This is a genomic window from Thalassobaculum sp. OXR-137 (genome assembly GCF_034377285.1).
Lineage (GTDB): Bacteria > Pseudomonadota > Alphaproteobacteria > Thalassobaculales > Thalassobaculaceae > Thalassobaculum.
Genome location: NZ_CP139715.1, coordinates 4,938,076 through 4,994,506, shown reverse-complemented (window position 1 = coordinate 4,994,506; position 56,431 = coordinate 4,938,076). Strand labels below are relative to the sequence as shown.

General features: G+C 59.1%; 56 protein-coding genes (2 of these 56 running past the window's edge). 38 read left to right on the top strand and 18 right to left on the bottom strand.

What is annotated here, in order from left to right:
* A protein-coding gene (locus T8K17_RS23115) for a ParA family protein (protein WP_322332080.1) crosses the window boundary here: on the bottom strand, positions 1-213 show its 5' end (the start). It extends 453 nt beyond the left edge of the window; only the first 213 of its 666 coding nucleotides appear in the window; its start codon is at positions 211-213; its stop codon lies beyond the left edge, outside the window.
* 60 nt (positions 214-273) lie between these two features.
* On the opposite strand from T8K17_RS23115, the gene T8K17_RS23110 reads away from it, so the two are divergent.
* Complete coding sequence (locus T8K17_RS23110; RefSeq protein ID WP_322332079.1) at positions 274-1,374, top strand: replication initiator protein A; 1,101 nt, start codon at positions 274-276, stop codon at positions 1,372-1,374.
* Positions 1,375-1,713: 339 nt separating this feature from the next.
* On the opposite strand, the gene T8K17_RS23105 is transcribed toward T8K17_RS23110, so the two are convergent.
* Both T8K17_RS23105 and T8K17_RS23100 read right to left on the bottom strand, forming a co-directional pair.
* Entirely contained in the window at positions 1,714-1,860 is a 147-nt protein-coding gene (locus tag T8K17_RS23105) for a hypothetical protein (protein WP_322332078.1), read from the bottom strand.
* Between the two features lie 77 nt (positions 1,861-1,937).
* Positions 1,938-3,956 carry a type IV secretory system conjugative DNA transfer family protein gene (locus T8K17_RS23100; RefSeq protein ID WP_322332077.1) on the bottom strand — a complete coding sequence of 673 codons (2,019 nt, stop codon included), beginning with the start codon at positions 3,954-3,956 and terminating at the stop codon, positions 1,938-1,940.
* Between the two features lie 725 nt (positions 3,957-4,681).
* Here T8K17_RS23100 and istA (T8K17_RS23095) point away from each other — a divergent pair.
* From istA (T8K17_RS23095) to T8K17_RS23080, 4 genes are all read left to right on the top strand, one after another.
* Positions 4,682-5,950, top strand: coding sequence for an IS21 family transposase (gene istA / locus T8K17_RS23095; protein ID WP_028793183.1), 1,269 nt, complete (start codon positions 4,682-4,684; stop codon positions 5,948-5,950).
* Positions 5,947-6,819 carry an IS21-like element helper ATPase IstB gene (gene istB, locus T8K17_RS23090; RefSeq protein WP_028793182.1) on the top strand — a complete coding sequence of 291 codons (873 nt, stop codon included), beginning with the start codon at positions 5,947-5,949 and terminating at the stop codon, positions 6,817-6,819. Before istA (T8K17_RS23095) ends, istB (T8K17_RS23090) begins: the two co-directional genes overlap by 4 nt.
* 54 nt (positions 6,820-6,873) lie before the next feature.
* Positions 6,874-7,731: an ArdC family protein gene (locus T8K17_RS23085; protein ID WP_322332076.1), complete on the top strand. Its 858-nt coding sequence runs from the start codon at positions 6,874-6,876 to the stop codon at positions 7,729-7,731.
* 198 nt (positions 7,732-7,929) lie between these two features.
* The gene (locus tag T8K17_RS23080) at positions 7,930-9,891 is read left to right on the top strand and encodes an AAA family ATPase (RefSeq protein WP_322332075.1); all 1,962 of its coding nucleotides are present in this window, start codon (positions 7,930-7,932) and stop codon (positions 9,889-9,891) included.
* Positions 9,892-10,142: 251 nt separating this feature from the next.
* Here T8K17_RS23080 and T8K17_RS23075 read toward each other — a convergent pair whose 3' ends face one another.
* Positions 10,143-11,339, bottom strand: coding sequence for a DUF3644 domain-containing protein (locus tag T8K17_RS23075; RefSeq protein WP_322332074.1), 1,197 nt, complete (start codon positions 11,337-11,339; stop codon positions 10,143-10,145).
* A gap of 478 nt (positions 11,340-11,817) precedes the next feature.
* On the opposite strand from T8K17_RS23075, the gene T8K17_RS23070 reads away from it, so the two are divergent.
* The 4 genes from T8K17_RS23070 (at position 11,818) to T8K17_RS23055 (ending at position 14,562) form a co-directional block, all read left to right on the top strand.
* Entirely contained in the window at positions 11,818-12,045 is a 228-nt protein-coding gene (locus tag T8K17_RS23070; RefSeq protein ID WP_322332073.1) for a hypothetical protein, read from the top strand.
* Positions 12,042-12,404: a DUF2958 domain-containing protein gene (locus T8K17_RS23065; protein WP_322332072.1), complete on the top strand. Its 363-nt coding sequence runs from the start codon at positions 12,042-12,044 to the stop codon at positions 12,402-12,404. The genes T8K17_RS23070 and T8K17_RS23065 overlap by 4 nt, the downstream gene beginning before the upstream one ends.
* Before the next feature lie 62 nt (positions 12,405-12,466).
* Positions 12,467-14,299: a ParB/RepB/Spo0J family partition protein gene (locus T8K17_RS23060; protein WP_322332071.1), complete on the top strand. Its 1,833-nt coding sequence runs from the start codon at positions 12,467-12,469 to the stop codon at positions 14,297-14,299.
* 77 nt (positions 14,300-14,376) lie between these two features.
* Positions 14,377-14,562, top strand: coding sequence for a hypothetical protein (locus T8K17_RS23055; protein ID WP_322332070.1), 186 nt, complete (start codon positions 14,377-14,379; stop codon positions 14,560-14,562).
* 47 nt (positions 14,563-14,609) lie between these two features.
* Here T8K17_RS23055 and T8K17_RS23050 read toward each other — a convergent pair whose 3' ends face one another.
* A complete protein-coding gene (locus tag T8K17_RS23050; RefSeq protein ID WP_322332069.1) occupies positions 14,610-14,738 on the bottom strand; it encodes a hypothetical protein in 129 nt (42 codons plus the stop codon).
* 281 nt (positions 14,739-15,019) lie between these two features.
* Between T8K17_RS23050 and T8K17_RS23045 the strand changes: the two genes are divergently transcribed.
* The 6 genes from T8K17_RS23045 to T8K17_RS23020 all read left to right on the top strand — a co-directional run bounded on the left by T8K17_RS23045 (position 15,020) and on the right by T8K17_RS23020 (position 20,485).
* Positions 15,020-15,316: a DUF736 domain-containing protein gene (locus T8K17_RS23045; RefSeq protein WP_065702041.1), complete on the top strand. Its 297-nt coding sequence runs from the start codon at positions 15,020-15,022 to the stop codon at positions 15,314-15,316.
* Positions 15,317-15,390: 74 nt separating this feature from the next.
* A complete protein-coding gene (locus T8K17_RS23040) occupies positions 15,391-16,071 on the top strand; it encodes a hypothetical protein (protein WP_322332068.1) in 681 nt (226 codons plus the stop codon).
* Positions 16,072-16,770: 699 nt separating this feature from the next.
* Positions 16,771-17,001, top strand: coding sequence for a hypothetical protein (locus tag T8K17_RS23035; protein WP_322332067.1), 231 nt, complete (start codon positions 16,771-16,773; stop codon positions 16,999-17,001).
* A 583-nt stretch (positions 17,002-17,584) separates the two neighbouring features.
* On the top strand, positions 17,585-17,779 hold the full coding sequence (locus T8K17_RS23030; protein WP_322332066.1) for a hypothetical protein: 195 nt from the start codon (positions 17,585-17,587) through the stop codon (positions 17,777-17,779).
* Positions 17,780-18,234: 455 nt separating this feature from the next.
* A complete protein-coding gene (locus T8K17_RS23025; protein ID WP_322332065.1) occupies positions 18,235-18,804 on the top strand; it encodes a plasmid mobilization protein in 570 nt (189 codons plus the stop codon).
* Entirely contained in the window at positions 18,794-20,485 is a 1,692-nt protein-coding gene (locus T8K17_RS23020; protein WP_322332064.1) for a relaxase/mobilization nuclease domain-containing protein, read from the top strand. The genes T8K17_RS23025 and T8K17_RS23020 overlap by 11 nt, the downstream gene beginning before the upstream one ends.
* A 2-nt stretch (positions 20,486-20,487) precedes the next feature.
* On the opposite strand, the gene T8K17_RS23015 is transcribed toward T8K17_RS23020, so the two are convergent.
* Together T8K17_RS23015 and T8K17_RS23010 are read right to left on the bottom strand one after the other, a co-directional pair.
* On the bottom strand, positions 20,488-20,829 hold the full coding sequence (locus T8K17_RS23015; RefSeq protein WP_322332063.1) for a hypothetical protein: 342 nt from the start codon (positions 20,827-20,829) through the stop codon (positions 20,488-20,490).
* Between the two features lie 12 nt (positions 20,830-20,841).
* Positions 20,842-22,440: a type IV secretory system conjugative DNA transfer family protein gene (locus tag T8K17_RS23010; protein ID WP_322332062.1), complete on the bottom strand. Its 1,599-nt coding sequence runs from the start codon at positions 22,438-22,440 to the stop codon at positions 20,842-20,844.
* Between the two features lie 307 nt (positions 22,441-22,747).
* Between T8K17_RS23010 and T8K17_RS23005 the strand changes: the two genes are divergently transcribed.
* From T8K17_RS23005 to T8K17_RS22975, 7 genes are all read left to right on the top strand, one after another.
* On the top strand, positions 22,748-23,368 hold the full coding sequence (locus T8K17_RS23005) for a hypothetical protein (protein WP_322332061.1): 621 nt from the start codon (positions 22,748-22,750) through the stop codon (positions 23,366-23,368).
* Between the two features lie 37 nt (positions 23,369-23,405).
* Complete coding sequence (locus tag T8K17_RS23000; protein ID WP_322332060.1) at positions 23,406-24,404, top strand: thrombospondin type-1 domain-containing protein; 999 nt, start codon at positions 23,406-23,408, stop codon at positions 24,402-24,404.
* Between the two features lie 320 nt (positions 24,405-24,724).
* The gene (locus T8K17_RS22995) at positions 24,725-25,291 is read left to right on the top strand and encodes a recombinase family protein (protein WP_083195737.1); all 567 of its coding nucleotides are present in this window, start codon (positions 24,725-24,727) and stop codon (positions 25,289-25,291) included.
* Positions 25,292-25,339: 48 nt separating this feature from the next.
* Positions 25,340-25,528, top strand: a complete 189-nt coding sequence (locus T8K17_RS22990; RefSeq protein WP_065702032.1) for a type II toxin-antitoxin system ParD family antitoxin — start codon at positions 25,340-25,342, stop codon at positions 25,526-25,528.
* Between the two features lie 90 nt (positions 25,529-25,618).
* Entirely contained in the window at positions 25,619-27,754 is a 2,136-nt protein-coding gene (locus tag T8K17_RS22985) for a site-specific DNA-methyltransferase (RefSeq protein ID WP_322332059.1), read from the top strand.
* A gap of 3 nt (positions 27,755-27,757) precedes the next feature.
* Entirely contained in the window at positions 27,758-30,352 is a 2,595-nt protein-coding gene (locus T8K17_RS22980) for a DEAD/DEAH box helicase family protein (protein WP_322332058.1), read from the top strand.
* A gap of 26 nt (positions 30,353-30,378) precedes the next feature.
* On the top strand, positions 30,379-31,269 hold the full coding sequence (locus tag T8K17_RS22975) for an abortive infection family protein (protein ID WP_065702216.1): 891 nt from the start codon (positions 30,379-30,381) through the stop codon (positions 31,267-31,269).
* A 112-nt stretch (positions 31,270-31,381) separates the two neighbouring features.
* Here the strand turns inward: T8K17_RS22975 and T8K17_RS22970 are convergent, their stop codons facing one another.
* A complete protein-coding gene (locus T8K17_RS22970) occupies positions 31,382-31,603 on the bottom strand; it encodes a helix-turn-helix domain-containing protein (protein WP_065702215.1) in 222 nt (73 codons plus the stop codon).
* 52 nt (positions 31,604-31,655) lie between these two features.
* Positions 31,656-32,777, bottom strand: a complete 1,122-nt coding sequence (locus T8K17_RS22965) for a site-specific integrase (RefSeq protein ID WP_065702029.1) — start codon at positions 32,775-32,777, stop codon at positions 31,656-31,658.
* 662 nt (positions 32,778-33,439) lie between these two features.
* On the opposite strand from T8K17_RS22965, the gene corA reads away from it, so the two are divergent.
* The 5 genes from corA to T8K17_RS22940 all read left to right on the top strand — a co-directional run bounded on the left by corA (position 33,440) and on the right by T8K17_RS22940 (position 37,587).
* Positions 33,440-34,357: a magnesium/cobalt transporter CorA gene (gene corA / locus T8K17_RS22960; protein ID WP_322332057.1), complete on the top strand. Its 918-nt coding sequence runs from the start codon at positions 33,440-33,442 to the stop codon at positions 34,355-34,357.
* An 84-nt stretch (positions 34,358-34,441) separates the two neighbouring features.
* Positions 34,442-35,248 carry an undecaprenyl-diphosphate phosphatase gene (locus T8K17_RS22955; protein ID WP_322332056.1) on the top strand — a complete coding sequence of 269 codons (807 nt, stop codon included), beginning with the start codon at positions 34,442-34,444 and terminating at the stop codon, positions 35,246-35,248.
* A 347-nt stretch (positions 35,249-35,595) separates the two neighbouring features.
* Entirely contained in the window at positions 35,596-36,294 is a 699-nt protein-coding gene (locus tag T8K17_RS22950) for a ParA family protein (RefSeq protein WP_322332055.1), read from the top strand.
* Positions 36,278-36,607: a hypothetical protein gene (locus tag T8K17_RS22945; RefSeq protein WP_322332054.1), complete on the top strand. Its 330-nt coding sequence runs from the start codon at positions 36,278-36,280 to the stop codon at positions 36,605-36,607. Before T8K17_RS22950 ends, T8K17_RS22945 begins: the two co-directional genes overlap by 17 nt.
* Positions 36,604-37,587 (top strand): replication initiator protein A, encoded by a 984-nt coding sequence (locus T8K17_RS22940; protein WP_322332053.1) that lies wholly within the window; start codon positions 36,604-36,606, stop codon positions 37,585-37,587. Before T8K17_RS22945 ends, T8K17_RS22940 begins: the two co-directional genes overlap by 4 nt.
* Positions 37,588-37,881: 294 nt before the next feature.
* On the opposite strand, the gene T8K17_RS22935 is transcribed toward T8K17_RS22940, so the two are convergent.
* Positions 37,882-38,049 (bottom strand): hypothetical protein, encoded by a 168-nt coding sequence (locus T8K17_RS22935; RefSeq protein ID WP_175494881.1) that lies wholly within the window; start codon positions 38,047-38,049, stop codon positions 37,882-37,884.
* A gap of 77 nt (positions 38,050-38,126) precedes the next feature.
* Positions 38,127-40,145 carry a type IV secretory system conjugative DNA transfer family protein gene (locus T8K17_RS22930; protein WP_322332052.1) on the bottom strand — a complete coding sequence of 673 codons (2,019 nt, stop codon included), beginning with the start codon at positions 40,143-40,145 and terminating at the stop codon, positions 38,127-38,129.
* Positions 40,146-40,670: 525 nt separating this feature from the next.
* Between T8K17_RS22930 and T8K17_RS22925 the strand changes: the two genes are divergently transcribed.
* Positions 40,671-41,579, top strand: coding sequence for an ArdC family protein (locus T8K17_RS22925; protein WP_322332051.1), 909 nt, complete (start codon positions 40,671-40,673; stop codon positions 41,577-41,579).
* 67 nt (positions 41,580-41,646) lie between these two features.
* Here the strand turns inward: T8K17_RS22925 and T8K17_RS22920 are convergent, their stop codons facing one another.
* The 3 genes from T8K17_RS22920 to T8K17_RS22910 are packed head-to-tail and all read right to left on the bottom strand — an operon-like array spanning position 41,647 to position 44,187.
* The gene (locus T8K17_RS22920; RefSeq protein ID WP_322332050.1) at positions 41,647-42,519 is read right to left on the bottom strand and encodes a phage exclusion protein Lit family protein; all 873 of its coding nucleotides are present in this window, start codon (positions 42,517-42,519) and stop codon (positions 41,647-41,649) included.
* 11 nt (positions 42,520-42,530) lie between these two features.
* Positions 42,531-43,742, bottom strand: coding sequence for a Swt1 family HEPN domain-containing protein (locus T8K17_RS22915; protein WP_322332049.1), 1,212 nt, complete (start codon positions 43,740-43,742; stop codon positions 42,531-42,533).
* A gap of 25 nt (positions 43,743-43,767) precedes the next feature.
* Complete coding sequence (locus T8K17_RS22910) at positions 43,768-44,187, bottom strand: hypothetical protein (protein ID WP_322332048.1); 420 nt, start codon at positions 44,185-44,187, stop codon at positions 43,768-43,770.
* Positions 44,188-44,712: 525 nt separating this feature from the next.
* Here T8K17_RS22910 and T8K17_RS22905 point away from each other — a divergent pair.
* From T8K17_RS22905 to T8K17_RS22880, 6 genes are all read left to right on the top strand, one after another.
* A complete protein-coding gene (locus T8K17_RS22905; protein ID WP_322332047.1) occupies positions 44,713-44,940 on the top strand; it encodes a hypothetical protein in 228 nt (75 codons plus the stop codon).
* Complete coding sequence (locus tag T8K17_RS22900; protein WP_322332046.1) at positions 44,937-45,299, top strand: DUF2958 domain-containing protein; 363 nt, start codon at positions 44,937-44,939, stop codon at positions 45,297-45,299. The genes T8K17_RS22905 and T8K17_RS22900 overlap by 4 nt, the downstream gene beginning before the upstream one ends.
* 62 nt (positions 45,300-45,361) lie before the next feature.
* Positions 45,362-47,194 carry a ParB/RepB/Spo0J family partition protein gene (locus tag T8K17_RS22895; protein ID WP_322332045.1) on the top strand — a complete coding sequence of 611 codons (1,833 nt, stop codon included), beginning with the start codon at positions 45,362-45,364 and terminating at the stop codon, positions 47,192-47,194.
* A gap of 76 nt (positions 47,195-47,270) precedes the next feature.
* Positions 47,271-47,456, top strand: coding sequence for a hypothetical protein (locus tag T8K17_RS22890; RefSeq protein ID WP_322332044.1), 186 nt, complete (start codon positions 47,271-47,273; stop codon positions 47,454-47,456).
* Between the two features lie 458 nt (positions 47,457-47,914).
* On the top strand, positions 47,915-48,211 hold the full coding sequence (locus T8K17_RS22885) for a DUF736 domain-containing protein (RefSeq protein WP_065702041.1): 297 nt from the start codon (positions 47,915-47,917) through the stop codon (positions 48,209-48,211).
* An 87-nt stretch (positions 48,212-48,298) separates the two neighbouring features.
* A complete protein-coding gene (locus tag T8K17_RS22880; protein WP_322332043.1) occupies positions 48,299-48,775 on the top strand; it encodes a hypothetical protein in 477 nt (158 codons plus the stop codon).
* A 76-nt stretch (positions 48,776-48,851) separates the two neighbouring features.
* On the opposite strand, the gene T8K17_RS22875 is transcribed toward T8K17_RS22880, so the two are convergent.
* Complete coding sequence (locus T8K17_RS22875) at positions 48,852-49,763, bottom strand: ankyrin repeat domain-containing protein (RefSeq protein ID WP_322332042.1); 912 nt, start codon at positions 49,761-49,763, stop codon at positions 48,852-48,854.
* A gap of 647 nt (positions 49,764-50,410) precedes the next feature.
* On the opposite strand from T8K17_RS22875, the gene T8K17_RS22870 reads away from it, so the two are divergent.
* The 4 genes from T8K17_RS22870 (at position 50,411) to T8K17_RS22855 (ending at position 54,142) form a co-directional block, all read left to right on the top strand.
* Entirely contained in the window at positions 50,411-50,641 is a 231-nt protein-coding gene (locus tag T8K17_RS22870) for a hypothetical protein (protein WP_322332041.1), read from the top strand.
* A 594-nt stretch (positions 50,642-51,235) separates the two neighbouring features.
* Entirely contained in the window at positions 51,236-51,430 is a 195-nt protein-coding gene (locus T8K17_RS22865) for a hypothetical protein (protein WP_322332040.1), read from the top strand.
* 461 nt (positions 51,431-51,891) lie between these two features.
* Entirely contained in the window at positions 51,892-52,461 is a 570-nt protein-coding gene (locus tag T8K17_RS22860) for a plasmid mobilization protein (protein WP_322332039.1), read from the top strand.
* On the top strand, positions 52,451-54,142 hold the full coding sequence (locus T8K17_RS22855) for a relaxase/mobilization nuclease domain-containing protein (RefSeq protein WP_322332038.1): 1,692 nt from the start codon (positions 52,451-52,453) through the stop codon (positions 54,140-54,142). The genes T8K17_RS22860 and T8K17_RS22855 overlap by 11 nt, the downstream gene beginning before the upstream one ends.
* Positions 54,143-54,144: 2 nt before the next feature.
* Here the strand turns inward: T8K17_RS22855 and T8K17_RS22850 are convergent, their stop codons facing one another.
* The 3 genes in view from T8K17_RS22850 to istA (T8K17_RS22840) are tightly spaced (at most 54 nt apart) and all read right to left on the bottom strand, a layout consistent with a single transcriptional unit that may run on beyond the window.
* The gene (locus T8K17_RS22850; protein ID WP_322332037.1) at positions 54,145-55,053 is read right to left on the bottom strand and encodes a type IV secretory system conjugative DNA transfer family protein; all 909 of its coding nucleotides are present in this window, start codon (positions 55,051-55,053) and stop codon (positions 54,145-54,147) included.
* 54 nt (positions 55,054-55,107) lie between these two features.
* Positions 55,108-55,980 carry an IS21-like element helper ATPase IstB gene (istB, locus tag T8K17_RS22845; protein WP_028793182.1) on the bottom strand — a complete coding sequence of 291 codons (873 nt, stop codon included), beginning with the start codon at positions 55,978-55,980 and terminating at the stop codon, positions 55,108-55,110.
* Positions 55,977-56,431 carry the 3' portion of an IS21 family transposase gene (istA, locus tag T8K17_RS22840; protein ID WP_028793183.1) on the bottom strand. Its footprint extends 814 nt past the window's final position, so only the last 455 of its 1,269 coding nucleotides appear in the window; its start codon lies beyond the right edge, outside the window; the stop codon is at positions 55,977-55,979. Before istA (T8K17_RS22840) ends, istB (T8K17_RS22845) begins: the two co-directional genes overlap by 4 nt.

Genomic DNA, 56,431 nt, shown 5'->3' with positions numbered 1-56,431 from the left:
AAATCTTTCTACCGCAATCTCGGGTAATATGCCTCTGGCAAGCCGTCGGCTCTGCCAATTGAAGCTGGTTCCCTGTGAAATATCCAGATCCGCAATTTTCACGTTCCAATTGGCGGCGGCATATTCGCGCGCAATGAGCCTGGATAGCGTGCTCTTCCCGACGCCTCCCTTTTGGGAGACAACGCCTATAATAAAAGTCATGATGAAAACCAATTTTATTGTTATTATTATCTTCATATTTTCAAATAAAACGTTGAAGCAAGCAAACAATAAATGAAAAAATCATTTAAGAACGAAATAACGGAAACGCTGATTGACGGTTCCCATGATCCTCAGTCCCCGAGGCAATCTGGGGCTTCGAACAACAAATTGAAGACGGCAATACGGAATCTAGGTGACGTCATTGCCTCTCAGCCACTTATCGAGGAAGAAAGCGGCGGGAGCTTACTGCGCCCGGCACCGGCCAACGATAACCAACCCGACTTCTTTGTTCCCCGACTGTGGGATATTGCAATCAAGGATAGTCTTTCGCTGATGGACCTAGCCTTGTTCCGATTGAGTAAGAAGCACAAGCGCAAGGCTGATATCATTACCCACAAGCTGCCGCATGCGACCGTCGAAGTGGCGGCAGGTGCACACGGCATGGCGTCCGTTTATGACTACGATTTTGTATTGTTCTGTGTTTCCTATCTCGCGGAGGGGATGCGGCTCCATAAGGCAGGGCGTGGGCCGATGCCTTCCCGCACATTCGCTCCCCATGCGGCCGATGTGCTGAAGTTCTGTAGGCTTGGTGACGGCGGGAAGCAGTATGCCGCTGTTGAGGGGATGCTTAAACGCCTGTCATCAACGGTCATCACCATCAACAACCACAGCGTAAAGAGCAAACTAAGGGCGGCCGCAGGTGGCTTCCGGTTGGTCGATGAGTGGAGTGTGTTGAGCTATACCGAAAAGCGCCCCAACCAGAAAGGCCAGCCGAACATTGCCGCCGTTTCGGTCACAATCCCGGACTGGATTTACAAGGGTGTCGTCAACCATCAGCGTCCTGAAATCCTGACCGTACACCCTGACTACTTTCTGATAGATGGTGGACTTGCCCGTTTCGTTTACAGGCTGGCACGCAAGGCCGCAGGTAGCGGGGCGGCACGGTACAGCTTTGCGATCATTCATGAGCGCAGTGGTAGCAGCGGAACTACCAAGAAAACCACTTGGGCAATCCGTCAGCTGATAAAAGCCAACGATCTTCCTGAATATGATCTGAAGGAAGAAAAAGGCGTTGATGGACAACCCATCCTGACCATGACGCACCGCGCGGCGATCCCTGAACAGGCGCCACCGCTTGGAGAGGCCGCTGCATTCAATAGTGCCGTACATTAAGAACCGCCCGCCCATAAGGTGGGCTTTTCTTTGTCACGTAGGTTGGCGTATCTCGACCGACATCGCCCTGTGGATAGCCCGTACATTAGGAACCCAAACCCGTACTTTAAGAACCCTGCGCCGTACATTAGGAACCCAAACCCGTACTTTAAGAACCGGGGACTTTTGGAAAGCCGCGCTCACGTTGCCTTTCGCGTGCGTTTCGCCGCCTAAAACTTATTAAAACTTATATAAAACATATAAAAACACGGCCCCACTGTGCCCGCCTGTGGATAAGTCTGCCCAGGCGGGTTTCGACACGCATAAACGGTACCGGTGTTATTTGATGACCTTCTAAACCTACCTGTCGCGTCGCTTGTTTTTCTCGGCGTCGAACGCCTTTTTGTTCGTTTTCCAGAAGATCAGATTGATGGCGATGACCGCCCCAACAACAATCATGATCGAGAGGCCAAGGTTCTCTTTGAATATCCAGTTCAGAATTTCCATTCAACTTACTCCTGCTTGCGTTGCACCCTTGGCAAGGGGCTATGAAGGGGGTGAGACGCAATAGGCGGCGTCTCAGGTCATTCGTCGAACGTCGGGGGCATAGGTCTGCCCTTTGGATCGTCGGATGATTCTACGGGCGTCTCAGGCGGCCCTTTTGAGGGCTCTGGAGAAGCCTTGTTCTTTTCGTTCTCTTTTCTGGCTTTCGCCTTGTCCCGAAGGGCGGCGTATTCGCCTTTGTATTCCGTATCTTCCTGACCGTCGGCACCCCCCTTTAGGGGGCTTTTCTTTATTGAGGGTTGTGCGATTGCGGGCGCGGTTTCCGCCTCAGGCTCTATTTCGTCGATGAAGGTCAGGTCAGGCGGTTCGGGTGCCGGGGGTGCCCGATGAACCGTATCGCCAAAGGCGGCCTTCTGCTCTTCCATCCACTCTTCAAGTCTCTGGTCGGCACCGAAGAGTTTGTGAAGATGCGCCCGTATGGCCAGCCCGTCCTGAAAAATGACGGCATCCTCCCAGAACTCCCGGCTCATCAGACGTTGTGGTGAGGCCACCCAATCCTCGCCGCCCCAGATATCCTTGCGGCGGCCAAGTCGGTCTGCGATTTCCTCGGCGGTCGTCTTGTCGTTGGGCTTGAAGTATATCTGGCTGCGGCAGTTGGCGACGATGCTGCGCCACTTGGGATAGACCTCACTCAGCTGCGCCAGATCCTGGGTAAACAGCCAAAGGCGGATATTGTAGCCCCGCGCAATCGCCACGGCGTTTTCGATCAGGGGCATGTAACCCAACTGCGGCAGCTCATCGAAGAGATACATGACCGGCCAGTGCGGGAAGCGCTTGGGCAGGTCCTCTTCATCCGCCATCGCCTTGTCGATCGCGGCCCGTGCCTTGATCGACTCGTTCAGCATCTGCCCGAGAATGACCCTGAGCACGGAACGCATAGTCGGGATTTCGTGGCTTTGCACGGAAATGAATACCGACGCCGCCGCGCCTCTGGCGAGGCCGCTTTCGCCAATGTGCTGCCAGCCCGGTGCTCGTTCTTCCATGGCGGCGAACTGGGCGCCGTTGTAGTCGTTTCCGACAATATCCGCCATCGAGAAGCCCGGCGTTGTGGTGGACGTGGTCCTGACCACATTTTCCTGCTTCCATGCCGATAGGTGCGTCCGCAAAGTTTGTGATATTGACGTGCGCATCTTGTCAAATTGCTGTTCAAGCACATTGGCAAGCTCAACATTGTCCCGCCGCTTCGTCGCCCGCAGGGTTACGAGCATGGCCTTGAAGTCGTCTTCCGAACCTGACAACTCACTGATGACCTGGCGCAAATTCTGGCGCTCGGGCGGTTTGGTCTGCTTCACATAGCTGATCAGGCCGGTGAGCAGATCGGTTGCGGACTCGTCCCAGAACTCCCCGGCGCTCATCCGCACAATGAGCAGGTCGGCGAGCACCCGTGCATCGTCCAGCGTTTCGACGAAGTCCATGGGATTGTAGCAGTCGGAACCGGTTTCCCCCGGAGCCCACTTGAACACCTGGCCATACAGGCTGCGCCGCCACGCTGTCTCTTTATAGTTTTCGCCCTTGGGGTCGAACACCACCACGGGGCCTTCATACTTCAGCAGATTGCGCAGGATGAACCGTCGGCCCTTACCCGCCCCCGTGGGGGCGACGGTCAGCAGGTGGCCTTCCCCCTGAAAGCGCACCTGCACCATGCCGTCGTCACCGGTTTCGACCCAGCCGAGATTCAAGGCATCGGGCGGTACCTTGTCGGGTGCAAAGGACGCCCCGGCAGCCTGAAGGTCATTGATGTTTGCCCAGGATTGATGCTGCCCGGCATGCTTGATCTGGTCTCGGATGTGCGCCGGCAGGCACGGCATGATGTGCAAGCGGAGCAGGCGGCGGGCCTCATCGAGATCGCTGTTGCTGAGAGCTACCTGAAGGCTCGATTTGAAGACCCGGTCAACGTCTTCCGATCTGAAGACAATGTTGAGAACCTCGTTCCACTCGGGGTCGAGGCTCTGCCGCCAAGCACGGTAATGATCATCCTCGCTCTGCCGACGTGGCTTCTTCTCATTCCCTCCACGTCCGAACAGTTTTCCGAAGACCATCCACGATTGCCCTTGCAGCCTCAAATACGGATTCCATCTGGCATTTCTAGCCCGGTTTGCGCCGTTTGCCTAGATTTTGTGGCTGCTTGCCCCGTGGCAGTCGGTACCCTGCGTTTTGGCTGTCAGGTGCCGCATTTTGGCGCAGTCCATAAGTCTTCGATGCGCGCGCCAGTGCATCAATCTCTGAAGCACGGCCCCGTCCTCTATCGCGGGGTCGTTGTCGTTTTGGGGCCGCGTCTACGGGTTGATCTTCTGGCCACTCTTGCCCTTGTCGCTGACCGCTGCCCACGAGCCGTCCTCATATCTGGCTTGACCTGGCAGGGACGCCGTGCGGCGCAACGGTTCCCGGTCAGTTTCTTCCCCGGCTGAAGCCTTCCTCGCGAGGCAAGAAACAGCCCGCTCTCCGTCCTTCGATTCTCTCCGGCCCGTGTCGGGTGCGCCGCTCGTCTTTGCCCCTGCCTTTCCGGTCGCCATCGGACGGCCGCGATGGGCGCGGCCCGCAAAGACAAGGAGAGAGACCATGAAGACCGAACGCCAAGACGTTTACACCCAAGTGACCAACACCATCATCACCGCCATCGATGTTGATACCGGAGTGAATCTCCCCAGAACCGCCGTTTGAAAATTCCCCAGTTGGCGTGTCGCCGGTCATCCGGGGCGCGCCCCGGATGACCGGCGGCGGCGAGTTGCCGATGCTCCTCTCGGTCGGCGAGAGGAGTTCGGCGGTGATCAAACTGGGAGAGATGCTCATGATCTTGGAACTGCATCGGCAGGGGCTGTCTATATCGGCGATCGCACGGGAGAGCGGGTTCGACCGCAAGACCGTTCGTCGCTACATCGAGCGCGGCCTGGAGCCACCGAGCTATGGCCCACGCAGGCCACGGTCACGTCTGCTGGATCCGTACACCCCCTATCTGCGCGAACGCGTGATGACGTGGCCTGGCCTGACCGGCGCCCGGCTGCTGCGAGAATTGCGGGACCTCGGCTATAGCGGCGGCTATACGGCGGTGACGGATTATCTGCGTGATATCCGTCCCGCGCCGACACCGGGTTATGAGATCCGCTTCGAGACACCTCCCGGTCAGCAAGGACAGGTCGACTTTGCTCAGTTCCAGGTGGTGTTCACCGATGAGCCGGAACAGCCGCGGATCGTGTGGCTGTTCTCGCTGGTCCTGGGGCATAGCCGCCTGATCTGGGCACGGTTCGTCGCCCATCAGGACCTAGCGACAGTGCTGCGCTGCCACGTCGCCGCCTTCGACGCGATCGGCGGCGTGCCACGCGAGCTTCTCTACGACCGCATGAAGACGGCGGTGATCGGCGAAGCTGCTGACGGGGAGCCGCGCGGCATCGTCTACAACAGGGCCCTTGTGGATCTGGCCCGCCACTATGGCTTCCACCCGCGCGCGTGCCAGCCCTACCGGGCCAAGACCAAGGGCAAGGTCGAGCGGCCGTTCCGATACATCCGCGAGGACTTCTTCTTGGCCCGTTCGTTCCGCAACCTGGACGATCTGAACGAGCAGCTGCGGCGCTGGCTGGACAGTGTCGCCAATCCCAGGGTGCATGCCACAACCCGGCGGGTCGTGAACGAGGCGTTCGCCGAGGAGAAGCCGCACCTGCTGGTTCTGCCTCTGGCGCCGTTCCGCTCCGTACTACGTCTGGAGCGACGGATCTCCCGGGAAGGGATGGTAAGCGTCGGTGGCAACTTCTACAGCGTTCCGGATGCCACCCGGCGGCGCACGGTCGAGGTGCACACGCTCGCCCAGGAGATCAGGATCTTCGAGGACGGCACGTTGATCGCGACCCATCCGGTCCTGGAAGGCCGCCACCAGCGCCGGGTGGCTCCTGGACACCGAAAAGGAGGGGGCTCCACAGGACGAAGACGTGGAGCCGACGGAGATGTGGTCGTCAGCCGAACCGGCGACGTGGTCGCTCAGCGCTCCCTGGAGTTCTACGACGCTGTCGCTCGCCGTCTTGCCCGGGAGTGCCGGTCATGAGCGCTCCAGGTGATCTGACCCCGTCGACCCTGGAGCGGATCCGCCACGATCTGGTCGGTCTGAAAATGCCACGCGCCCTGGAAGCCCTCGATCAGGTCGTGCGCCGCCTCGAGCACGGGGAGATCGGTGCTCTGGAGGCCATCGACATGCTGCTCGCCGAGGAACTGACCCTGCGCGAGAACAGCCGCATCAAGACGGCCCTGCGCATGGGCCGACTGGCGACCATCAAGACGCTCTCAGGGTTCGACTTCTCCTTCCAGCCGTCGCTCGACCGCGATCGTATCCTCACCCTCGCACAACTCGGCTTTATCGGTCGCTGCGAGGTCGTCCACTTCCTCGGCCCGCCCGGCACCGGCAAGAGCCATCTGGCCATCGCCCTCGGCGTCGAGGCGGTGAAGGCAGGGCGCAGTGTCTACTTTTGCACACTCGCCGACCTGCTCGGGCAACTCGCCCGCGCCGAGCGCGAGGGACGGCTGACGGAACGCATACGCTTCTTCTGTCGACCGGCTCTGCTGATCGTTGACGAGATCGGCTACCTGCCCGTCGTTCCTGGGGGTGGCAACCTGTTCTTCCAGCTGGTCAACGCCCGATACGAGCGTGGTGCGATGGTCCTGACCTCCAACCGCGGCTTTGCCGAATGGGGCGAGGTGTTCGGAGACCCGGTCGTCGCCACCGCACTCCTCGACCGCCTGCTGCATCATGCTCTGGTCATCCAGATCGAAGGCTCCAGCTACCGGTTGCGCCAGCACGCCGACCTCATGCCCGAGCACGTCCGCTCCAAGGCTACCATCACACCGCCGACCCCAGCACCGCTACGACGGCCAAGGGGACGGCCGCCCAAAAACGACCACATCACCGCGACAACCTGACCGGCGAAACTGGGGAAATTTACTTCGGCGCTTCTGGGGAAATTACGGGCGGCATTGACAATCGAAGCCGGAGCCGGTGACTGGCAGATGCCCTGGCACCGCTCAGGCCAAGGCTTGAACCGCCCCGTCAACATCGACACCACCAACGCCTATCGCGGGATCAATGTCGTCAGCCTCTGGGCCTCAGCCCAAGCACGCGGCTTCTCGACCGGAACCTGGGGCACCTATCGCCAATGGCAGAACAAGGGCTGTCAGGTCCGCAAGGGCGAGAAATCCAGCCTCGTGGTCTTCTACAAAGAGTTCAACGTGGAAGAGCAGAAAGACGACGGCGACACCGAGGCAGGCAAACGCCTTATGGCCCGCGCCAGCTACGTCTTCAATGCCGACCAGGTGGACGGGTTCGAAGCACCGCCCTTGCCGGAACCGAAAGACCCGGCGCAAATCCACGATGCAGCCGAAGCCTTCATCGCAGCCACGGGTGCCGATATCCGCCACGGTGGCAACCGCGCCTTCTACCGCTTCCCGGATGACTTTATCCAGATGCCGGAGCGCGAGCGCTTCATGGGCACGGAAACCAGCACGGCGACCGAGAGCTATTACGGCACGCTGCTTCATGAGCTAACCCATTGGACCGGCAGTGCCAAACGCTGCGACCGTGAGTTCGGCAAGCGCTTCGGCGATGACGCCTACGTCGTCGAAGAGCTCGTGGCGGAACTGGGCGCTGCCTTCCTCTGCGCTGATCTTGGGATCACGCTGGAGCCGCGTCACGACCATGCGGCCTACATCGACAACTGGCTGAAGGTTCTCAAGGCCGACAAGAAGGCCATCTTCACCGCCGCCAGTCAGGCCGCCAAGGCGACCGACTATCTGGCGGGACTGCAAGCCACTGAGGTTACCGAGGCCGCCGCTTAGGCGGCCTCTTTACGATTATTCGTCCTACGGGCATTCTGCCGACGTCATGCGAGAGTCGTGTTGGCGTTCGCTGATCACGCAAGTCCTTATCTTTGGGACTCGGCATGCAGTATGCGGAGTACACCGAGGGGCAAATTGTTGTTGAGTGCAGTTACTTGTTGTACTCTGCTTTAGTTGTAATAGATGCAGGACAATGACATGAAACTGACCCATATCAGAATACAGAACTTCAAGTCGATTCTTGATACGGGAAAGATTTCCGTCGGGGAACTGTGCTGCCTTGTCGGTAAAAACGAAGCTGGGAAGACCGCCACTCTATCGGCTCTACAATCCATCCGCCCTTTTGGTGCGCCTCAAACAAAATTTGACGTGACCGAGGATTATCCTCGTCGGTTTGCTACTCGCTACAAAGAGCGCCATTCCGATGAAGATGCGGTCGTCGTCGAAACGTGGTGGCAGCTGTCTGATAAGGGTTTCGAGCGTCTGGCGGATGAATTCGGTGAAGACGCCATCACTTCCCGCGAATTCAAGATCAGCAAGCGATACAACCAAGAAGGCACATCATGGTCGGTACCAATTTCTGCAAAAATAGCAATTGCCAATGCTGTTGCAGCCCAGCGTTTGAACGCCGCAGAGAAGAAGGTTGTCGAAAAGGCAGAAACTTCAGCAGCTTTGATTGCCGCCATAGCCGGGCATGAGGAAAAATCTGAAAAACTGGCTGCATTATCCAAGCGGTTCTCGGACTATCGGGATCAGTCGATCAACCTTCGTGGCATTGATCTGATTTCTGACCTGGTTCCTACGTTTTTCTATACATCACATTATGACCGGATGAGCGGTCAAATTTCGGCACAGCAAATTGCGCAAGATAAGCAAAATAATAAGATTGAACCGGGCGATGAGATATTCATGAACTTCCTGCGGCTCGCCGGAACCGATTTGGACGAATTGAACCAGTCTCCACGATATGAAGAATTGAACGCCAAGTGCGAAGCCGCGTCAGCCGACATTACCGACCAGATATTTCAGTATTGGTCACAGAACAAATATCTGGAGGTCAAAGTTGAGCTGAATGAGGGCAGGCCGCAAGATAAGCCCCCCTTTAACGCAGGCGCTGTAGCGCGAGCACGTGTTTATAATCAACTCCATCGGGCAAGCGTTCCATTTTCGGAGCGAAGTGCAGGTTTCGTCTGGTTTTTCTCTTTCCTCGTTCAGTTCGCCATGATGCGCCGAACAACCGACAATGTGATTATTCTTCTTGATGAGCCGGGATTAACGCTGCACGGAAAAGCTCAGGAAGACCTGCTTCGCTACATTGAGGAAAAGCTTCTGCCTACCCATCAGGTGATTTTCTCAACTCACTCTCCGTTCATGGTCCCGCCCAAGAGGCTGGCTGACTGTCGCGTCGTCGAGGATGTCGTTGACCTGAAAGAGCCCGCCCGCCCGCAATCACTCGGAACAAGAATAACCGAAGATGTCATGAGTACGGACAAGGATACGTTGTTTCCGTTGCAAGGGGCGCTTGGTTATTCCGTTACGCAATCGCTTTTCGTCGGCGAGAATAGCCTGTTGGTCGAGGGGCCGTCGGATATCCTCTATCTGCAAGCCTTCTCAAATGAACTTGAACGACGGGGAAGACAGGGTCTTAATCCCAAATGGACCATGTGTCCTGCAGGCGGCATCGACAACGTGAGGCCCTTTGTGTCGCTCTTTCATGGTAACCACCTAAATGTGGCCGTCCTCTCTGACCAAGGACAAGGCGACAAGGGCAAAATTGAACGTTTGCGCCGAAGCGAAGTTCTTGCCGCTGAACGTCTTCACACGATCGCTGAATTGCTCGACCAGTCTGAGGCGGATGTTGAGGATCTTATGCATCCGGAACTCTTCTGTAAGATTATCAATGGATGCTACGATCTGAAAGGTAAGCATGCCGTCACAGCCGCAAAACTCGCCGCTGCGGAAGGTGCCCCGCGTCAGGTGAAGCAAGCCGAAGCCTACTTCCGGCTACTACCTGCCGACATGCCCGAGTATAGTCACTACCGCCCTTCGGATTGGTTGATCCGCAATCCACAAATGCTCGACGGCGACAACGCTGAGGTGCTTGAAACACTGGAGCGGGCGGAGAAGGTGTTTGCTGTTTACAATCAGATGCTCACATAGGTTGTTTGCATAGGATTAAATGAGGGGAACGCCGTCCCCTGCCTGCAACCGCCTTCGGCGGTTTCCGTCACCCCTTCGAACGGGATTGCACCCCGTAGCGCCCTTTAATGTGGGGCGCCGCCTACCTGACAATTGGTTGACGGCTCTGAAGGCATCTTCACCGCCAGTGAGGCCGCCAAGGCGGCTGTCTTTCTGGCAGGGTTGCAAGCCGCCGACGTCACCGAGGCCGCCGCTTAGGCGGCCTCACTTCCTCACTTGTAGCGTTCGCCTTGCTCCTGACAGTGGGCACGGACTCGCTCAATCCATTTATCGTACCAGACCCAAGTGCCCTTGTAGTCGCCATCGCGGCCATAGCCGTGCGCAGGGTTCTTGGCGTCCAATTCTTTCCAGAGTGCCGTGTGAGCTTGCTGATTGAACTTCGGGAAGCCTTCAGCTTGCATCATTTCCCAAACCTGTTTGGCCGTATATCGGCGTTTGTCCACTTCCTTGAGAAGAACGCGGTTGATCTCTTGGCCTTCATCGGAGTCGCCCTTGACGAACTCGACTGCCGTATCCGCACTTGACGCGCGGTTTCCGGCAATCGGTACGAATGCGACCCGATAGCGATAGGCCGGGTCCACGTACTCTGCTTCGGTCAAACCGTGCTCAAAAGCATCGATAAAAGTCTCAATGTGTCCCGGCAGATTACTGCCCTTCTTAAGCACCGCTCGCTGGTCAGCAGCGAAGGTCACGAACTGAAGCGCAATCGGTAGTCGCCGTTCCAATCCATATTGGGAGCCGAACAACGTCTTGATGGCATCATTGAAATTCAGGCAGCAGGCTTGCAGCTTGGCGCTGACCGCCTCGTCGATCCGGTTCGTTGACCGGTGTTCGATCTCATGGCGTAGCTCCAGCACGAAGTCGAGGTTCTTCACCACGCCACGGGGAACCGGGCAGCGCGCATGACGCAGGCATTTGCCCAACTCCCAATAGCACTCCGCCCCTTGTTTCGTTTTCTTGATTGTGCCGTCGGCGTTTCGATACCGGTAGTCGATGCCCTCACGCCGGAACCAGGCGTGCATGAGATAGGTCCAGCCGATGATGCTGGTGACGATGAAAAGTTCTGCCCGAAAAGTAAGCCCCGCACCGTTGAAGGTATGTACCGCAGCGATCATCGCCTCTCGTGCCTTGATAAGCAGCTCGTCACCCCGGAGACTGAGACCTGTTTCAGCGTCCACATCCGGCCAATTGATCAGAAAATCATCCAGCTCGTCCGGGGACGCCGCCTTGAGGGCCTTGAACTTGGCCCCGGTACGGATTTCTGCGATCCGCGCATGGTTGATCGAACGTGTTGGACGGGTGAAATACGCCAATATGTCCTGGTCGTTGTAACCGCCGCGATTCAACATCGCCTTGATCAGGGCGATTTCCCATTTTTCGAGCGTATTACCCCGTTTTCTGGCTGGCATATTATCCCTGAACTTAGCTTGAATCGGCTCAACTGATCGCCGTGTACCAGTGTAACGGGATTCATCAGGGGGAAAAGCCTTTCCCCTGGCCTCAGCCCGAGGTCTTCGGCGCACCCCTTTCTAGCGGGAGTGCCCGCAACGCCCCATAATGTCGTCCCTTCGGGACGGCGTTGACCTGTTGGGTCGCGCTTCGCGCTTGAAACCTCTCTGTCCAGCTTGTGCCGACCCCGCCGGTCTTTCCCAAGGTCGCCGTCCGGCCTGCCCGCTCCATTCGCTTCGCTCCCGTGTTGGCCGGATGCCGCCGCTTTGCGGCGCGGCTCTCTTGGAGCCCTTCGGATGTCGGCGCTTCGCCGCCTGAACGCCTGTTCTCAATTCAGTCACTGGTTCTTCGTCGTCGCTCGCCGCTGGGCAGAGGTTCATGCGCGGGGCGTGGGTGTCCTTCGCAGAATTGAACAACTCGACGGAAGGACAAACCGACATGAGCCAAACCAATATCACCCCAGAACATCGCAGCGCCTTTGAGGCGCTGACGAGCGGGGATTATTCCAACTTTGCCTTGTTCAGCTGCTTTGCGGACGGCGCACCCGCCGCCGCTATCTGTGCCGTGAACAGGGACGGGGAGGATTTCACCATCCGCCCGCTGTTCGTCTCGGTGACGGACAGCATGCAGCTTTCCGACCATGACGGACGGGAGGCGGGACAATGAGCACGCTTCTCCTATCCGACCAGCATGCTCGCATGCTGAAGAATGGCAAAGCCAATGCCGAACGCATGGCAGACGATGGCAACACCCAGGACTTCTGGCCTGTGGTCAAGCTGTTCTGCCCATGGGGAGCGGCAACGTGGCTGTTGTCCGAACTCGACCCCGAAGACGAGGACATTGCCTTCGGGCTTTGTGACCTTGGTTTCGGATGCCCAGAGCTTGGCAGCGTGCGCCTGTCGGAGCTTGCCGCCGTGCGCGGCCCCGCAGGGCTGACCATCGAGCGTGACCGCCATTTCAAGCCAACCAAGAGCCTGACGGCCTATGCCGCCGAGGCTTCCGACAAGGGGCGCATCGTCGCCTGACCCATGCCCCCGCCCTGACGGTCAGGGCTGGGGGCAACCAGACCAATATGAGGAATACGACAATGACCATTCAAACCATATCGCTGACCAAAATCACCGCCGCCGAGGGCAACCCCCGCCGCAGCATGGATGCAACCGCCCTTGAAGGGTTGGCCGCATCCATCCTGACCGATGGCCTGTTGCAAAACCTTGTGGTGCGCAAGAAGGGGCGCAAGTTCGAGATTGTTTCGGGCGAGCGGCGCTATCGGGCGCTCTCCCTGTTAGTCGAGCGGAACGCAATCGCCAAGGATTATCCCGTGCCCGTCGAGGTGCGGGGGGATTTGAGCGAGGCCGATGCCTTGCGGCTCGCCACCGTCGAGAACATCCAGCGTGAACAGCTTGCCCCCATGGACGAGGCCGAAGCCTTCGCCAATCTGTTGGGTTCGGGCGCATCCCTTGAGGATGTTGCCGCCAAGGCGGGGGTTTCGGTGCTGACCGTCAAGCGCCGTGTGGCGCTCGCCTCTCTCTGTGACGAGGTGAAGGCGCTGGTGCGGGAGGGTGAGATTACCCTTGCCGCAGCCGAGGCGCTGACGCTTGGCACCCATGACCAGCAACGGGTGCTTATCGAGCGACTGGAGCAGGGCTATCACTATGACGGCGACGACTTGCGCCGCCTGTTGACGGGCGAGAAGCCCGCCGTGTCCCTCGCCATCTTTCCGCTGGAACTCTACGAGGGCAGTTTCACCGCCGACCTGTTCGCCGATGACGACAACACCGTCTTCGATGACGTGGAGCGGTTCTTCATCCTGCAACAAGCGGCTGTCGCCGCTCTTGCCGAACACCACAGGGAAAATGCCGCCTTTGTCGAGGTTCTGACCGAAAGCTATGCTCCGTGGTGGCAGTATCGTGAGGCCGAGGAAGACGAACAAAGCGGGGTGGTCATTCACTTCAAGCCGTTAGGCCGTGTCGAGGTCAGGGAAGGGCTGGTGCGCCGTGACGTGTCCCCGTCTGTTGCGGAAGAAACCGCAGACGCACCGACCGCCCCTAAGGAGCGGCCCGAATATTCAGGGCCAGTCATCCGCATGATGAGCGCCCACAAGAGCCTTGCCGTGATGGAGGCGCTTCTCGCCAATCCCCGCAAGGCCAAGGAGGTGGCCGTCATCAGCCTGTTGAACGGCTTTGACTGGACAGGACGGGTGCACCTCGATGCCCATCCCGCCCTGGCCTATTTCGCGGGGGAGGACAACCAGCCGACCAGCTATACCGCTCTTGAGCGGGAAGCGCAGGACATGGTGACGGCGATAGGCGTGACGGATAATCGCCGTCAATCCTATGCCCGACCCGTGCGGGCCGCATGGGAGACGTTGCTGGCCGAGGTCAAGAACCCGACCGCCCTTTATGAGGTGGTGCAGAGCTTCTCCGATGGAGAGCTTGACCAGCTGCATCTGCTGCTGACGGCGCTGACCTTCGGGCAGGGCAATATGGATGCGCTCGATACGGCTGACAGCCTGTTCAACCGTGTTGCCGCCGATCTGGATGTGTCGATGCGGGATCATTGGACACCCGACGAGGCGTTCCTGACCCGCCGCCGCAAAGACCAGCTGGAAGCCATCGCCAAGGAAAGCGGGGCGGTGACCCGTCTCGGACGGATGAAGGATTACAGCAAGAGCCAGCTGGCCGCTGCCCTTACCCGTCACTTCCAGCGTTGTGCCGAGGACGATGCGACCTTGCCCGAAGAACTGCGCAATCGGGCGAATGCATGGCTACCCGATGCCATGCGGTTCCCTGCCGTGACCGAGGGGGCTGACCTTCCGTGGCAGGAAGGAGAGGCAGACGAGGCCAATGCAGACGACACGGACGGCGACCCCACGCCCGCCGTCTCGGGCGAGGGCGACACCACGCAAGTGGCCGCCTGACCCCCTTCTGCATCAGGGGCGGTGCGGGCAGTCAGCCCGTGCCGCCCTTTCTTTCTCTGGTCTGGGAGGGTTTCCTTATGCACATCATCGCCGCCATTCTTCTTATCGCCGTGGCCGCATACGCCGCCAATGTCACGGGCAACATCGACGCCGTGGGCTGGGTGCTGCTCGGTGCGCCTTTCATCATTCCCGTGGGGATGCTTGTCCTGTGGCTGACGGGCAAGCTGTTCGGAGCGCTATTCGGCGGGACGCGCCGCGACTGAGATTTTGACCGTTTGCCGCCTGTTACGGTGACGGCCACATTTGCCGATTACAGCCCGTCTTGGCCTTCAGCCAGGGCGGGCGTTTTCTTGTACCGCTTCATCAGCGACATGGTGGTTAGACCAAGGGGATTGCGCGCGGGCCGCCGTTTGTCGGGGGCGGTGATCGAGGCCGCCATGGTGAGCCTCCTATATGTTTGGCGCGGTCGCATCCCCTCACGTCCTTTCCTGTTATGGCCACATTTGAGCCCGTCGCCCGCGCCTGCAACGGCGCTCGGTCGGTTTCTTCCCCTGCGGCTTTGCCGCATTCCTCGCGAAACAAGAAACAGCCCGCTTGCCGTCCTCCCACTCCGTTACGTCCCTGCGGGTGCAGGCCCGGTCTTTGACGGTCTCTGACATTGGCCATGGAAAGGTCGCGAAGGGCGCGACCCCCAGACACCAAACAAAGGAGACTATCACCATGGCAACCATCGGCACCTTCACCAAAACCGACAACGGCTTCGCCGGCACCATCCAGACCCTTGGCCTCAAGGCCACCAAGGTCACCGTGAGCAGCGTCGAGAAAACCGCCGACACCGCCCCGGACTTCCGCATCAAGGCGGGTGCAGTCGAAATTGGCGCGGCCTGGCACCGCACCAGCAAGGGCGGCAACGAGTACATCTCGGTCAAGCTGGACGACCCGAGCTTCGCCGCTCCGATCTACGCCAACCTGGTCGAGCAGCAGGACAAGGGCTTCGCCCTCATCTGGAGCCGCTAGGGACGACACCAACGCCGCCCGCCACCTCGGCGGGCGGCCTTAACCACAAGACATTTAATTCAGGAATTTTGACCATGACGATTATTTTGACCGACGACCAACTGACCAAACTGCATGCGGAAACCGCCCGCCTGACTGAAGAAGCTGAGCGCCTTCTCGAAGCCGCTGAAGCCACTGACGATCCCGATGACTGGGACGCATGGAAAGAGGCGGACGGCATTGCGGCAGGGCATGCACTCGCTATCCAGTCCATGACGGGCGGCAGCGACGGATTGCTCTCCGCCATGAAGGGCCATGCTGAACACCTCGACGCCCGCGTCGATGCCATGTGGCAGATCTTCCATAGCCTGAACTTCGGTGACGAGCATGTCGATGACAGCTACCGGGCCGAGGGCAGAGCCGAAGGCTACGCCGCCGCCTTGCGCCACATCGAGGACGGCATGACGCCATCGGTTCCCGCGATATCCGATGTCCCGTTCGATGTCTGGCGGGAGACGTTCAGGCCGCTGGCCAATCCGCACCGCGACCATCCAGACGCCCCCTTCAGCGGGTATCTCTTCGATACCTCCGAACCGGAACTGAAGGCACTTGCTGAAGCGGATACCGATTGTATCTGGACGCTCATCGCCGGAACCGATGACAGCCTCGTCATCGGGAGCGGCTTCCGCAAAGCGGATGCCTTCGGATACTTCATCACCGAACACTGTCCCCATATCGTCGAACCCGTCGAGTGTCCCCTCAACGGGGCGGAGTGACAGGTCGCCCGCTGAAGTCCGGCGCTGGCAATAGCGTCGGGCTTTTTGTTACCTCTGGGTTGGTGACTTGGACCGCACACCGTCTGCCAGTTTCATGCATCCGAGTTTTCATAGGCGGCGTCAATTGAGGATGCCCGATGTGCGGTCGGGCCTCGGCAGGCGTGTTCGCCTTTGGTCTCCAGATCAGGGCCTACAAGGCGGCGATGCAACCGGCGAGCAATGCCAGCAGCAGAAGCCGCATGGTAACGAGGCGACGCCTCCGCTTGGCTCTCTGCCAGGCTATCCAGTCATGTTGCGGCGAACTCATGCTCATGCCTCCAAACGAGTGCTGACAACATCCGATACGATCTCGGGGATGCTTCCACGATTTATGGCCGTGTCCACCAGCAACCCCGCTGACACGCCCAGCTTGCCGAGGTGACTGAAATCCTCAATCGGGGGTTTTCCATCCTTCCGACTGGCCGTGACCGTCGGGCCTTCCTCATTGGGCAAACGTGGCGTCGGCGTCTCCCTCCGCAACGGCGCTGCCCGACTTTCTTCCCCGGCCTTTGGCCTTCCTCGCGAAACAAGAAAGACGGTCCTCGCTGTCCTTCACTTCGTTCCGGCCCTTCGGGTGCGTCCGGTCGCCTATGCCGCCGCCTCTCGTTGCCCATGGAAGGCCGCGGTCGCGGCAAGGACAAACCGGAAGGAGGAAAGACCATGACCCGATTGAGCAACACCGAAAACCAATTCGACATGAGCTGGGACGAATACGTCATCGCCGTTGAGGACAGCTACCTGATCGAGGCGGAAGCCGATCTTACCGATGAACAGTATCGGGATGTCAGCACCGCCTTCGACATCGGCATGACCCCGATCGGCTGCGCCATCGCCCTGATGGAAGCCCGCCGCCCGAGACGACCCGCCACGGACTGGCGCATGGCCGCCTGATCCAAAATCAGCACTTCGTCGCAACGCCCCGCCGAATCATCGGTGGGGCTTCCTTTGCATGCACATGCCCCCACGGCACCCGCACCGCATGCTTACGAGTGCGGCCGCCTTGGCGTTGGAACGACGCCTGCTGCTACAGATCGCGCAAAGCTCCGGCCTCGCTGAAGTCCACGCCGTCGCCATCGTGACGTCCGACCGCGTTTCCGCCCTCACTTGCCGAGCCGACGATTCCCATCGCTGTTCGCATGTTTGACCACACCATGGCTCCGTCACGCCCGCTTACATCGCCACCTTGCATACCAGCCCACCAACCGACGGCGGCCTTTCGTTTTTGGTTGTCATGGCGACACCAGTGGGCGGCGCAACCTCTCTCTGCCGACTTTCTTCCCCTGTCCGATCACCCCAGCGGCGGGCCGCCTGGGGACCCCGATCCGGCCATTCCTCGCGGGACAAGAAAGTCGTGGTTCGAGGCCCTCCGCTGCGCTGCGGCCCTTCGGGTGCCCCGACCCCCTTCGGTGACGCCGATCATGACACCAACGAAGGCCGCGACGGTCGTGGCCCTAACCGACAAGGAGGAAAGACGATGCTACCGAGCAAGAAACGCAAACATGGATACCACTCACATGAATACGAAGCGCGGGTGCGCGACGGCCTGCGCGAGGCCGGGATTGAATCCATGGACCTGGGCATGAGGCTGTTCATGGACATCTCCTGGAGCGTGGGCCGCCCGCCCGAAACCTGCATCAGCGTGATCATCGAACGAGCCGCCGCCGAGTAGCCGACAGCCCGCAAAAATCACCCCGCAAGGTCCCCTTGGCGGGGGCATTTGCGTGTCGATTGCCGCCATCAGGCTCGCAGAACCTCACCTCTCACCGCTTTGTTGCTGGCTGTTGGCTTTTGTTGACACTTGCAATCGCACCCTGAAAACCGTAGAGTGTTGTTGAGATTTTCTGGCGCTAATTGCCTGTTCTGTCATCTTGAATCCTTAACCCACTGGCGGGCGACCCCATAAGAGGGGGAGCATTTTTGAACGACAGGGGGGAGGCAAGATGGATGTTGATCGACAAAAATACCTGACGGGCGGCCTGCGGCCTGCCCTGCCGGACAGCCCCCGAGGGGCGTCCAGCGGGTATTTCTGTGCGTTCAACAGGCCTGGCATTCGACCCCCTTGCGGGGTCTCAAGCGCAACCCTCTTGCTCTGCGAGGCGTTTGGACAAGGGGAGGTATAGCCCCATGGCCGGACGGCGTCCCAAGGCTCCTGAAGAGCGTCGCACCAAGGTCTGTTATATCCGCCTGACCGAGGCCGAGTGGCGGAAGATTCAGAGCGACGCCATCGATGTCGGGCTGCCCTTCGCCACCTATGTCCGCAGCCGTGCGCTCGGTATCAAACCACGGGTCAAGCCACAGCGCGACAAGGTCATGGACGCGCTGCTTTACGAGCTGACGTCCATGGCGACGAACCTCGGTCAGCTGGTCGAGGCGACCGGCGACGAGACCTATGGCCCCTGGGCAAATTATGTCGGCGGCGAGCTGGTCAACCGTGTCACCGACCGCTTCGATCTGGCTCCGCTGATCGAGCGGGAGATCGAGGCCATCAACGGCATCGGGCATGCGATCAACGCCATGGCGCGGCGGGCAAACATGGGCAAGGAGATCGACCCAGCCGACCGGGACGAGACACTGACCATCATGCGCCGGGTGCTCGATCCGCTCCACAAAGCCGTCGCCAAAAAGCCCGTCCAGATCGACGAGGACCCCGACACCGATGCGTCCCCCGATGAGGGGGGCGGGGATGCGCTTTAAGGTTCCACGCCGACAGCCGGAGAGCTTCCGGGCATCCGCCCTTTACCTCGCAGGCGAGATCAAGGGGCTCAGCCCCGACCGTGTGGAATTTGTCGAGGTGCGCAATCTCTTCACCGACAACGCCCGTGCCGCGTCTTCCGTGATGGAGGCGACTGCCGCCAAATCCGTCCGCTGCAAACAGCCCGCCTATCACTTCATGATCACCTTCGATCCGAAGGACGCGGCGGCGGGGAAGGTGACGCCGGAGCTGAAGCGCAAGGTGGCCCAGCAGGTCATCGAGCGCATGGGCCTGACCGAGCACCAGCTCATGGTCTATTCCCATCAGGACACCGAGCATCCGCACATGCATTTTCTGGTGAACCGTATCCATCCGCAAAAGCACGTCGCCTATGACCGCCATCAGGACGGCAGGCGGCTGACCGGGATAGTGCACGAACTCGCCCGCGAGCATGGGCTCAATATTCTGCGCAATCGGGAATACGAGCGCCAGCTTGGCCGAGACGTCGATGACCTCGCGCCCGCGCTCAGCGATGGGGAATATTGGAAGGCGCGGCGGGAAGAGCGGGAAGCGCTCATCCCCCTTGGCAAGGTTGCCACCGCCGACCTGCGCCGCCGTTTGAAGGACGATTTTTACCAGTCCCGGACCTGGGCCGAATTGAACCATCGCCTGACCCGGAAGGGCATCACCATGGAGCGCAAGGGGCAGGGCCTGATCCTGTCCGACGGCGAGCGGTTCGCCAAGCTCTCCGACATGGGCAAGGGGGTACGGTTCAACACGCTGGAGGAACGCTTCGGGGAGCGCTTCGACGACTTCATGGCAAACCGTGCGGCCGAGATCGCCCGCGACGACCGGGAGGGACAGCAGGTTCTTGATACCAGTGACCTGGAGCCGGAAGAGCGCCGCACCGTCGAAGGCATGCTTGCCGGTGATATTGACACGTCGCCGGAAGGTGATGCCGTTCGCCGTGCCGACCAGGCCGACATGGATTATCGCTACTGGATACAGATCGAGGCCGCCTATCGCAGCCGCACGGGCCGGGTCCGTTATGCCGAGCAGCAGGAAGTCTGGCACGCCAAACAGGCGGAACGGCAGGCAGGCTGGATCACGAAACGGGAGGCGAGTTTCCTCGAAGGGCTGGGCAAAGTCTACAAGGACGCGAATAAGGCCCGCGCACGTTGGGATGATCTGGAGAAAAAATTGGGCATCAAGGAAGCCGAAGACGCAATCCGCAAAGACCCCTTCCTGTTGGGAGCGATCAAGGGGGTGAGGATTGGCGATTACCGCACCCGGGACCGGGCGGAGGCGAAAAAGTCGTTCCGCTACATCATGCAGCGCCGCCAGAAGCTGCGGGATGCGCGCCTGAAACATGGGCAGGCCCATCATGAGATCGAACAGGCCCGCCGCCGAACAGCGGCTGCCGTGCGGGATCTGGAGATCATCCAGAATATCGCAGGCAGCCCCGCCCAGCTCCGCAAGCGCATGGCTGCCAAGGTCGCAGCCCGTGCCCGCGCACTGGAGCGACTGAGCGAGAAGGCGCTCAAGCGCGCCAATCTGGCTGATGACCGAAAGGAACAGCTGGAGCGGGCGTGGCGCATGCACAAGAAGGGGAAGTTGGAGCGCGAACGCACGAGAGAAAGAGGCCGGCCTTTCGGGCTCGACCTCGATCTGTTCGATGAGTGAGGTTACTCTTCGAGCAATCCTCGGAAATAGGGGATGCCGTTCACCGGATCGTGCCAGCCGATATCGAAGGTGACGGGACGCGGATCGCTATCCGTTATGGCCGTCCCCCGGCACTTTCGTTGTGCATCGGATCGTCCGGCAACTTCGGTGACATCGACAATATCGATTACCGGCACGGGCCCGGCGGCGTGGAGTCCGTCGCGCACATGGTAGACCGTCATCGTTGCGTTGCACCTGGGCAACTCGTCGAACAAGGCTCCCGCATGTGCAGTGGAGGGGATGAATGGCGCCGACATCACGAAGGTCGCTGCTATCAGAATCTTTGCATCTTTGAAAAATTGCATGATGAAATCCTTTCATTGAATTTGGGGGACGGCGACGCTGACACCTTGATCAGCGCTTTCGTCATTGTTGGAAACGGTCGCGTCGAAGCGCTTGCGGAAATATCGATCTGCAAAGTACCTGACCTTCTCGGCCAGGATCGGCTTGCAGCCCTGCACGAAGACCAGCATCTGGTGTTCAGGCAGGAGCATGATTTCGGCGGGCGACATCAGCGGGCGTCCCGTTTCAGCCACGGTCTCGTTGAAGTTCGTTGCCATCCAGAGCCATGGGAACCGCCCTGATCGACTGCCGCTTCGGGTGCGCACGGTGCGTTGCCCCAGCATGCCCGAGAGCAATTCCGCGGTTTGCGTGTCCTGCACGTTAAACGCCTGCCGGACCGCACAGTTGGCGATCATCGAGCGCCATTTGACATAGGTCTTCTGCAACTGGTCGAGGTCCTGGACGAACAGCCAGAGGGTCGCGCCGTAACCGGCGAGATAGCCTATGCCGTCTTCAATGGGGCGCATGTGCCCGAGGGCGGGCAACTCATCGAGCAGGAACAGCACCGGATGTTTCGGTCGCATTGCTTCCCGTGTCATGGCGGCAGTGGCAAGTCCCACCATGAGGCGCAGGACCGGCTGGTAGACGGCGACATATTCCGGCGGGATGATGATGAACAGCGATAGCGTCTCCCGCTTCAGATCTTCCATCTTGAACGACGAGTGGTTCGTTGCCGCCTGAAGTAGCGGGCTATCGAACGGCTCAAGGCGGCTTTGTGCTGTCGAGATGACAGCACCACGTTCCTTGTCCTCTTTCTGGGAAAAGCCGCTCCCGATGGTGCCAATCACGATATGCGGTGAACCCGCCATCGCCTCGATCACCGCCTCGAAACCGGATCGATCCCGCATCAGTAGCGCGCGGACGCGGTGGAGGTTCCGCTCGTGGGGTTTGCGCTCAAGTGCCACATGCAGGAGCAGGCCGGTCAGCAATGTGCGGGCTTCCCGCTCCCAGTGATTGGCTTCCTTGCCATCGGGGGCAACCAGCATCTCCGCGATCATGCGGGCGTCGTCCACCTCGTTGGGCGTGAAGGTTCGAATGAAGTCGAGCGGGTTATAGCCGTCACCGCCGAGGGTGGGGTCGAAGGGTGCGAAGGCGATGACCCTTCCAAGCGTCTCGCGGTAGGCCCGTGTGACGGCATGGTTCTCGCCTTTGATATCAGTCACAACCACAGAACCGGGGTGATCTAGCAGGTTTGGGATGACGGCGCCGACGCCCTTACCCGAGCGTGTCGGGGCGAAGGTGAGCAGGTGACCTGGCTTTGCGTGGCGAATGAAGCGCCAGCCGGACTTGCCAATGATGAGGCCGGAGCTGCGCAAGCCCGCGCGCCTTACATCCGAGCGACCGGCAAACTCAGCGGAGCCGTAGGCGTTGTGCCTTGCGAAGAACCGAATGCCGACGACCATCAAGAGCAGTACGGTGGCAGAAAGGAACGATGCCCAGATGGCCCAACTCAATACACCTGCCAAAAATAGATAGTAGAAAACCAAGTATAGGCCAACACCGACTATGGTCCAGAAAGGCAGTTCAATGAAAACAAGGCGCACAGCGCGCCATATGGCTGAAAAATAACCCATAATGCAGACTCCCATTTGATAGATTGTGCGAATTCTTATGCGGGAGTCTGAAAATTATTCACTGACTATTTTGATGTATCGGTCAGTTGTATTACAATAAAAAAGTTGCCGATCCTTTTATCAAACCCCGTTTGATGAATAAAAGATTGTGCAAAATCGGGTCGGCAACACCCCCGGAATGTTTGGGGTTATTTCATTATAAAGATTGTCGGAAGTTTTTGATGCGCTGCAACCTGACAGCATGTCAGTAGTTTTATTTGGGTCAGATATATAAGTAAATGAAATAATTATTGGAAGTGATCTGGCCATGAGAAATATAATTACTGCTTTTACAGTTCTGCTTTTTTCTTCAGGTGTTGTGCTAGCCCAAACCTTTACTGGCCGAGGGACTATCGGAGACTCTGGGGTTGTAAGTCGTATGGATGTAAAGCTCGATGAGCTAGGAATATTGGTCGATGCGAAAATCAATTCGCTAGAACAAAAAATAAATAAAATTGAAGAGTGTAATCGCAACCTGAAGTTTTTTAATTCTGATACATCGTCTTGTATCGAAGAGAATGATCCAAATGTTAAAGAATTCGCAAAATCAGAGCTGCCACAATGTAATTTAGGTGAATTCTTAACGGGCTCGAATGGCGTGTTGTATTGCGCTAAACCGCCAGCCTTTGAGTTAAACAAGTCCTACTCGGTTAGCTGCACGTCTCAGGCGGGTAGAACCAAAACGGTTACAGGAACGGGAGCCGGTGAGGTTCTCATCGCACGTGCACCTTCCAACCAGAGCACATGGGTGATCTTCCCGGAAGGACCTTATCTGAATTGCTTTGATGGCGCTGGGCCCCCACCTGATTTCACAAATGAACTTGCATGCCGTGACTACGCTGGATTGCCAGGGCACGGTCGGCTGCTAGCCTCATGTTCGTGGCAATAAATCAGATTTTTAATAAGAAACGGAGACTCCTGATGAGATGAACCGCAAAAGAAATTTTTGGTATTCGATCATAGGAGGATGTTTAACCGCTTTAGGTTTAATAGCAGCTCCTCAATTTGATGGCTCTGCGCAAAATAAGTTCTTTGCAACGCCAAATCGCGGAATCGATGGCGCCAAGGGGAATGCGCAGATCAAGATGCTCATGGACGAAAACGCCCTTCGAAGGGCTGAGACTGTTGCCAATGCGGGGAGTATCACCACCCTCGGGGCAACACTTGACGCAAGCCTGACAAGCCTCGGGGATTGCGGGTCACAGGGCATGATGTTTGGCGGCGATCACCCAAATTCCGATGCACAGGATTGCCTGCCTGATCTAAGGATAGAAGATGATGGCAAGGTCACCTTGTCTGGTGGCGTTCAGCTTGGGGATTATGCGGTTTGCAATGCCACATCTGAGGGAACACTCCGGTACGTGTCTTCTCAGAAGACGGTGCTTCTGTGTGATGGCGCTTCGTGGATCGAACTCGGAGCCGCTCCAGCCGCTGGTGGTGCCTTTAATGCAGTTACCAATGCGGCACTTTCGACATCGGTGACCTCAAATGGCATTGGCTTGTCTGGCTTCTTCGGTACCAGAACGGCAACCGCCACCAATGGTGCGACAATTATTGTCAACGGCACCTCCCAAGGTTCTTCTGCGGATGTGAAGGCTGGCGACACCATTGCTCTGCGAATGACCAGTCTTGGAACCTATGGTGCGACCAGATCGACGACCTTCAGCGTCAGCTCCCTCAGTACAGGTTGGAGCGTTACAACAGGTACTGTCAATTACAGCCCGTGGGGCAGTTGGGACGCTTGCTCGTCTTCCTGTGGTGGCGGTACTCAAACACGGTCTCGAAGTTGTAACTTCTCTGGCGGAGGATCAGTTAACTGCGCTGATTGCGGCGGCGACTGCTCTCAAAGCCAATCGTGTAATACGCAGACATGTTGCCCATGCGGTTCTGTTGACGGTGTATGTGTTTTTTGCTGGGGCCAATAGGTTGAGTACAAACAGGCCAAGCCTGCGGGGGGGAGAATCACACAGTAAAGCGCCTAAAAAGGGGGAACAATCCCGAAAGTTATTCCAGATTTCCCCGTTCACGGAATAATGGTGGCGGCGGTGGCATCTCAGACAGGGGAGGTAAGAACGCTATCAGTGGATGCCCCACAGGGTGTATCTACCATGGCGCAGAATGGTTCCAAAGAAATATTCAGTGGACGTGCGATTAAGACCGTTTTTGCAACAAGACGGGCGCCGTTGATGATATTGTGAAAACGTGTTGCGAATACTTGTTGCAGAAAGATGGAGCGAATTTACGGTTGATCTTCGGCTATGCCCGCGTCTCGAAAGCTGAAGGCCAAGATACGGCTGCGCAAGTTGGTGCGCTGAAGGCGGCAGGAGCCGAGACCATCTTCGAGGACAACGCGTCTGGCGGGCGATACGACCGCCCCTCCCTCCAAGAGCTTCTGGATACCGTCGGACAGGGCGACGTTGTTATCGTCTGGAAACTCGACCGTCTTTCCCGTTCCCTCATGGACCTTCTGCGCATCATGGACCGCCTCGACAAGGCGGGAGCAGGCTTCCGGTCGCTGACCGAGGCTATCGATACTACAACGCCGGCCGGCCGGATGATGATGCAGATGCTGGGCAGTGTGGCAGAGTTCGAGCGGGAGATGATCAGGGAACGCACCCGCGCCGGGCTTGCCCACGCCCGTGAGCAGGGCCGCCAGCTTGGCCGCCGCCGTGCCCTCAACAGCGGCCAGCGCCGCAAGGCAATTCGCTGGATGCAAGAAGGCCAGAGCCAGGCCGAAATCGCCCGCACCTTCGGCGTTCACCGTTCGACGGTATCCCGTCTTTTGGCCGGACGACGGAATAACAAAGATTGACAATTTTGGACCATCTCCGCATCCTGTTTCGAACAGGGGAGTCTCCGAATGAACGTGTCGCTGACGCCGCAGCTGGAAGAATTCGTCCGGCGCAAGGTCGAGTCTGGTCTCTACAATAATGCGAGCGAAGTCATCCGCGAGGGGTTGAGGCTGTTGATTGAAAAGGACGCCTTACAAGGTCGCGCAGAGATAGCGGAGGCTCGGAAGGAAAATGATAAGGGGAAGGGGTGTACATGACCGCACTGAATTTCATGAGCGAGACAATTCTCGCCAACCATTACATGGTCGCCTCGCGCGCTGATTTCTTTTCCGGGAGAGGAAATTTTCGTGTCACGCCTCACTGATCTGATTGCGCAGGCGAAAGCCAAGGACCCGTCCCTTGGGCAGGAGCTGGAACGGGAATTCAAGGTTCTGTCCGCCCGCCGTTCGTTCGGCCTCAATTTCGAGCGTCATCGCCCCGAAAGCGTCGAGCTGCCGGGCCGTCCTGTGCGCAAGGGCGACAAGGTGCGCATCCTGCCACCGCGCGGCGAAACGAAGAAGGGCGATCAGCGGCTTTGGAAGGTCCGGAGCCTGTCCGGGAAGGGCGCGGAGCGTAGGGCCATTGTCGAGCTTATCGGTGCGGAAGAGCCGGAAACGCAAGAGGTGCCCGTTGCCGACCTCGTGGTTGTCGCGGAATTTCGCGACTACATCTACCCTGGGCTCGTCAGCACGGGAAAAGTCGAGCGCGGAGCCGATAAACCTTTCCACACCGTGATCAATGGCGAGAATTTCCATGCACTTGAAGCACTGACATTTACGCATCGGGGTAAGATCGACGTAATCTACATTGACCCACCCTATAATTCTGGGGCGCGCGATTGGAAGTACAACAACGATTACGTTGGAGAGGAAGATCTTTATCGTCACTCTAAGTGGCTCGCATTTATTGAGCGCAGGCTTAAAGTCGCTCGCGACTTGCTTAGCGCCGAGTCTTCAGTGCTTATTGTCACTATTGATGAAAAGGAATGTTTGAGACTGGGGTTGCTTCTTGAGCAAACCTTTCCAGAGGCGCGAATTCAGATGATATCGTCCTCGATTAACCCTGCTGCCCAGGCTCGAACAGGTTCATTTGCTCGGATTGATGAATACGTCTTCGTTGTGATGATTGGGTCAATCGCACCTGGGCGCCTTCCGCTTAGCCGCGATTGGGTCAGTTCAAAAGGTCGCACCCACACCGGCAAAGCCCGTTGGGACTTGCTAAGGCGCTCTGGCACAGCTGCGCAACGCAAGGACTCGCCTGGGGGATTTTACGCAATCTACGTGGACCAGGAAAGCAAAGCTGTTGTTGATATAGGCGAACCGCTATCGCCGGGTGACTCAACTCCGGCTCCCGGCCCGATAGGAAGCACACCGATTCTCCCAATTCGGAAAGATGGGACCGAGGGACGCTGGCAAGTGTCGCCTGACACCCTGAGAAGTTATCACGGCCAAGGGCGCGTAAAGATAGGCGGAGACCAAGATAAGGGATTCACAGTCTATTATCTGAAGCCTGGCGAGTGGAAGAAAGTTCAAAGCGGTGAGTACGAGTCGCTAGGAATCGGGCCGGATGGGGCTTTGATGCTCTCTGAAAATGAAACATCTGGTGAAAACGTACTGGCGATACCTTCAACTCAGTGGTCTATCCCATCACATGACGCAACACAGTACGGTAGTCGCTTGCTTATAAAAATAATTCCCCAAAGGCGATTTCCGTTCCCTAAGAGCTTGTACGCAGTCGAAGATGTCCTGCGATTTTTTGTTGTCGAAAGGAAACGAGCGGTAGTTCTGGATTTTTTCAGTGGGTCCGGCACAACAGCTCACGCAGTCATGCGGCTAAACCGGCAGGATGGTGGTCGCCGCCAGTGTATCTCGGTAACAAACAACGAAGTTGCTGCCGACGAACAATCCTCGCTACGCAAGGCCGGCTTGCGGCCAGGTGATCCCGATTGGGAGAAATGGGGCATTTGCGACTACATCACCAAGCCCCGAATCGCCGCTGCGATCACTGGAAAGACGCCAGACGGCGACCCCATCAAGGGCGATTACAAGTTCACGGACGAATTCCCCATGGCCGAGGGGTTTGAGGAAAACGCCGAGTTCTTCACCCTGACCTATGAGACGCCGGTTGCGATCAGCCACAATCGCGCGTTCGCGCGCGTTGCGCCGCTCCTGTGGATGCGGGCAGGCAGCGAAGGCAGGCGGATCGACGCAATCCCAGCCAACGGTTGGGAGGTGGCGAACACTTACGGTCTGCTAACTGACTTGGACAAGGCGACCGCCTTTTGCAAAGCAGTCGAGGCCAAGGGCACCATTCGCATTGCCTATATCGTGACGGATGACGACCGACGCTTCCAGGCCGTGACGCGCCATTTGCCCGATGCCGTCGAGCCAGTTCGGCTCTACGAGTCGTATCTGACCAATTTCCGATTCTCGATGGGGCGCTGAGTCATGAAGTTTACGCTGAAGGATTATCAGGACGAGGCCGTCAAAGAGGTTCTGGAGCGGCTGAAGAAAGCCCGCAAACGCTGGCATGAAGACCGTGACAAGCACGCCTTCTCCCTGACGGCGACGACCGGCGCGGGTAAGACCGTCATGGCGGCGGCAGTCTTTGAATCCCTTTTCTACGGTAACGACGATTTCGACTTCGAGGCTGATCCAGGTGCCGTGGTGATCTGGTTCAGCGATGACCCGTCTCTGAACGAGCAATCCCGCTGGCGGCTTCAGGAAGCGTCCGATAAGCTCACCATCTCCGATCTGGTCAGCGTCGGGAACAGCTTCGCTGGAGAGAAATTCCAGCCGGGCAAGATTTACTTCCTGAACACCCAGAAGCTCTCCAAGAACAGCCTTCTGGTTCGCGGGCACGATCCCAACGACCCGGCGCTGGAAACGGCGGACGGCCAGCGCATCATGCCTGACATGCGGTCGCATACGATCTGGGATACGATCCAGAACACCATCGAAGATCCCGACCTGACCCTTTACCTCATCCTCGATGAAGCTCATCGCGGGATGAAAGAGGGTGGTCGGTCCAACGGCGACGGCAAACCGACAATCGTCAAGCAGCTCATCAACGGCTCAGGCGCGGTGCCCGGTATCCCAATTGTCTGGGGTATCTCCGCGACCGTTCAACGGTTCAACGATGCCGTTGCAGGGATGCAGGACCGTGGCACGCTGCCGAATGTCATCGTCGATGCAAAGAAGGTGCAGGATTCGGGGCTTCTGAAGGACACGATCAACCTCGATGTCCCCGACGAGACCGGCGATTTTTCAACCGTGCTTCTGCGTCGCGGCACGGCCAAGCTGAGTGATATCTCGAATGCCTGGGCGGAGTACGCCAAGCAGCAGGACGACGCCGATACCGTCCTGCCCCTCATGGTGTTACAGGTTCCAAATTCCCCGGACCACAACGAAATCGGCCTATGGCTCGACACGATCTTCGAGCAATGGCCAGAGCTTCAGCACGACTCTATTGCCAACGTTTTCGGTGAACACAAAACCGAGACGTTTGGCCGACACACGGCCCCCTACATCCCGCCTGAACGTGTTCAGGAATCCGATTGGGTGCGCATTCTGATTGCCAAAGATGCCATCAGCACGGGTTGGGACTGCCCGCGTGCGGAAGTCATGGTTTCCTTCCGGGCGGCAACGGACAAGACCCACATCACCCAGCTTCTCGGTCGCATGGTGCGCACGCCACTGGCACGGCGTATCCCCGGTAACGACCGGCTTAACGCGGTCGATTGCCTGCTTCCGCATTTTGACAAGAAATCGGTTGAGGCCGTTGTCGCTGCGCTCATGTCAGGCGGGGAAGCTGGCGAGGAACTGCCAGGTCGGCGCGTGCTGATCAATCCGCGAGAAATGAAGCCCAATCCGGCAATCTCCGAGGACGTTTGGCAAAAGCTGCTTTCCTTGCCGTCGCAAACCTTGCCGAAGCGGCAGGCTCGCCCGGTCAAGCGGCTCACGGCGCTTGCCCACGAGTTGGCAGTTGATGCGCTTCTGCCTGATGCCGGGAAGAAGGCGCATGCCGAATTGCACAAGGTTCTGGACGGCGCACAAGTCCGATACGCCGAAGAAATCAAGAAAGCCCGCGACTCAGTGCTGACCGTTGAAGGAAAGACGGTGAAGGCTGATGTCGAGACCAAGGAAATGACGTTCGACGATTTTGTCGAAGCTGCCGACTACGCCGTCATCGAAGACGCATACAAGCGCGCGGCGCGGGTTATCAGCCCTGACCTTGCCACGACCTACAGTGAACACCTGGCTAGCAAAGCCGACGAGGATGAAGATCCCGAGGAAGCGCTGATCGAGGCTCATACCGTGATCGCCGCGCTTGGGCTTGTCCCTGATCTGAAGGACGATCTTGAGACGGCTGCGGAGAAGCTGTCAAACCAGTGGCTGACCAATTACCGGGTTCAAATCAAGAGCCTTTCCGATGAACGTCAAGACGTCTATCGCCAAATCCGGGAAATGAGCGCTGATCCGCTAGACGTCGATCTTGCACGGCCCAACACTTGGCTTCAGATGACAACGGCGCGCAAGGCCGACGGCACCGAAGAGGCGCTACCACGCTTCGAAAGGCACATGCTTTGCGATGAGGATGGCCTTTTCCCCGGCGACTTCAATTCATGGGAAGGCAAGGTCGTCAAGGCCGAGCTGGAGCGCAACGGCACCGTCGCCTGGTATCGAAACCCTGCCCGCGCCAGCCAGGATTCCTTGGGCGTAACCTATGAAGAAGGCGGCGACATAAAAATAGTTCGGCCAGACTTCATCTTCTTTGCGCAGCTGGACGACGGCACGGTGGTCGCTGATATCGTCGATCCCCACGGCATTCAGTTTGGTGACGCTCTTCCGAAGCTGAAGGGCTTGGCGGAGTACGCTGAAGCTAACGCGGGCACATACCGGCGCATCGAGGTTGTCGCCGAAGTTGGCGGGACCTTTCGCACTATCGACCTGACGGAGGCTTCAGCCCGAGCGGCGGTCAAATCCGCAGCGACGGTGAAGGAGGTTTACGATAGCGAGGTGGCGCATGATTACGTCATGTAGCTATTACCAGTTTGCAGGAGGACGCGGTGCCTTTTCCGCTTTCGCCGCAGAGCATTGACGCCATAGCTGAAGTCATCAGCGGCGGCGGTGGAAACGACCCGACGCCGCCAATTGGAATCTACCGCAGCGGCCCCAAAATTGAAAAATTCATGCGCGCCTGCAACGTTGATTTTCGCGTGAGCGGTTCCCGCGTGCCGTCATTGGTCGATTGCCTTCTGGATATCAATCGGGGCTTCGAGCCTTCAGCGGTTTTCCCGAGGGTCATTGAGGCTGCTGCCGACCCCCGAGATTTTGCCCACGACCCTCCACGGCATACCGCTGTCCTCGAATATCTGAACAACGCGCTGCGCTATGATGGCTTTGAGATTCAGCAGCAGGGCACCAAGGTCCGACTGGTGGTCGCAGGTCACTCCACACCAGTCATCGCAACGCTCTCAGGCGTTGCGGAGACCATCAGCTTTGACACAGTGAAGCTCGATCTTGAACGCGCCCTGGGCAGCATCGACTCCGATCCAGAGGACGCAATTACGGCGGCATGTTCGACAATAGAAAGCGTGTGCCGCTCAATCTTGATCGAGTTAGGGCAGCCGCTTCCGGCAAAGAAGGACGTCTCCGGGCTTTTCAACGCGGTTAAACAACCCTTGGCATTGAGCCCCGACCGGTCTGACTTGGACCAACAAATCGCGGCAGATGTGCGGACGACTTTGGGCGGGCTTGCAACGGTCATCCAAGGGGTCGGAGCCCTGCGAACACACGCTGGCGATGCGCACGGTCGGGAGAAAGGGTATGCTCGCGTCGATGCCCGTATCGCCAGATTGGCTATTCATGCGGCCAGCACGGTCGCGCTATTCCTGATCGAGACTTGGCAACGCAAATTTCCATCTCGGACTCTGCACCGCCACGACGAACCCACCTAAAAGCTTTTGCAACAGGTATTTGATGAAATGGCCGCCGTGACGCGGTCGTTCTCATATGAAGAAAGAAGCCCCGCCATTACTGACGGGGCTTCGGTCGAGGAAGGGGGCCTTGTCAGGCCGCAGTCTTCAACGGCTTCGGAGCCATACGCTGACCCTCCAGCCACTTGTTGAATTCGGCGCGGTCGATGTAGACGCGGCCACCGATCTTCAGTAGCGCAGGCTTCAATCCATTCGTTTCCGCATGGAATATCCACCAGCGCAGCGTGGCTTCCGTGATGAACGGTGCTTCCACCGCTACCTGCTTCACGGTCGCCAGGTCCCTGTAATCCACCATGGTAAACCTCATGGTCTCGGGGCCTATAAAGAGCAGGAACCTAATTTATGCCTCAGAAAAGCTTTTCATTCAATTGCGTCACGACACCCTTCACGTGGCTCTCGGACAAGTGCGCATACCGCCGCACCATCTGAAGCGTCCGATGCCCGAGGATGTCGGCAATCTCCACAAGGCTTGCGCCATTCATGGCAAGGTAGCTTGCCGTGGAATGCCGCAGGTCATGGAAGCGGAAGTCTTCCAGGTTGGCCGCATCCCGCGCATTCTCCCAAGCCTTGCGGATATCCATGGGCTCCAGCCCATCCCGACGGGGGAACAGCCAGCGGGTTTTGGGTTGATCTTCCAGCGCGTCGTAGAAGGCGTCTATCTTGGCGACTTGCTCAGTCAACACGTCGCGAAGGTGATGCACGACCGGCACAGCGCGCGTATCGCCGTTCTTGGTATCCCGCAGGATGGCCGTATCGCGAGCCAGGTCGAGATCGCTAAGTGTCAGGCCGAGGATTTCTCCCTTCCGTGCGCCCGTTGACAGGGCAAACACCACGACGGGATAAAGGTGCTCGTTATCGCTGGCCTTGCAGGCGTCGAGCAGTCGCTTGCGTTCATCGTCGCTCAGGAATCGAGCACGCTCGTTCCTGATCTTCGTTATCCGGTTCACCCCGTCCAATGGGCTTGAGCCGGTCCAGCCCCACTGCATGGCATACTTGAACAGCATGGCCAGCGTGTCGCGGTAATGTTTCAGCGTCTTCGGGCTCTTGGGGCGGGGCGGCTTTTTCGGCTTTTCGTCATCGGTCAGCTTGCGGCGACCATCGCCCGCCGCTGCCAGCTCACCCATCTTCTCGCTGATCAGGTCTGCTGTGATGTAGGCAAGTGCATAGCCGCCAAGCTCCCGTTCCCAATGGGCGACGAAGGAGGCTTCCGCCCGCTTGGTTGTCTCCGCACGATGGATGAACACTTCCTTGCGGAACCGGTCGATCACGTCCTGAAGGGTCTTGCTCGCTGCCGTGCGCACAACATTCTTGAACTCGCCCTTGCGGATGCCCGTCTCAGTTTCTTGCGCCCATTGCTTGGCGTCCGTTAGGCGCTTGAAGGTACGTACCTGGTCGGGGAACCCCTTCATCCGAACCATGACCCGATAGGACGGGCCTTTCTTGCCTTCGCGCTTCTGGATGGTCGCCATGGGGTGCCTCGGGAGCCGGACTGAGTGAATGTGCCCAAAGCGTTTTTGGCACATTTTTGGCACAGTGACAATCAACAAACCTCAATGATGGCCAAGCGTGGTGAGTAAAAAATATAAGCAATAACAGCTATATGAGTGTTGAGAATTGTTGGGGAATTGTGCCAAAAATAGGTTTTCGCTTGGCTCATAACCTGAAGGTCGTAGGTTCAAATCCTACTCCCGCAACCAACTATCTAGCTGATAATACAGCAAAAAACAAAAAAGCCTCGATCTTCGGATCGGGGCTTTTTGCTGTTCAGGGGCACTTTAGGGGCAGTTGCTCCCCACTTGTTTCCATCACAGCCAACAAAGGGTCCTGATCATCGGTCAACAGATCGACTATCAGATTGCGCCTTGTTCCGATTGCATCCAGCGACACTACCGGCACCCGTTCACCTGGGGGCTGCCTATGAACTGCCGCCGACCACCGAGATCGAAATCCGACTTGATCGTCTTCGTATTTTCTTAGCTAATATTTTGTTATTTCAAACAAATAACATTAAAATGCAGTAACACGATAACCAAAGGCGCCTTCACGGCGTTCCCCTCTAACATCCGGGAAATTCGCCATGATGAGATCTTTTGCCACCGACGCTGGACGTCTGAAACCGCTAGGAGAAAAGGTGGATGACGTCGGGCATGCGGTGTGGATCGATCTGGTCGATCCATCTTCAGCCGAAGAAGCGGAACTCGAACAGAAACTGGCCTTGGACATCCCGACCAAGGAGGAGATGGAGGAAATCGAGATTTCCTCTCGCCTCTACACGGAAAATGGTGCGTCCTTCATGACAGCGATTCTGCCGGCCAACGCCGATGGCGACGATGTGGACATGCACCCTGTGACGTTCGTTTTGACGGCAACGCACCTGGTTACCGTGCGCTACCACGAACCGCGCGCCTTCCGGACCTTTCCAGTTCGTGCTGAAAAGGTCGCAATGGGCTGCGACACAGCTGAAGGTGTGCTGATTGCGCTGCTTGAGGCCGTGGTGGACAGGCTGGCGGATATACTTGAGCGCGCCGGGCGCGACATCGACGCAATTTCCCGTAGCATCTTCCGAAAGACAAGTGGCAAGCCCACGAAAAGTGCGGACCTTCAGACTATCATCGAGTCGATCGGCCGCAAGGGAGACCTGACCTCTAACGTCCGCGACAGTCTGGTGACGCTGGAACGGCTAGCCGGGTATCTCGGGCAGGCGACTCTCCAGCAGAAAAGCAGCAAGGACTCGCGTGAACGGATCAAAACACTTTCGCGCGACATCCGGTCACTCTCCGATCATTCCGGGTTCATGTCCCAGAAGGTTACCTTCCTGCTCGACGCCACGCTCGGCATGATCAATATCGAGCAGAATGCGATTATCAAGATTTTCTCGGTGGCAGCGGTCGTCTTCCTGCCGCCGACACTGATCGCCTCGATCTACGGTATGAACTTCGAATATATGCCCGAACTGAAATGGCTGGTCGGCTATCCCTTCGCAATTTGCCTGATGATCGCTTCCGCCATTCTGCCTTATGTCTATTTCAAGCGCCGCGGCTGGCTGTAATTCGTCGGAGAATTCTGGAATGATTCCTTCTTCGTTACCTGTCCTCCGCTGCGCCGTGGCACATCTCTCTGAGGCATTGTGCTGATGGGTTGGTTTGAATTGATAGTGCTCGCCGTGGTGCAGGGCATTACCGAGTTCCTGCCCATCAGTTCCTCGGCGCACCTCATTCTTGTTCCCGCTCTAACAGGCTGGCCGGATCAGGGACTGGCAATCGACGTCGCCATGCATATCGGCACACTGGCAGCCGTCATGCTCTACTTCCACCGTGAAACCGCTGCAATGGTGCAGGGCGGTTTCCAACTCTTGCGTGGCAATACCCAAACCAGTGACGCGCGGCTGGCGCTACAGGTGGCCCTCGCCACCATGCCTGTCGTCCTCGCTGGGTTTGCGCTTGCGTCCACCGTCGCGACTGATTGGCGTGACCCACTCCTTATTGCCGTGACTACCATCGGATTTGGCGTTTTGCTTTGGGTTGCCGACCGTTCGGTTGCGGCCCAGACGGGCCTCGCCTTTGACCGAATGACGTTGCGTGTCGCCGTTCTGATCGGCCTTGCCCAGGCCCTGGCGCTGGTGCCCGGCGTGAGCCGCTCCGGAATCACCATGACAGCCGCCTTGCTTCTCGGATTCCGCCGAGAGGCGGCGGCAAGGTTCTCGCTTCTCCTTTCGATCCCGACGACGGCCGCCGCCGGTACGATGGCTGGTGTGGATCTGTGGCAATCAGGTGATGCGGCCCTTCAGGGTGATGCCATCATCGCGGCCGGGTTCTCATTCATCGCCGCGTTGTTGGCCATTGCCTTTCTGATGAGTTGGTTGCGGCGAGCGACCTTTATGCCGTTTGTCGTCTACCGGCTCATTCTTGGTGTCTTTTTGCTCGTTTGGATTTACGTCTAAGGCAACTCGACGCGCGCTGTTATCGGCCGTTATCTTGAAGCAGCACCCGAGCGAGCTGCCCGAATGTCCTAGCAATGCAGACTGTGATTGTTAGTACCCTTGAACTATCCGATGAAAGCGGCCGACTCCTCGTACCGATCACGGCAAATAGCACGCCACTCGGCAAGCCATGACTAGTGCCTAGGTGGCGCATAGCTGCCTATTCCATGCCTACGCTCTATGACGTGCCCGCCTTGGAAGTCTCCGCCGGGCGCCAAGCCGATGACCCGTGTTTGGCCGTGCAGTGAACAAATAGTGAATATGTTCTTGCTTGGCGATTGCGGGGTTTGGTATTCTGAAAAGAAAAAATGCCAACAATTGTATTCGCCAATTCAAAGGGCGGCGTCGGCAAGACGACCTCCGCTCTCACAATCGCCCAGGTTCTGACCCAAGCGGGTTCGACCGTCTCCCTGTTGGACGCCGATCCCAACCAGCCCATTAAGGCATGGGCGGCCCGAGACCCCGAGCGTTTGCCAGCCTCCCTCGACATCGTACCCGATCTCGGTGAGACCTCCATCCTTGACGCCATCGACGAGGCGGCTGCCCGAAGCGCCTTCGTTCTGGTCGATCTGGAAGGCTCCGCCAACCTTGCCATGTCCTATGCCATCGGCCGGGCGGATCTGGTCATCGTGCCGATGCGTGGCAGCCAGCTCGATGCCGACCAAACCGCCCGTGTTATCAGTCTGATCCGGCGGGAAGAGCAAGCCTATCGGCGTGTCATTCCCCATGCCGTCCTGTTCACGGCCACGTCGCCGGCGATCCGTTCCCGCGACCTTGCCCATCTTCAGGACGCCATGGCGCAGAACGGTGTGCCTGTCCTGCCTATCGAGCTCACCGAGCGGGCCGCATTCCGGGCCATGATGCAGTTCGGCGGCACGATCTACGATCTGAGCCGGGCGGAGGCCCACAATCCGGAGGCCGCAATAGAAAATGCGGAGGCGGTCGCCGCCGCCGTCATCGACACAATCAAGAAAAGCAAGGAGACCAACGATGGCAGAGCCGCGTAACCGACCCGCCCTCAATCTGGATGACTTTGAACCCAAATCCGCCAATCGCAGCGATGCCGGCGTTGCCCGTCAGGCTGCATCCGAGCTCGGCTTCACCGCCCGAGAGGGGCACCAACCCATGCCGTTCGACGGACGTTGCTATCGCCGCCCGTCACCACGCACCGCGCAGCTGAACATCGCGACCCGCCCCGAGATTAAGGACCGGTTCTGGCGGCTTGCCTATGAGCTTGACGTCGCCAGCGGCGAGGAGCTGCTGAAACGGATGCTGGAATCATTTGAGCGTGAGCGTGGCAAGGAGCGCACAGCTAAATGAGCGCACCCAAGAAAACGTCGGATACGGCTTCAGTGCGAGATGCCAGCCTGCGGAAGCGCCTAGGCTCTCTTGGCGATATTCTGGACATCGGACCCGGAGATGCTGTTGCGAAGGCCACTGGCGTATTTCGCAAGCCGCCTGCAAACGACAACCAGCCCGATTTCTTTGTCCCGACGATTCAGGACGTCCCGATCAAGGACGGTCTCGACCTGATGGACATCGCCGTCTTCCGTCTGGCCAAAAGCCAGACACGCAAAGGCGACATCATTCGACACGAGCTGCCCGGCGTTACGATCACCGTGGCCGGTGGTGCCCATGGCATGGCGACGATCATGGACTATGACATCGTGTTGATGATGGTCAGCCATCTAGCGGAGCAGACACGCCTATATCGGCAAGGCCGAGTGCCCAAACCGGCGAAGTTCTTTCGTCCCAGCAGCGTCGAAATTTTCAAGTTCTGCCGTGTCTCCAGAGGCGGTTGCTCTTACGACATGTTGGCAGAGGCGCTGCGCCGCCTTCAAGGTACATTCATTGAAATAGCTCAGAACACAGGCGCTAAAAAGTCCCGTCGTACAGGCTACTTTCCTCTCATCGCAGGTGCGGATGTTATTTCCAAGACGGATACCGGGAGGATCGGGACCGTCGAGATCATCATCCCCGACTGGATGTACGACGCAGTGACCATGCACACCAATCCGGAGGTTTTGACCGTTGATCCGGATTACTTCCTGTTGAAGAAAGGCCTGGCGCGGTTTGTCTACCGCCTTGCTCGCAAGGCGGCAGGCAAAAACGAGGCTATCTATTCCTTTGCATCCGTTCACACGCGAAGCGGATCGACGCGCCCCTTGAACAAATTCACGCATGATCTACGTGCTCTGATCGCTGACAACGCTCTCCCCGGATATGAGCTCTATGAAGTTTCTGGCATCGAAGGGCCACAGCTTTGCATGCGTTGCCGTCCCCAAATCCTGACGGGTTAGACATAACAATTGTCCGCAATCTCCACTATGATCCAACCGAATGTGGATAATGTCGGTTCTACAAGTGCAGTCCGGTGGAGATTGCGGACAAAAAAGTGGAGATTGCGGACATTCGAGTGGAGATTGCGGACAAAAAAGTGGAGATTGCGGACATTGTATACTTTGGAACCCGCAACCAGCCTTGTTTAGAGGTCGATTTTCGACCCCTAAAACTTATTAAAACCTATTTAAAACTTATAAAAACGCGATTTCGCGATTTCGGCTTGTGGATAACTCGGCCTGATCGGGTGCCGGTCAGTCCTCACCCCGTTCCGCTCGACGCCGAGCGATAGTGCGTTCCTTTTCACGGTTGAAGACTTCCTTGTTCTTCTTCATGAAAAGCAGGTTGATCGCGACGATGAAGCCGACGACCAGAATGATTGTCAGCACCAAATTGTCAAAAACCCAACGTATGGCGTCCATTCAACTTACTCCTGTTTGCGTTGCACCCTCGGCAAGGGGCTATGAAGGGGGTGAGACGCAATAGGCGGCGTCTCAGGTCATTCGTCGAACGTCGGCGGCATAGGTCTGCCCTTTGGTTCGTCGGATGATTCTACTGGCCTCTCAGGCACCTGTTCGGCAGTCTCTGGATTGGCCTTGTTTGTCTGGTTCTGCTTTCTGGTTTTCGCCTTGGTCCGAAGGGCGGCGTATTCGCCTTTGTATTCGGAATAATCCCGACCGTCGGCATTCCCTTTTTCGGGGCTTTTCTTTTTTGAGGGTTCGGAGATTGCGGGCGCGGCTTCCGCTACAGGCTCCATTTCGTCGATAAAGGTCAGATCAGGCGGTTCGGGTGCCGGAGGTGCCCGATGAACCGTATCGCCAAACATGGCCTTCTGCTCCTCCATCCACTCTTCAAGTCTCTGGTCGGCCCCAAAGAGCTTGTGCAGATGCGCCCGTATCGACAGGCCGTCCTGAAATATGACGGCGTCCTCCCAGAACTCCCGGCTCATCAGACGTTGTGGCGAGGCCACCCAGTCCTCACCGCCCCAGATGTCCTTGCGCCGTCCAAGACGGCTGGCAATCTCTTCTGCTGTGGTCGGATCATTGGGCTTGAAATATATCTGGCTGCGGCAGTTGGCGACGATGCTGCGCCACTTGGGATAGACCTCACTCAGCTGCGCCAGATCCTGGGTAAACAGCCAAAGGCGGATATTGTAGCCCCGCGCAATCGCCACGGCGTTTTCGATCAGGGGCATGTAACCCAACTGCGGCAGCTCATCGAAGAGATACATGACCGGCCAGTGCGGGAAGCGCTTGGGCAGGTCCTCTTCATCCGCCATCGCCTTGTCGATCGCGGCCCGTGCCTTGATCGACTCGTTCAGCATCTGCCCGAGAATGACCCTGAGCACGGAACGCATCGTCGGGATTTCGTGGCTTTGCACGGAAATGAATACCGACGCCGCCGCGCCTCTGGCGAGGCCGCTTTCGCCAATGAGCTGCCAGCCCGGTGCCCGTTCTTCCATGGCGGCGAACTGGGCGCCGTTGTAGTCGTTTCCGACGATGTCCGCCATGGAGAAGCCCGGCGTTGTGGTGGACGTGGTCCTTACCACATTTTCCTGCTTCCATGCCGATAGGTGCGTCCGCAATGTTTGTGATATTGACGTGCGCATCTTGTCAAATTGCTGTTCAAGCACATTGGCAAGCTCGACATTGTCCCGCCGCTTTGTCGCCCGCAAGGTTACGAGCATGGCCTTGAAGTCGTCTTCCGAACCTGACAACTCACTGATGACCTGGCGCAAATTCTGGCGCTCGGGCGGTTTGGTCTGCTTCACATAGCTGATCAGGCCGGTGAGCAGATCGGTGGCAGATTCATCCCAGAACTCCTGTGCGCTCATCCGCACAATGAGCAGGTCGGCGAGCACCCGCGCATCGTCCAGCGTTTCGACGAAATCCATCGGGTTATAGCAGTCGGAATCGGCTTCACCGGGTGCCCATTTGAACACCTGACCATACAGGCTGCGCCGCCATGCCGTGTGCTCATAGTTTTCGCCCTTCGGGTCGAACACCACCACGGGGCCTGCATACTCCAGCAGATTGCGTATGATGAACCGGCGGCCCTTACCCGCACCCGTGGGAGCAACGGTCAGCAGGTGACCTTCTCCCTGAAATCGTATTTGCGCCATGCCGTCATCACCGAATTCGACCCAGCCGAGGTTCAAGGCATCGTGCGGCACCTTGTCAGGCGCAAAGGAGGCGCCAGCAGCAGCTATCTGATTGACGTGCGCCCACGCCTGATGCTGCCCGGCGTGCTTGATGTGGTCCCTAATGTGTGCCGGCAGGCACGGCATGATGTGCAGGCGAAGAATCCGACGCGCCTCATCGAGATCGCTGTTGCTGAGTGCGACCTGAAGGCTCGATTTGAAGACCCGGTCGACGTCTTCCGACTTGAAAACGATGTTGAGAACCTCGTTCCACTCGGGATCGAGACTTTCTCGCCAGGCACGATAGTGCTCATCCTCGGTCTGCCGACGTGGCTTCTTCTCATTCCCTCCACGTCCGAACAGTTTTCCGAAGACCATCCACGATTGCCCTTGCAGCCTCAAATACAGATTCCATCTGCCATTTTTAGCCCGGTTTGCGCCGTTTGCCTAGATTTTGTGGCGGCTTGCCCCAACGGCAGACAAGATGCCCGTTGAAGGCTGTCAGGTGCCGGATTTTGGCGCGGTCCATAAGCCTTCGATGCGCACGCCAGTGCATTAATCTCTGAAGCAACGGCCCCGTCCTCTATCGCGGGGGCGTTGTCGTTTTGGGGCCGCGTCTACGGGTTGATCTTCCGGCCTCACTTGCCCTTGTCGCTGACCGCTGCCCACGAGCCGTCCTCATATCTGGCTTGACCTGGCAGGGACGCCGTGCCGCGCAACGGTTCCCAGTCAGTTTCATCCCCTGACCTTTGGTCATTCCTCGCGAGGCAAGAAACAGCCCGCTCTCCGTCCTTCGTTTCTCTCCGGCCCGTGCCGGGTGCGCCGCTCGTCTTTGCCCCTGCCTTTCCGGTCGCCATCGGACGGCCGCGATGGGCGCGGCCCGCAAAGACAAGGAGAGAGACCATGAAGACCGAACGCCAAGACGTTTACACCCAAGTGACCAACACCATCATCGCCGCCATCGAAGCCGGAGCCGGTGACTGGCAGATGCCCTGGCACCGCTCAGGCCAAGGCTTGAACCGCCCCGTCAACATCGACACCACCAACGCCTATCGCGGGATCAACGTCGTCAGCCTCTGGGCCTCAGCCCAAGCACGCGGCTTCTCGACCGGCACCTGGGGCACCTATCGCCAATGGCAGAACAAGGGCTGTCAGGTCCGCAAGGGCGAGAAATCCAGCCTCGTGGTCTTCTACAAAGAATTCGACGTGGAAGAGCAGAAGGACGACGGCGAGACCGAACATGGCAAACGCCTCATGGCCCGCGCCAGCTACGTCTTTAACGCCGATCAGGTGGACGGGTTCGAAGCCCCGCCATTGCCGGAACCGAAAGACCCGGCGCAAATCCACGACGCAGCCGAAGCCTTCATCGCAGCCACAGGGGTCGATATCCGCCACGGTGGCAACCGCGCCTTCTACCGCTTCCCTGATGACTTCATCCAGATGCCCGAGCGCGAGCGCTTCATGGGCACGGAAACCAGCACGGCGACGGAAAGCTACTATGGCACTCTGCTTCATGAGCTGACCCATTGGACCGGCTGTGCCAAGCGCTGCGACCGTGAATTCGGCAAACGTTTCGGCGATGACGCCTATGCCGTCGAAGAACTCGTGGCCGAGCTGGGCGCTGCCTTCCTCTGTGCTGACCTTGGGATCACGCTGGAACCGCGCCCCGACCATGCCGCCTACATCGACAACTGGCTGAAGGTCCTGAAAGCCGACAAGAAGGCCATCTTCACCGCCGCAAGTCAGGCCGCCAAGGCGACCGACTATTTGGCGGGGCTGCAAGCCACCGATATCACCGAGGCCGCCGCTTAGGCGGCCTTTCTATCATGTTTTGAGGTGTCGTTGCCGTGAGGTATTGGGGACAACACTTAGGCAGATACTATGAGGCCCGAAATGGGCCAGGCGCATCCGGCCATTTACGCCAAAGGGCTGCAAATGCCGCGTGGGCAACGGCATCAGACATGCGTGTCCCTGAGCCGCCCATTAGCTTAATGGTCGCGTCTATACGCTTTTGCATCGCCGGGTGTGTATCCGACGCGTCCCAGTAACCCGCGCCGATTAAGGTCATCGCGAACTGGGCAAAGTAGATGCCCAATTCGCGCTTTTGCCTGACTTTCTCCGAATCCACGTTTTCGGTCTGGGCATACTGGTCGACACCATCAAGTATGAAAGTCGTTGCATATTCATCGCACGACAGCTCTTCCTCGTGGTGCTTCTCCACCGGATCATCAGGTGCGGCGCCGGTACCTTCCTGCTGGTGTTTTATATGTCTAATCTCATGCAGAAACGCCCAGCCGGTGGCAAAGGTTGCCAGTTCGGCTGCCGCCCTTTCTTGAGGAGATTGCTTCGCATCAGTGTAATGCCCAGGCTCCGACACGCCTTGCGGCAATGGAACGCTTGACGGGTCTTCTTCGGCTAGTATGCGGGCGAAAAGATTAACCATGTCATCGAACCGGTCGAAATCAGCCGAACCATTCGTCGCTACTTCGTGGACCCGCAGATAGCCTTCCCACGCGATAAAGGCTGCTAACCAAAAGGCCCTCAGAGCTCGGTGATTGAATGCGACGTCGCGATATCGGCCAGCGGCCATGACAAACATCCCATCCGGACCATCATCCGAGAGGAGATGAAACTTGGGCTGGTATTGCTTCCATAGCGCGATCAGCTCAGCAGAGCGTTCTGGCACAACACCTTCGAAGAGATGCCTCGCCGCTAATTGAATTTCATCGTCTGACCTTGCGTCATCCTGCATGGAATTACTCCTTAGCTAAAAAATATTTTAGTGAAACGCTTCACTTCAACATACAGAAGTATCTCGTCGTCCTGAATAATTGGGCGCGCGTGCATGGTGTCTAAGCGGATCGGATGCAGCCGCTGGAAGCTCTCGCGGACGTTCTCTTGGCGAACGAAGTAGATGTGGAACACCTGACGCCAGTTATCCTTCTTGCAGATCACACGCTCGTAGTCCGTGAAATCGGCATAGGCAATCAATTGAAGCGCCTGCCTCCCGGCTTTCACCGCAGCGTCGCGCTTCGCCATCCACTGATCATAGACGCCGTTCGGTAGTTGATGTTTCGGCCACTCTCGGCCAAAAGCTTCAGTCATCCGAGCATCGATGAAGTTTCTCAGATGGAACTCAAAACGTTGTAGCCAATCGTGCGCGACGTTGGTCAGGGTGAATGCTTCCTCTTCCTCATCGGTTTCAATGCGTGGGATAGGCTCACCGTAGGCGGTCACGACCGGGGGCGGTGCACGTCGCAGGCCGGCGATCTCGGTGCTTTCTCGAAACGCCGGGGCCGGGAAGTCGGTAAGGGACGTGTCAAAGCCTAAGTCAACGTAAAAGGCCTCACGTGCGACCAGGTCCGTCAACACCGGCTCCGGCCAGGTAATCTTGTCCCGCCAGTCGCCAAGATCGACCCGGAGCGCTTTGCAAACGGCGTCGTCAAAGGCAGGCATGTTCTCAAGCATTCTGCCAATGCCCTGTATTTCCGCGAAGCCTGTCACTGACCGCAGGGTCTCTTGCGCATCCAACCACGGCGTGTGCATGGCTTCCATGGCACGCTGGATCTCGTCAGCCCGTGTTGCATATCTCGCTATCGCCTCAGCCGCAGGACTCTGCTGGAACTCCTGCATGAGCTTCACCGCGGCGGGCACCTCCGGCAGGGTGAACCGTGCATTGAACGCGTCTATTATCTCCCGAACTGGGCGGAGTTGCTCTTGCAGGGCGGAGGCGTGGTTGAAAACGCCTGATCTGCGCAACTCTTCAAATGGCCCTTGTGCGGCACGAATGAGCGCTTGATGGCGCTCCATATCGGCCATTAATCGAGTTACCGCGGAGTTCTCCTGGAGCGCCTTCATGGCCTGCATGGCCGGGCTGTGGGCAATACGTTGCGCCGCCTCGATCGTACCTTGGTGCTGCTCGGTCAGTTTCTGGGCTGCGCGCGCAGCTTTGTTCAGCTTGCTTATATCGACCACGGGTTCATTCTCCTGACGCGTGCCTTTAGCGCCGCATGTCCTTTATTGCGACCCAGTCTGTATCGCCGGGGCGTTTGGCCTGCCAATAGTTCCAGCCGTCCAGGTTGGTATGTTTTCCGCTCTTGGTCACAGCGACACCACCAGCCGCAGCGGACGGGCTCTTGAACCGCTGACCTTCAACAACCCATTCACCATTGTCGATGGCCCCCGTGTACTGGCGACCATTATAATCCATCTGAAGTTCTGTACCGTGTGGCAGCGTCACGCCTTTACCCGACCAGGGGCGTCCGGTTGTCGCTTTCTGTGGTTGGAGTGAGGGGCGCTTTCCACTCACCTTCAATAATCGACGCAGCACTTCGTTTGGGGTCTCCGAGAAGCTCTTCCGCTCAAGCTCGATGATTTTGTGTACTTCGAAGTCGATCTCGATGGTTCGCAGGTCCGGCATGGGGCAGTCCTTTCGTTCGTATGCTGATTATTCTGATGTCATCCTATCTGTTCTCCAAACGCAAAACAAGGGAAAATAGTAAAAATAGTAGTAATTTTAGGCGGGGAACGCCTTCCCCTGCCTGCAACCACCTATCGGCGTTTCCGTCACCCCTTCTGCGGGGATGCCCCGCAACGCCCCATAATGTCGTCCCTGCGGGACGGCGTTGACCTGTTGGGTTGCGCTTCGCGCTTGTAACCTCTCTGTCCAGCTTGTGCCGACCCCGCCGGTCTTTTCCAAGGTCGCCGTCCGGCCTGCCCGCTCCGTTCCCCCCGATCAAGTCGGGGGTCCCGTGTTGGCCGGATGCCGCCGCTTTGCGGCGCGGCTCTCTTGGAGCCCGTCGGATGTCGGCGCTTCGCCGCCTGAACGCCTGTTCTCCCTGTTGTCACTGGTTTGTCGTCGTCGCTCGCCGCTGGGCAGAGGTTCATGCGCGGGGCGTGGGTGTCCTTCGCAGAATTGAACAACTCGACGGAAGGACAAACCGACATGAGCCAAACCAATATCACTCCCGAGCATCGCAGCGCCTTTGAGGCGCTGACGAGCGGGGATTATTCCAACTTTGCCTTGTTCAGCTGCTTTGCGGACGGCGTACCCGCCGCCGCTATCTGCGCCGTGAACAGGGACGGGGAGGATTTCACCATCCGCCCGCTTTTCGTCTCGGTGACGGACAGCATGAGGCTTTCCGACCATGACGGACGGGAGGCGGGACAATGAGCACGCTTCTCCTATCCGACCAGCATGCTCGCATGCTGAAAAATGGCAAAGCCAATGCCGAACGCATGGCCGACGATGGCAACACCCAGGACTTCTGGCCTGTGGTCAAGCTGTTCTGCCCATGGGGAGCGGCAACGTGGCTTATGTCCGAACTCGATCCCGAAGACGAGGACATTGCCTTCGGGCTTTGTGACCTTGGGTTCGGATGCCCCGAACTGGGGAGCGTGCGCCTGTCGGAGCTTGCCGCCGTGCGTGGCCCCGCAGGGCTGACCATCGAGCGTGACCGCCATTTCAAGCCAACCAAGAGCCTGACGGCCTATGCCGCCGAAGCATCAAGCAAGGGGCGCATCGTCGCCTGACCCATGCCCCCGCCCTGACGGTCAGGGCTGGGGGCAATCAACCCAATATGAGGATTAAAACTATGACCATTCAAACCATACCACTGACCAAAATCACCGCCGCCGAGGGCAATCCCCGCCGCAGCATGGATGCCACCGCCCTTGAAGGGCTGGCCGCATCCATCCTGACGGACGGCCTTTTGCAAAACCTTGTGGTGCGCAAGAAGGGGCGCAAGTTCGAGATTGTTTCAGGCGAACGGCGCTATCGGGCGCTCTCCCTGTTGGTTGAGCGGAACGCTATCGCCAAAGACCATCCCGTGCCCGTCGAGGTGCGGGGGGATTTGAGCGAGGCCGATGCCTTGCGCCTCGCCACTGTCGAGAACATACAGCGGGAGCAGCTTGCCCCCATGGACGAGGCCGAAGCCTTCGCCACCCTGTTGGGGGCGGGCGCATCCCTTGAGGATGTCGCCGCCAAGGCAGGGGTGTCCGTGTTGACCGTCAAGCGCCGTGTGGCGCTGGCCTCTCTCTGTGACGAGGTGAAAGCCCTTGTGCGGGAAGGGGAGATTACCCTTTCCGCCGCCGAGGCGCTGACCCTTGGCACCCACGACCAGCAACGAGTGCTTATCGAGCGACTGGAGCAGGGCTATCACTATGACGGCGACGACTTGCGTCACTTGCTCACGGGCGAAAAGCCCGCCGTGTCTCTGGCTATCTTTCCGCTGGAACAATACGAAGGCAGTTTCACCGCCGACCTGTTCGCCGATGACGACAACACCGTCTTCGATGACGTGGAGTGGTTCTTCACCCTGCAAGAGGCGGCAGTCGCCGCCCTTGCCGAACACCATGCGGAAAACGCCGCCTTTGTTGAGGTGCTGACCGAAAGCTATGCCCCGTGGTGGCAATATCGTGAGGCCGAGGAAGACGAACACAGCGGGGTGGTCATTCACTTCAAGCCGTCAGGCCGTGTCGAGGTGCGAGAAGGTCTTGTCCGCCGTGACGTGTCCCCGTCTGTTGCCGAGGAAACCGCAGACGCACCGACCGCCCCCAAGGAGCGGCCCGAATATTCGGGGCCTGTCATCCGCATGATGAATGCCCACAAGAGCCTTGCCGTGATGGAGACCTTGCTCACCAATCCCCGCAAGGCCAAGGAGGTGGCCGTCATCAGCCTGTTGAACGGCTTTGACTGGACAGGACGGGTGCGCCTCGATGCCCATCCCGCCCTTGCTTACTTCGCAGGGGAGGACAACCAGCCGACCAGCTACACCGCTCTTGAGCGGGAGGCGCAGGACATGGTGACGGCGATAGGCGTGACGGATAATCGCCGTCAATCCTACGCCCGACCCGTGCGGGGCGCATGGGAGACGTTGCTGGCCGAGGTCAAAAACCCGACCGCCCTTTATGAGGTGGTGCAGGGTTTCTCCGATGGAGAACTCGACCAGCTGCATCTGCTTTTGACGGCGCTGACCTTCGGGCAGGGCAATATGGATGCGCTCGATACAGCTGACAGCCTGTTCAACCGTGTTGCCGCCGATCTGGACGTATCGATGCGGGCGCATTGGACACCAGACGAGGCGTTCCTGACCCGCCGCCGCAAAGACCAGTTGGAGGCCATCGCCAAGGAAAGCGGGGCGATAACCCGTCTTGGGCGGATGAAGGATTACAGCAAGAGCCAGCTGGCCGCTGCCCTTGCCCGTCATTTCCAGCGCTCTGCCGAGGACGATGCGACCTTGCCCGAAGAACTGCGCAAGCGGGCGAATGCATGGCTTCCCGATGCCATGCGGTTCCCCGCCGTGACCGAGGGGGCTGACCTGCCGTGGCAGGAAGGGGAGGCAGACGAGGCCAATGCAGACGACACGGACGGCGACCCCACGCCCGCCGTTTCGGGCGAGGGCGAGACCACGCAAGTGGCCGCCTGACCCCCGTCTGCATCAGGGGCGGTGCGGGTAGTCAGCCCGTGCCGCCCTTCTTCTTCATTCTCGGGAGGGTTTCCCCATGCAAATCATCGCCGCCATTCTTCTCATCGCCGTGGCCGCATACGCTGCCAATGTCACGCGCAATATCGACGCCGTGGGCTGGGTGCTGCTCGGTGCGCCTTTCGTCATTCCAGTCGGGATGCTTGTCCTCTGGCTGACGGGCAAGCTGTTCGGAGCGCTGTTCGGCGGGACGCGCCGCGACTGAGATTTTGACCGTTTGCCGCCTGTTACGGTGACGGCCACCATTGCCGATTACAACCCGTCTTGGCCTTCAGCCAGGGCGGGCGTTTTCTTGAGCCGCCTCACCAGCGATAGGGTGATTCAGGCCATGGGGATTGCGCGCTGGCCGCCGTTTGTCGGGGGCGGTGATCGAGGCCGCCATGGTGAGTCTTCTACATGTTTGGTGCGGTCGCATCCCCTCACGTCCTTTCCTTTTATGGCCACATTTGAGCCCGTCGCCCGCGCCTGCAACGGCGCACGGTCGGTTTCTTCCCCTGCGGCTTTGCCGCATTCCTCGCGAAACAAGAAACAGCCCGCTTGCCGTCCTCCCACTCCGTTACGTCCCTGCGGGTGCAGGCCCGGTCTTTGACGGTCTCTGACATTGGCCATGGAAAGGTCGCGAAGGGCGCGACCCCCAGACACCAAACAAAGGAGACTATCACCATGGCAACCATCGGCACCTTCACCAAAACCGACAACGGCTTCGCCGGCACCATCCAGACCCTTGGCCTCAAGGCCACCAAGGTCACCGTGAGCAGCGTCGAGAAAACCGCCGACACCGCCCCGGACTTCCGCATCAAGGCGGGCGCAGTCGAAATCGGCGCGGCCTGGCACCGCACCAGCAAGGGCGGCAACGAGTACATCTCGGTCAAGCTGGACGACCCGAGCTTCGCCGCTCCGATCTACGCCAATCTGGTCGAGCAGCAGGACAAGGGCTTCGCCCTCATCTGGAGCCGCTAGGGACGACACCAACGCCGCCCGCCACCACGGCGGGCGGCCTTAACCCCAAGACATTTTTATTAAGGAATTTTGACCATGATGATACTTTTGACCGACGATCAACTGAACAAGCTGCATGCGGAAACCGCCCGCCTGACTGACGAAGCCGAGCGCCTTCTGGCAGCCGCCGAAGCCACCGACGATCCCGATGACTGGGACGCATGGAAAGAGGCGGACGGCATTGCGGCGGGCCATGCTCTCGCGCTTCAGGCCATCGCTGCCACCGGAGACGACCCCGACCCAGCGCGGCCCTCGATAAGCTTCACGGAGTGGTGCGAGACTTTCCGCCCGACGACCAATCCACTGGTCCCGACTGCCCCCTGCGACGGGCTTCTGTTCGAGACCTTCGGCCCCGAGATCGAGATCGTCAGGACGACCGACCTGGCCCGCGTCTGGACGCTGATCGAGGCTGACGATGACACCCTCTATATCCTCAGCGGGCTTCATACGGTGAACCGCCTTGGCTACTTCATCACCGAAGCCTCATGGCACGGCGAGGACCCGATGGAGATCCCCTACGCTTAAACCTGCTGGCCCCTGTTGCACGTGCGGCAGGGGCTATTTCTCCGTAACTCAATCCTGGCGCTCGACCCACGTGTGCCTATCTGGGATCGGTACCGTTACGGTCATCTTCATCCTTACCAGTCGGGTCAATTTCATCATGCCCAAGATCAGGCAAGGGGGCATGATTCCGAAGTTTGGCCTCGGTCTCCGCACGCAGAGCAGCACGGGCCACCTCTTGCCTCTGCTTCAGGGTCCTATGGTAATCTTCGTTGGTCTGGTCTGGCTCAGGCAGAGGAAGCCGCTCCTGTAACGCCGTCTGGAGCTTGTCTGCCTCCTGCTCTTTGGCGATATCTTCAACGAGCCTCACCATCTTCAGACTACCAGACTCCACGGCCCAATATGCCGGCATCCGGCTATTATTGTCAGCGAGGGTGAAGTCCCCGCCCGCCTCATGGACAGCGTGCACCATCTCTGGAATATAACACCCCGCCGCACGATGCGCTGGCGTCCGGCCATACTTGTCAGCGAGTGTAAAGTCCCCGCCTACTTCATGGACAGCGCGCACGATCTCGGGATTACCGGACCCCACCGCCGTATACGCCGGTGTCTCACCATCCTTGTCAGCGAGGGTGAAGTCCCCGCCCGCCTCATGGACAGCGTGCACGGTCTCGGGATTACCAATCTCCGCCGCCCTATGCGCCGGCGTCCGGCCATACTTGTCAGCGACGGCGAAGTCTCCACCAACCTCGTGGACAGCGCGTACAATCTCGGGATTACCAGACCCCGCCGCCCTATGCACCGGCGTCTGGCCATAATCGTTAGCGAGGTTGAAGTCCCCGCCTGCCTCATGGACAGCGCGCACCACCTCTGGATTGCCAGACCCCGCCGCCCAATGCGCTGGCGTATGGCCATGCTCGTTAGCGAGGGTGAAGTCCCCGCCTGCCTCCTTAAGGCGTTTCAGCTCGTCGATGTCGTTGCCTTCTATCGCATCAAAAATCTTATCCAGCATGCACGTGTCTCACTTTGTTAAATTCCCTCCGGCTCAAGCCGTGAACCCTTATGCGCAGGTGCGCGAGAGAGGGACTGACAGTGACAACTGCGGCTTGCCTTACAGGGCGGCAATGCAACAGGCCAGCAAGAGCAGCAGCAGAAGCCGCGTGGTCACCTGGCGACGTTTCCGTATCATTAGGTGCTGGGCCATCCAGTCAGGTTTCTGCGAAGCCATGTTCGTGTCTCCAATTGAGCGCTGGCAGCATCCGATACGATCTCGGTGATGCTTCCTCGACTTATGGTCCTGTCCACCAGCAACCCCGCTGACGTGCCCAGCTTGCCGAGGTGACCGGCATGCTCAATCGGGGGCTTTCCATCCTTCCGGCTGGCCGTGACCGTCGGGCCTTCCTCATTGGGCAAACGTGGCGTCGGCGTCTCCCGCCGCAACGGCGCTGCCCGACTTTCTTCCCCGGTCTTCGACCTTCCTCGCGAAACAAGAAAGACGGTCCTCGCCGTCCTCCACTTCGTTCCGGCCCACTTCAAGTCCCGGTCGGGGCCTTGCCCCTCCGCGCCTCTTGGGGTGCGTCCGGTCGCCTATGCCGCCGCCTTCTGTTGCCCATGGAAGGCCGCGGTCGCGGCCAGGACAAACCGGAAGGAGGAAAGACCATGACCCGATTGAGCAACACCGTGAACCAATTCGACATGAGCTGGGACGAATACGTCATCGCCGTGGAGGACAGCTACCTGATCGAGGCGGAAGCCGATCTCACCGAGGAACAGTATCGGGATGTCAGCACCGCCTTCGACATCGGCATGACCCCGATCGGCTGCGCCATCGCCCTGATGGAGGCCCGCCGCCACAGGCGACCCGCCACGGACTGGCGCATGGCCGCCTGATCCTCATTCAGCACTTCGACGCAGCGCCCCGCCGTTACATCGGCGGGGCATCCTGTGCATCCACTGCCGCCGAGTCCCCTTGGCGGGCTCGCAGTATTTCGAATGCCGTCGCTGTTGCGGTCAAAGATACCTGCCCAACCCTGACGACCTTGACGGCTGAGCGTTGACGAGCAGAAGAACGGCGTGCCTGGACAACGGCGTAAGGCCGCATGCTCGAACTTCGGTCTCACCCCATGACGTTCTGCCTGAAGAGCCAGTCCCGCAATTGGCTTTGTGACGCCCATGCCCGGTATCCCCTTGGGGACGAACCACACCGATGCGGGCCTTCGATCTGGGGCCAATCTGGCATCGGCGTCGCCTGCCGCAATGGCGCGAACCGACTTTCTTCCCCTGGCCGATCACCCCAATCGACGGGTCGCTTGGGGACCCCGATCCTGGCCATTCCTCGCGGTCGCTGCGCTTCAAGAAAGACGGCCCTTGCCATCCTCCACTTCGTTCCGGCCCTCCGGGTGCGGAAGGCTATTTCGCCGTTGCCCACTCTTGGCCACGAAGGCCGCACGGTGCGGCCCAAAAAACCCCAAGAGGAGACCGACCATGAGCCAGCCAACTTCAATCCAGATCGTACGGGACATGACCTGTCAGCATTACGTCGAATATGTTCTCGGAGCCTTTACCGAGGCCTACGACCGCGCCCCCTTCGACGGTGCCCATGGCGAAATTCGCTTCTGGCACTCCATCAATGTTCATCCAGATTCAGCCGTCGAGATGCTCGCACAATGGGGCTACTAGCCCCCTCCGCGCATCCGCTTCACGAGGACCTGACAGCCCCCAGAACGGGGGCTTTCGCATGTCCGTCGCCGCCATCAGACTCGTAGAACCTCACCTCTCACCGCTTTGTTGCTGGCTGTTGGCTTTTGTTGACACTTGCAATCGCACCCTGAAAACCGTAGAGTGTTGTTGAGATTTTCTGGCGCTAATTGCCTGTTCTGTAATCTTGAATCCTTAACCCACTGGCGGGCGACCCCATAAGAGGGGGAGTATTTTTGAACGACAGGAGGGAGGCAAGATGGATGTTGATCGACAAAAATACCTGACGGGCGGCCTGCGGCCTGCCCTGCCGGACAGCCCCCGAGGGGCGTCCAGCGGGTATTTTCGTGCGTTCAACAGGCCTGGCATTCGACCCCCTTGCGGGGTCTCAAGCGCAGCCCTCTTGCTCTGCGAGGCGTCTGGGGAAGGGGAGGCATAGCCCCATGGCCGGACGGCGTCCCAAGGCTCCTGAAGAGCGTCGCACCAAGGTCTGTTATATCCGCCTGACCGAGGCCGAGTGGCGGAAGATTCAGAGCGACGCCATCGACGCCGGACTGCCCTTCGCCACCTATGTCCGCAGCCGTGCGCTCGGTATCAAACCACGGGTCAGGCCACAGCGCGACAAGGTCATGGACGCGCTGCTTTACGAGCTGACTTCAATGGCGACGAACCTCGGTCAGCTGGCCGAGGCGACCGGCGACGAGACCTATGGCCCCTGGGCAAATTATGTCGGCGGCGAGCTGGTCAACCGTGTCACCGACCGCTTCGATCTGGCTCCGCTGATCGAGCGGGAGATCGAGGCCATCAACGGCATCGGGCATGCGATCAACGCCATGGCGCGGCGGGCAAACATGGGCAAGGAGATCGACCCAGCCGACCGGGACGAGACACTGACCATCATGCGCCGGGTGCTCGATCCGCTCCACAAAGCCGTCGCCAAAAAGCCCGTCCAGATCGACGAGGACCCCGACACCGATGCGTCCCCCGATGAGGGGGGCGGGGATGCGCTTTAAGGTTCCACGCCGACAGCCGGAGAGCTTCCGGGCATCCGCCCTTTACCTCGCAGGCGAGATCAAGGGGCTCAGCCCCGACCGTGTGGAATTTGTCGAGGTGCGCAATCTCTTCACCGACAACGCCCGTGCCGCGTCTTCCGTGATGGAGGCGACTGCCGCCAAATCCGTCCGCTGCAAACAGCCCGCCTATCACTTCATGATCACCTTCGATCCGAAGGACGCGGCGGCGGGGAAGGTGACGCCGGAGCTGAAGCGCAAGGTGGCCCAGCAGGTCATCGAGCGCATGGGCCTGACCGAGCACCAGCTCATGGTCTATTCCCATCAGGACACCGAGCATCCGCACATGCATTTTCTGGTGAACCGTATCCATCCGCAAAAGCACGTCGCCTATGACCGCCATCAGGACGGCAAGCGGCTGACCGGGATTGTCCATGAGCTCGCCCGCGAGCACGGGCTCAATATCCTGCGCAATCGGGAATACGAGCGCCAGCTTGGCCGGGACGTCGATGACCTCGCGCCCGCGCTCAGCGATGGGGAATATTGGAAGGCGCGGCGGGAAGAGCGGGAAGCGCTCATCCCCCTTGGCAAGGTTGCCACCGCCGACCTGCGCCGCCGTTTGAAGGACGATTTTTACCAGTCCCGGACCTGGGCCGAATTGAACCATCGCCTGACCCGGAAGGGCATCACCCTGGAGCGCAAGGGGCAGGGCCTGATCCTGTCCGACGGCGAGCGGTTTGCCAAGCTCTCCGACATGGGTAAGGGGGTAAGGTTCAACACGTTGGAGGAGCGGTTCGGGGAGCGCTTCGACGACTTCATGTCGAGCCGTGCGGCCGAGATCGCTCGCGACGACCGGGAGGGACAGCTGGCCCTCGATACCAGTGACCTTGAGCCGGAAGAGCGCCGCACCGTCGAGGGCATGCTCGCGGGTGACATCGACACCTCGCCGGAAGGCGATGCCGTTCGCCGTGCCGACCAGGCCGATATGGATTATCGCTACTGGATACAGATCGAGGCCGCCTATCGCAGCCGCAAGGGTCGGGTCCGCTATGCCGAGCAGCAGGAAGTCTGGCATGCCAGACAGGCCGAGCGGGAGGCAGGTTGGATCACGAAGCGGGAGGCCAGCTTCCTCGAAGGGCTGGCCAAGGTCTACAAGGATGCGAACAAGGCCCGCGCTCGTTGGGATGAGTTGGAGAAAAAGCTTGGCATCAAGGAGGCCGAAGACGCCATCCGAAAAGACCCCTTCCTGTTGGGGGCGATCAAGGGGGTGCGGATTGGCGATTACCGCACCCGCGAGCGGGCGGAGGCCAAGAAGTCATTCCGCTATATCATGCAGCGCCGCCAGAAGCTCCGCGACGCGCGCCTCAAACACGGGCAGGCCCATCATGAAATCGAGCAGGCCCGCCGCCGCACCAAGGCTGCCGTACGGGAACTGGAGATCATCCAGAATATCGCAGGCAGTCCCGCCGAACTCCGCAAGCGCCTGGCTGCCAAGATCGCAGCCCGTGCACGTGCCCTGGAGCGGCTGAGCGAGAAAGCGCTCAAACGCGCCAATCTTGCCGATGATCGGAAAGAGCAGTTAGAGCGGGCTTGGCGCATGCACAAGAAGCGACAGCTGGAGCGGGAACGCACGAAAGAAAGAGGCCGGCCCTTCGGGCTCGACCTCGATCTGTTCGATGACTGACATCACGCCTCTTGGTGAGCGCCAAGGCCAGCGGATTGTTCAGCGGAATCCGGCAAGGCTGCGTCAAAACGCTTGCGGAAGTACCGGTCGGCAAAATACCGGACCTTCTCGGCCAGGATCGGTTTGCAGCCTTGCACGAAGACCAGCATCTGGTTTTCCGGCAGGAGCATGATTTCGGCCGGCGACAGGAGCGGGCGTCCCGTTTCAGCCACGGTCTCGTTGAAGTTCGTCGCCATCCAGAGCCACGGGAACCGCCCGGAGCGGCTGCCGCTTCTCGTGCGCACGGTGCGTTGCCCCAGCATGCCGGAAAGCAGCTCCGCAGTTTGCGTGTCCTGCACGTTGAACGCCTGCCGCACCGCACAGTTGGCGATCATCGAGCGCCATTTGACGTAGGTCTTCTGCAGCTGGTCGAGGTCCTGCACGAACAGCCAGAGGATCGCACCATAACCGGCGAGATAGCCGATGCCGTCTTCGATGGGGCGCATGTGCCCGAGGGCGGGCAGCTCATCGAGCAGGAACAGCACCGGATGTTTCGGGCGCTTGGCCTCCCGTGTCATGGCGGCTGTGGCGAGGCCCACCATGAGCCTTAGAACCGGCTGGTATACGGCCACATACTCCGGCGGGATGATGATGAACAGCGACAGGTTCTCCCGCTTCAGGTCTTCCATTTTGAACGACGAATGGTTCGTCGCCGCTTGAAGCAGTGGGCTATCGAAAGGTTCCAGGCGACTTTGCGCTGTTGAGATGACAGCGCCGCGTTCCTTGTCCTCTTTCTGGGAAAAGCCCCGTCCAATCGTGCTGATCACGATATGCGGGGATTGGGCCATGGCATCGATGACGGCTTCGAAGCCGGACCTGTCCCGCATCAGCAATGCCCGAACGCGATGCAGGTTGCGGTCCTGGGGTGTCAATGCCGCCCGTAATTTCCCCAGAAGCGCCGAAGTAAATTTCCCCAGTTTCGCCGGTCAGGTTGTCGCGGTGATGTGGTCGTTTTTGGGCGGCCGTCCCCTTGGCCGTCGTAGCGGTGCTGGGGTCGGCGGTGTGATGGTAGCCTTGGAGCGGACGTGCTCGGGCATGAGGTCGGCGTGCTGGCGCAACCGGTAGCTGGAGCCTTCGATCTGGATGACCAGAGCATGATGCAGCAGGCGGTCGAGGAGTGCGGTGGCGACGACCGGGTCTCCGAACACCTCGCCCCATTCGGCAAAGCCGCGGTTGGAGGTCAGGACCATCGCACCACGCTCGTATCGGGCGTTGACCAGCTGGAAGAACAGGTTGCCACCCCCAGGAACGACGGGCAGGTAGCCGATCTCGTCAACGATCAGCAGAGCCGGTCGACAGAAGAAGCGTATGCGTTCCGTCAGCCGTCCCTCGCGCTCGGCGCGGGCGAGTTGCCCGAGCAGGTCGGCGAGTGTGCAAAAGTAGACACTGCGCCCTGCCTTCACCGCCTCGACGCCGAGGGCGATGGCCAGATGGCTCTTGCCGGTGCCGGGCGGGCCGAGGAAGTGGACGACCTCGCAGCGACCGATAAAGCCGAGTTGTGCGAGGGTGAGGATACGATCGCGGTCGAGCGACGGCTGGAAGGAGAAGTCGAACCCTGAGAGCGTCTTGATGGTCGCCAGTCGGCCCATGCGCAGGGCCGTCTTGATGCGGCTGTTCTCGCGCAGGGTCAGTTCCTCGGCGAGCAGCATGTCGATGGCCTCCAGAGCACCGATCTCCCCGTGCTCGAGGCGGCGCACGACCTGATCGAGGGCTTCCAGGGCGCGTGGCATTTTCAGACCGACCAGATCGTGGCGGATCCGCTCCAGGGTCGACGGGGTCAGATCACCTGGAGCGCTCATGACCGGCACTCCCGGGCAAGACGGCGAGCGACAGCGTCGTAGAACTCCAGGGAGCGCTGAGCGACCACGTCGCCGGTTCGGCTGACGACCACATCTCCGTCGGCTCCACGTCTTCGTCCTGTGGAGCCCCCTCCTTTTCGGTGTCCAGGAGCCACCCGGCGCTGGTGGCGGCCTTCCAGGACCGGATGGGTCGCGATCAACGTGCCGTCCTCGAAGATCCTGATCTCCTGGGCGAGCGTGTGCACCTCGACCGTGCGCCGCCGGGTGGCATCCGGAACGCTGTAGAAGTTGCCACCGACGCTTACCATCCCTTCCCGGGAGATCCGTCGCTCCAGACGTAGTACGGAGCGGAACGGCGCCAGAGGCAGAACCAGCAGGTGCGGCTTCTCCTCGGCGAACGCCTCGTTCACGACCCGCCGGGTTGTGGCATGCACCCTGGGATTGGCGACAC

What these genes read in the sequence shown, in the direction of transcription:
- T8K17_RS22950 (WP_322332055.1), top strand. Translation starts at nt 35,596, where the DNA reads ATGCCAACAATTGTATTCGCCAATTCAAAGGGCGGCGTCGGCAAGACG.
- T8K17_RS22865 (WP_322332040.1), top strand. Translation starts at nt 51,236, where the DNA reads ATGAGCCAGCCAACTTCAATCCAGATCGTACGGGACATGACCTGTCAG.
- T8K17_RS22910 (WP_322332048.1), bottom strand. Translation starts at nt 44,187, where the DNA reads ATGCCGGACCTGCGAACCATCGAGATCGACTTCGAAGTACACAAAATC.
- T8K17_RS23110 (WP_322332079.1), top strand. Translation starts at nt 274, where the DNA reads ATGAAAAAATCATTTAAGAACGAAATAACGGAAACGCTGATTGACGGT.
- T8K17_RS22935 (WP_175494881.1), bottom strand. Translation starts at nt 38,049, where the DNA reads ATGGACGCCATACGTTGGGTTTTTGACAATTTGGTGCTGACAATCATT.
- T8K17_RS22855 (WP_322332038.1), top strand. Translation starts at nt 52,451, where the DNA reads ATGCGCTTTAAGGTTCCACGCCGACAGCCGGAGAGCTTCCGGGCATCC.
- T8K17_RS22860 (WP_322332039.1), top strand. Translation starts at nt 51,892, where the DNA reads ATGGCCGGACGGCGTCCCAAGGCTCCTGAAGAGCGTCGCACCAAGGTC.
- T8K17_RS22930 (WP_322332052.1), bottom strand. Translation starts at nt 40,145, where the DNA reads ATGGTCTTCGGAAAACTGTTCGGACGTGGAGGGAATGAGAAGAAGCCA.
- T8K17_RS22970 (WP_065702215.1), bottom strand. Translation starts at nt 31,603, where the DNA reads ATGGTGGATTACAGGGACCTGGCGACCGTGAAGCAGGTAGCGGTGGAA.
- T8K17_RS23050 (WP_322332069.1), bottom strand. Translation starts at nt 14,738, where the DNA reads ATGGCGGCCTCGATCACCGCCCCCGACAAACGGCGGCCCGCGCGCAAT.
- istB (WP_028793182.1), top strand. Translation starts at nt 5,947, where the DNA reads ATGAGCGCTCCAGGTGATCTGACCCCGTCGACCCTGGAGCGGATCCGC.
- T8K17_RS23060 (WP_322332071.1), top strand. Translation starts at nt 12,467, where the DNA reads ATGACCATTCAAACCATATCGCTGACCAAAATCACCGCCGCCGAGGGC.
- T8K17_RS22980 (WP_322332058.1), top strand. Translation starts at nt 27,758, where the DNA reads ATGAAGTTTACGCTGAAGGATTATCAGGACGAGGCCGTCAAAGAGGTT.
- T8K17_RS22990 (WP_065702032.1), top strand. Translation starts at nt 25,340, where the DNA reads ATGAACGTGTCGCTGACGCCGCAGCTGGAAGAATTCGTCCGGCGCAAG.
- T8K17_RS23020 (WP_322332064.1), top strand. Translation starts at nt 18,794, where the DNA reads ATGCGCTTTAAGGTTCCACGCCGACAGCCGGAGAGCTTCCGGGCATCC.
- T8K17_RS23025 (WP_322332065.1), top strand. Translation starts at nt 18,235, where the DNA reads ATGGCCGGACGGCGTCCCAAGGCTCCTGAAGAGCGTCGCACCAAGGTC.
- T8K17_RS22905 (WP_322332047.1), top strand. Translation starts at nt 44,713, where the DNA reads ATGAGCCAAACCAATATCACTCCCGAGCATCGCAGCGCCTTTGAGGCG.
- T8K17_RS22875 (WP_322332042.1), bottom strand. Translation starts at nt 49,763, where the DNA reads ATGCTGGATAAGATTTTTGATGCGATAGAAGGCAACGACATCGACGAG.
- T8K17_RS23080 (WP_322332075.1), top strand. Translation starts at nt 7,930, where the DNA reads ATGAAACTGACCCATATCAGAATACAGAACTTCAAGTCGATTCTTGAT.
- T8K17_RS23040 (WP_322332068.1), top strand. Translation starts at nt 15,391, where the DNA reads ATGACGATTATTTTGACCGACGACCAACTGACCAAACTGCATGCGGAA.
- T8K17_RS22920 (WP_322332050.1), bottom strand. Translation starts at nt 42,519, where the DNA reads ATGCAGGATGACGCAAGGTCAGACGATGAAATTCAATTAGCGGCGAGG.
- T8K17_RS23015 (WP_322332063.1), bottom strand. Translation starts at nt 20,829, where the DNA reads ATGCAATTTTTCAAAGATGCAAAGATTCTGATAGCAGCGACCTTCGTG.
- T8K17_RS22940 (WP_322332053.1), top strand. Translation starts at nt 36,604, where the DNA reads ATGAGCGCACCCAAGAAAACGTCGGATACGGCTTCAGTGCGAGATGCC.
- T8K17_RS23100 (WP_322332077.1), bottom strand. Translation starts at nt 3,956, where the DNA reads ATGGTCTTCGGAAAACTGTTCGGACGTGGAGGGAATGAGAAGAAGCCA.
- T8K17_RS23055 (WP_322332070.1), top strand. Translation starts at nt 14,377, where the DNA reads ATGCACATCATCGCCGCCATTCTTCTTATCGCCGTGGCCGCATACGCC.
- T8K17_RS22955 (WP_322332056.1), top strand. Translation starts at nt 34,442, where the DNA reads ATGGGTTGGTTTGAATTGATAGTGCTCGCCGTGGTGCAGGGCATTACC.
- T8K17_RS23005 (WP_322332061.1), top strand. Translation starts at nt 22,748, where the DNA reads ATGAGAAATATAATTACTGCTTTTACAGTTCTGCTTTTTTCTTCAGGT.
- T8K17_RS23000 (WP_322332060.1), top strand. Translation starts at nt 23,406, where the DNA reads ATGAACCGCAAAAGAAATTTTTGGTATTCGATCATAGGAGGATGTTTA.
- T8K17_RS22870 (WP_322332041.1), top strand. Translation starts at nt 50,411, where the DNA reads ATGACCCGATTGAGCAACACCGTGAACCAATTCGACATGAGCTGGGAC.
- T8K17_RS22925 (WP_322332051.1), top strand. Translation starts at nt 40,671, where the DNA reads ATGAAGACCGAACGCCAAGACGTTTACACCCAAGTGACCAACACCATC.
- T8K17_RS22885 (WP_065702041.1), top strand. Translation starts at nt 47,915, where the DNA reads ATGGCAACCATCGGCACCTTCACCAAAACCGACAACGGCTTCGCCGGC.
- T8K17_RS23030 (WP_322332066.1), top strand. Translation starts at nt 17,585, where the DNA reads ATGCTACCGAGCAAGAAACGCAAACATGGATACCACTCACATGAATAC.
- T8K17_RS23045 (WP_065702041.1), top strand. Translation starts at nt 15,020, where the DNA reads ATGGCAACCATCGGCACCTTCACCAAAACCGACAACGGCTTCGCCGGC.
- T8K17_RS22945 (WP_322332054.1), top strand. Translation starts at nt 36,278, where the DNA reads ATGGCAGAGCCGCGTAACCGACCCGCCCTCAATCTGGATGACTTTGAA.
- T8K17_RS23065 (WP_322332072.1), top strand. Translation starts at nt 12,042, where the DNA reads ATGAGCACGCTTCTCCTATCCGACCAGCATGCTCGCATGCTGAAGAAT.
- T8K17_RS22895 (WP_322332045.1), top strand. Translation starts at nt 45,362, where the DNA reads ATGACCATTCAAACCATACCACTGACCAAAATCACCGCCGCCGAGGGC.
- T8K17_RS22900 (WP_322332046.1), top strand. Translation starts at nt 44,937, where the DNA reads ATGAGCACGCTTCTCCTATCCGACCAGCATGCTCGCATGCTGAAAAAT.
- T8K17_RS22890 (WP_322332044.1), top strand. Translation starts at nt 47,271, where the DNA reads ATGCAAATCATCGCCGCCATTCTTCTCATCGCCGTGGCCGCATACGCT.
- istB (WP_028793182.1), bottom strand. Translation starts at nt 55,980, where the DNA reads ATGAGCGCTCCAGGTGATCTGACCCCGTCGACCCTGGAGCGGATCCGC.
- T8K17_RS23010 (WP_322332062.1), bottom strand. Translation starts at nt 22,440, where the DNA reads ATGGGTTATTTTTCAGCCATATGGCGCGCTGTGCGCCTTGTTTTCATT.
- T8K17_RS23070 (WP_322332073.1), top strand. Translation starts at nt 11,818, where the DNA reads ATGAGCCAAACCAATATCACCCCAGAACATCGCAGCGCCTTTGAGGCG.
- T8K17_RS23075 (WP_322332074.1), bottom strand. Translation starts at nt 11,339, where the DNA reads ATGCCAGCCAGAAAACGGGGTAATACGCTCGAAAAATGGGAAATCGCC.
- T8K17_RS22965 (WP_065702029.1), bottom strand. Translation starts at nt 32,777, where the DNA reads ATGGCGACCATCCAGAAGCGCGAAGGCAAGAAAGGCCCGTCCTATCGG.
- T8K17_RS23035 (WP_322332067.1), top strand. Translation starts at nt 16,771, where the DNA reads ATGACCCGATTGAGCAACACCGAAAACCAATTCGACATGAGCTGGGAC.
- T8K17_RS23105 (WP_322332078.1), bottom strand. Translation starts at nt 1,860, where the DNA reads ATGGAAATTCTGAACTGGATATTCAAAGAGAACCTTGGCCTCTCGATC.